Origin of the sequence: Allorhizocola rhizosphaerae, from assembly GCF_003426775.1 — a bacterium.
GTDB classification, from domain to species: domain Bacteria; phylum Actinomycetota; class Actinomycetes; order Mycobacteriales; family Micromonosporaceae; genus Allorhizocola; species Allorhizocola rhizosphaerae.
On sequence record NZ_QJUG01000004.1, the window covers coordinates 1 to 57,516 of the forward strand.

A 57,516-nucleotide genomic window follows, 5' to 3' on the forward strand; every position below is an offset into this window, starting at 1 on the left:
CGGCGCACGGCATGCAGCGCGGTGGCGCCGGCGTCGGTCAGCGGCCCCGCGGTGCGCGGGTCCAGCGAGCCCAGGGGCAGGAGAGCGCGCCGGTCGGCCACGACGTATCGCGCGAGCCCGCCGTCGCGCCCGTATCCGCGCCCCGTCATCGCGGCCGGGCACAGATTGTCTTTGCCGCGCAGGCACATCCGGCACGCGCCGCAGGAGGCCGTCGCGGTGAGCGCGACGGGCCGCCCGTCCACCCATCCGGCGATCTCGTGCCCGAGGGTGAACGGCATGGCCCAGCCCAACTGCTCGCCGATCGCGCGGGGCATCTTGCGCATCGTGAAGTCGGAGTGGCACAGCCCGCACCCGGCGATCTCCACGAGCACCTGACCCGGCCCGGGGTCCGGGTCGTCGACGTCCTGCAGACAGGGGGCACCGCCCCACTCGGTCATGCGATATGCGCGCATTGCGTTCCCGCCCTTGTGCAAAAATTAGAACAGGTTCTAATGTAGCGTACATGCTCACCCAGCCGTTTGCGGAGGCGCTCGCAGAGGCCGAGAAACTCATCGCCTCGGCGCCGCATGTGCGCACCGAGCAGGACCTCCGCGAGGGCTACGACTACCTGGCCGGCTCGATCCGCGCGTCACTGCAGCTGGCCTGGGCCTATGAACGGGACTTTCCGTTCTTCGTGCAGTCGACGGGGCCGTACACGAAAATGGGTCTGGATAACCCGGACACGCTCTACTACCACGCATACGTGAGCGACAACGCGCGATATGTTGTCAGCGGGCGGCGCGGGACCACGGCCGACCTCAGCTTCCAGGTGATGAACGGCGACTATTCGCCGGTCGACGTGCCGGACTCGCTGACCGCGTTCGATGATCGGTCACTCGATGTGGACTCCTCCGGAAACTTTGAGTTCGAGCTCGGGCCGCTGCCGCCCGGGTCGGCGATGCTCATCGTGCGCGAGGTGTACTCCGACTGGGAGCACGAGGAACGGGGCGTCATCCGCATCCATCGGCCCGACAGGGCGGGACTCGCGCCGAAGCCGGGCGATCCCGCGAAACGCTACGGCGTGGCGGGGAAGATCCTGTTGAGCCGGCTCAGAACCTTCCTGGCCTTCCCGGAATGGTTCTATCTCAAGCTGCCCGTCAACACGCTGACCGAGCCGCGGCTCACGCCGGGCGGACTGTCCACACAGTACTCCTCGGTCGGCCACTTCGAGCTCGGCGAGGACCAGGCGATGGTCGTGACCGTGCCCGCGTCGGACGCGCCCTATCAGGGGATTCAGCTGGGCAGCATGTGGTACATCTCCATGGATTACATCAATCACCAGACCAGCCTCACCAGGGACCAGGCCGTAATAGATTCCGATGGATTTATACGGTACGTCATCAGCGAGCGCGATCCCGGCGTCTCCAATTGGCTTTCGCTTCTTGGGCACCGGCGCGGATACGTTCAGCTGCGCTGGCAGCGCCTGTCGCGCGCGCTGACGGCAGCCGACGGGCCGACCGTGGAGGTCGTGCCGTTCGAGTCGGTGCACGCCGAACTGCCCTACGACCAACGGATTTCGCCGCAGGACTGGGCCGCGCGCATCGCGGCGCGGCAGGCGGCGGTGGCGCGAAGGATGCTCGCATGACGGATCTGTTGGGCGACAAGGTTGTGGCTATCTCGGGAGTGGGGCCGGGCCTCGGGCAGGCGCTGGCGCGGCAGTGCGCTTCAGCGGGCGCTCATGTTGTGCTCGCGGCGCGCACGGCGTCCTATGTGGAGGAGTTGGCGAAGGAGCTCGACGGCATGGCCGTGCCGCTGGACGTGACCGCGCCGGACGCGGGGGCGTCGTTGCTCGCGGCCTATGGTCGAGTGGATACGTTGGTACACAACGCGTTCGCGATGCCATCGATGCGCGAGCTGTCCAAGGTGGACACCGCCTCACTGGTCGAGGGCTTTGAGGTCAACGTGTTCGCGGCGTTGCGGCTCACGCAGCAACTGGCGCCCGCGCTGGTCGAGTCGCGCGGGTCCGTGGTGTTCGTCAACTCCGCTGTGCTGCGGCACTCCCGGCGCACCTTCGGTGCATACAAGATGACTAAGGCGGCGCTGCTGGCGGTGGCGCAGAGCCTGTCGACCGAGCTGGGGCCGAAGGGCGTGCGGGTCAACTCGATCGCGCCGAGCTACATCTGGTCGGAGAAGCTTGAGCAATACTTCGCCTTCCTGGCTCAGAAACGAGGCGTCACACCCGAGACGGTCTACGACGAGGCCGCTGCCAACGTCGACCTGCGAAGGCTGCTTACTCCCGCCGAAATCGCCGATGTGGTCGTGTTCCTGGCTTCCGACCTGGCGCGGGGCATCACCGGCCAGTGCATCGACGTCAACGGCGGCGAGTTCCATCGATGAATGTCGACAGGCTGCACGAGTCGGCCATGCGCCTCACCGGGCTGTCCGACTTCGGCGATACGGACTATCTGGCGGGTCTGCACGTGCTGGCGAAGTCCTATGTGGACGAGGCGGCACTCACGCCGCTGGGGGAGAAGGTACAGCGGGCGTTCCTGCGCTCGGCCCTCGTAGCGCGACTGTTCACTGAAGCCGCCGCTGTTGAGGACGCTCCCATCACGCGGCCGGTGTTCGTCACGGGCCTGCCCCGCACCGGGACCACCGCGCTGCACCGGCTGCTGTGCGCGGACCCGGCGCACCAGGGCCTCGAAGTCTGGCTCACCGATGTGCCGCAGCCGCGCCCGCCGGTGTCGACGTGGGCGTCGAATCCGGTCTACGTCGCGCTGGAGCAGGCCTACGCGCAGCGGTCCGACCTGGCCGGTGCCCACCGGATCGCGGCCGATCAGGTGGAGGAGTGCTGGTACCTCCTGCGCCAGTCCATGATGTCCATCTCGTTCGAGTGCCTGGCCCACATCCCGTCCTATTCGGACTGGCTTGCCGCACAAGACTGGACCCCCGCCTACCGCCGGCATCGCCGCAACCTTCAGCTGATCGGCAGCAACGACCCGGGCCGGCGCTGGATCCTGAAGAACCCCAGCCACATGTTCGCCCTCGACGCCCTCCTCGCGGTGTATCCCGACGCGCTCATCGTCCAGACCCACCGCGACCCGGTCACCGCGATCGCGAGCGTGTGCAGCCTCAACGCGCAGGCGTCGCGCGGCTGGTCCACCGTCTTCGAGGGCGCGCTGCTCGGCCGTTCCCAGCTCGACCTGTGGGCACGCGGCTATCACCGGTTCGCCGCCGACCGGGCCAAGCACGACCCCGCCCATTTCCTCGACGTCCACTACGACGACTTCATCCGCGATCCCGTGCACGTCTTGGAACAGGTCTACGACCGCCTCGGCTCCACCCCACCCGCGTCTGTGCTAGAGCTCGCCCAGCGCGGCACCCCCGGCAGCCACCGCTACGATCTGGCGGACTTCGGCCTCACCGCGTCGGAAGTCGCCGCGCGCTTCGACGGTTGAGGAACTTCCCGACAAACACCCTGCCACCGTCATCGGAGATTAGCGTTGAACTCGGCGACGAATCGTGGGTCGAGCGAATCCATCGCCGCGTCGACGATATGCTGCGCTTCCAACGTATGGCCCTGGCGGCGAAGCGCAGTGTCCAACACGGAAAGGTCGTACACCTTTTTGAAATCTGGCTTTCCCAGCCATACCACCCGGCGTATTTCCGCATCGAATTCGCCGGTCCTCTGCAACGCCTCGAAAATGCGGGGAAACTTGTCACTTCTCACAGCGGCTCGGAAGAGGCGGCTCGCCGCGGATGGCGACAGCTCTTTCATAGCCCGCGGCACGCTGCGTGGATCACAGCGCCGCACAGCCGCGTCGAGCAGCGAGTCGCTGACGTCTGCCTGAGACAGCAACACCAGGAACGACTGTTCCGTGGTGGCCGCGGTCAATACCGAACGCAGCTGCGCCCTTTCGTCATAAGCAGCGCCGAGCGTGCGCAGAAGGGTCTCTACATCGGCGGGTTCGATGGCATCGACCATCACCGCGAGGTCACCGATGGGCGCGTGCAGGGCGAGGTACTCCACAACTCGGCGTGCGTCGAGGGGGCGCCCGTCCTCGCGCAGTGCCTCCACAAGCACAGGACCGCGCGAGCGCGGTTCAGCCACGGCAGCGCGCTGACACAGCCGCAACGAGATTTCTTCGAGGCGCTCGGCGTGAAGCTGCTCGCTCAGCCGGATGATCTCGGCGAGGTCGAGCGCGCGGGCCGCGTGCTCGATGGCAAGCTCCACGGTGTCGTACAGATCGTTGGCGTTCAGCGCCGAGATCCCCGCGAGTGTGCTGAAGGCGCCAAGGAGCCCCGACGCGAGCGTCTCTGCCCACCTGTCGTGGCCGGCGTTGCGCATCACGGCGATGAGGCGCGCCAGCTCGTTCGGCGGGCGGCTCGACATGACCCAGGGCACTGTCGCGTAGAGCAGGTATGCGATCCGTTCGTGGCCCGCCGCTCGCATGTCGTCGGCCAGCAGGGCGACCTCTTGCGGCGGTAGCCGATGGGTCATCCGCTCCAGCGTCTGGTCGACGACGTCGACCAGCCCTACGAGCCAGAGCGAGCTCACCAACGTCACCATTTCGGCCCGGGTGTCCGCCCGCTCTGCCGCCGCGTCAAGTAGATATGACCGGTCGTGCTGGAGCGCGCGGGCAAGCTCCGCGACATTGGACGCGCGGTCCTCGGCCGCGACATCGAGCAGTCGCCTGGCCCCGTCCGGCAGGCCGATCAGCTTGAGTGTTTGGTGGATCGCGGCCACTTCGTTGGGCGCGAGCCGGGCCACCGCGCGCATCAAGTCGGTGGCTTCCGGGAGCATACCGATGATGGTGGCGAGCTGCTGGTGCGATCGGCGCGCGACGAGTGCCTCGAAGAACGCGGGCCGCTGGCTCTCGTCGAGCCCGCGAACCGTGTCGCACACCTCCTTTGGTTTGCCCATGACGAGCGGTTCGAGCTTTGCGGAAAGCTGGGGCCGCGGCGGAGGCGGCGGCGTTACGACTACGGGACTCGTGTGGCGGTTGCGGGCGAGCGCGATGGCTTTGCCGTCGTTGCGGCTGCGTTGCTGCGGCGCCGGCAGGTTGCGGGCGGCGAGGTCGGCGCGCACGTGATAGAAGAGCGTCTCCATGTCCAGCAGATCAGGCCCACCCGCGATGCCGTGCGTCAGCTTGTCGATCAGCGCGCCGGTGAAGGCCGTGTGCTGTGCGCCGGGTGGTGCGAGCGCGAGCCGGTTTTCGGCCGTGGCCGTCATGAGGTACGTGCCGTCGATGCGCGCCTGATCCGCGATGCGCGTGGCGTCGGCCGACATCACTCCCGTCAGCGCCCGCCCGCTGTAGCAGCAGTCCAGGATGACGACCTTGCCGTAGCAGCGCTTCGCCGTGTTGACGATCACTGAGCGGATCGCGTCGTACCGCACGGCCTCGTGGATGTGCTCGTTGTCGGCCGCGGGCAGCGCCAGATGCAGGTCGGCCTCGCCTTCAGGCAGGCCGTGCCCGGCGAAGTACACCAGCAGCACGTCGGTGGCGACCGACGCCGCCTGATGCACCGCCCGAACGACGTGGGTGGGCGAGCCCGGGTTGTGCAGCACCTCGCAATGCGACGCGGGCAGGCCCCAAATCGAGGCGTCCATCAGCAGTTCGCGCAGCGCCTCGAGGTTTTTCTCGACCGCGGGCAGCGAGTCCAGTCGCTCGTAGGTGGACGCTCCGATCAGGACCGCGCGGGACTCCTGCGGATTCGGCTGCCGGGACTGCGGACCCGCGCCTTCAGTTGTCACCGAGCGCCTCGATGATTGTCTCGATGGTCTCGGGAGAGGCGTCCGTGGCGGTCACCGTGATGCCCTTGTCGTTCTTGAACGTGATCGTCGGCGCCTTCGGGCGGGCCGTGCGCCAGGACGCGTAGGCTACGAGCACGCTCGACAGCGCGATGGCGTGCGTGAGCACAATGTCCACGACCTCCAGCGCGCCCATCGTGCCACCCGTGTGGCGGGCCCGCGCCGTCACGTCGCCAGCTCGCATGACGTCGGCGTCGGCGCGTAGCCAGCGGTACAGGTCCTGCAGGGCGAGTTCATCGGGGCAGCTAACGGCAATACGCACGTCGCGCACGGTAACCGGAGAACCGGGTTGATCGCCAACCCGTGTTTATCCGCATGCCGTTCCTGATCTCACCGGATGGTGCAGAGGACTACCAGCAGGGCGAACTCCAACCGGCGTATGCGGCGCCGGACGAGTTGATCACCTCTACCGAAGCCCACGACTCACTGCCGAACATGCACCAGCTGGATATCTGGGTCTGGTTGTCGTATGCGGGCTCGTAACCGTACTGCGTCGACCACCGGATCTGGACGGGGGTCGACGAGCTGTAGCTCAGGTAGCAGTTGAAGAAACCCGAGTACTGATAACACTGCAAGTAGACGTTCGGCACGCTCGAAATGGCCGCGGCTTGCCGAGAGGGGCCAGGCCCGGCCGACGCTGGCGAAGCGCTCAACGCACCGGCAATGGTAAGGACAAGAGCGACGCCCAGGTGTACTAACGGCCGCCGGGCCTTCGACCGAGTCATGACGCCTCCGAGAATCGACAATTGAAACGTTGCAATTTTCGATCAATCACATATAGCGCAACCTCCCATAGCGGTACTGCCTCACGAACGTTATTCGGCCGGGCGCAGTGTCGCCATGGCCCGCTCGGTCTCCCAGAACGCGCGCATGGATTGGATCAGCCCGTCGTCGCCCACCCGGTACACGAAAACGCCCTCGGTGTCGACGCGCATGCCGCCGGGCAGGTATGCGGTGATGGTGCCGACGTTGGCGACCTCCGATCCGGCCGCGAACGAGTCGCGGATGTCGAACTCGAAACGTTGCGCTTGCGCGATCGCCTTGTCCCAGAAGGCGGAGATGCCCTCGTGCCCGTGATGCCCCTTGCCCTCACTGTCGAAAAAGGACGGACCGACCGGGTCCTCCAGGACCGCGTCGGGCGCGAAGAGTGCCAGCCAGCCGTCCTTGTCGCCGCGGATGACCGCGTCCATCGAGCGCCGCGCGGCGGCCCTTGCCAGGTGTTCGTCAGTCATCGCTCAAGCCTCCATGCGTGTTATCACGTCGTCGGCGAACCGCCGAATGCCGTCCACTTTGGACTCCAGATCGCTGTCGAAGCCCGCGCCGTAGAAGAACCACGGCACGACGATCGCGTCGGTCACGCCGACGCCGGCCAGCTCGCGATAGCCGTCGAGGCCGAACCGGTCGATGCACACCGCCTGGATTTCGAACGGCCCGGTGCGCCCGTATTCCGCGCGCAGCGCGGAAAGCCGGTCAATGGTGGCGCGCAGCCGCTCGAACTTCATCATGGCCGACGTCCAGCCGTCGCCGACGCGGGCGGCCCGCCGCAGCGCCGCCTCCGTGTGCCCGCCGACGTAGATGGGCACCGGTTCGGTTGGGGCCGGGCTCATCTGGAGTTTGCCGAAGCTGAAGTGCGCACCCTCGTAGGAGACCATGCCACCGCCCAGAATCAGGCGCAGGATCTCGATGGCCTCGTCCGCCCGCGCGCCCTTGTCCTTGAACGGCGCGCCGCACCATTCGAACTCCTCGGGCGTCCAGCCGAGCCCGACCCCGAGCCCGAACCGGTTGCCCGTCAGGTTGGCCACCGAGCCGACCTGGCGCGCGAGCAGCACGGGATTGCGCGGCCCGAGCTTGAGCACCTGCGTGTAAAACCGGATGCGCGTGGTGGCCGCACCCATGGCGGCCGCCGCGATGAGCGGATCGGCCCATGGGGTGCTCGCGTCCCAAAACCTACTGCCGTCTTTCGTGTACGGGTAGTCGGCTTGCACCTGTTCGGAATAGAAAATGGAATCGGGCAGCGCGATGGAGGCGAACCCGCAGTCCTCGGCGGCGCGGGCAAGCGGGATCCATTGGTCCACCGGGTTCAACGCGATGCCGAGCGTGAACTTCATGGACCAAACTGTAACGTGTTCTAGTTTAGCTGAGAAGTCACATCGTGCAGATGATGGATCGGATCGTGCACGAAATACCGCCCGATCGACTCCACGGTGAACCGCGCCCCGTCGCTGCGGTTGCCCGTGCGCGCCCACTGATCGCCCTCGACCCGGGCGAACGCGGCCGCGACCGACTCCGCCGCGAGGCCCAGCTCGACGATGACCTTCGCCGGGTCCTGCTCGCCGTAGCGCTCCTGCACCGCGGTCGCGTCCTGGTCCCAGTTGGGGAAGTGGGGATCGTCCTGGCTGAGCATGAGCCCGAGGCGATACTCATAGATGCGGAACACGTCTCGCACGTGGCACGCATATTCCAGCGGCGACCAGACGTCCGGGCGCCTGCGCACATGAAGCTCGCCGCCCGCGCGGAACACGTCCTGCCAGGCCTCCGCGTTCTCGCGAATCACGGTCGGGATGTCGGACCTGCCGATGCCACTGGCGTTGAAGCCGCACTCCGGGCACGGCCGCTGCAGGACCCACGTCCAGTCCTTGGTGTCCGGAACAATCTCTGCCATGCGGTTGAGGCTAGCTGTTGAACGCGATCGTCAGCTCTGCCACCTGGCCATCTCTCCATGTGACCTGCATCGTGCCCGAGCCGCCCGCGTCCCAGTCGAACCTCGCCAGCGCCGTCTCCGCGGCGACCTCCTCGATCGACCAGATGGACATGGTGTCGCTGGGCGGCTGGCTCGCATAAGCCTTGGCGATGGCGTCGCGCCCCTTGAACGGGCCGACCGGGACATCGTCGAAGCGCATGACCGCGTCGTCGGCGAACGTCGCCACGAAGTCGTCGAAATCGCCCGACCGGACCGAATCGTTGAACAGCCGCTCGTGCTCGCGTACCGCTTCCGTCAGATCCATGGCGAGGATGCTAGTTGTACCATCAAGATCATGCTGGCCCTCACTTTGGATGCCGGAGCGCACCTGCGCGACCTCGAACCGTGGCACGCCGACGAGTTCGCCGCGCACGTCGACCGGATACGCGACCACCTGAAGCCGTGGATCCCGTTCGCGTCAAGGATTTACGACGCCGACGGAGCGCGCGACCTGCTGCAGCGGTTCGCCGACAAGCGGGCCGCCGACACCGGCCGGTTCTATGGGCTCTGGCTCGACGGCGAACTCAGTGGCGGCACCCTGTTCAAGGAGTTCGACACGGCCTCGGGCGTCTGCGAGGTCGGCGTGTGGCTCGCGCCCTGGGCCACCGGCCGCGGCCTGATTACGCGTGCCGTCACGTCGATGATCGACTGGGCGGTGGGCGAGCGCGGGATGCACCGCATCGAGTGGCGCACCGATCCGCGCAACGAGCGCAGCCGCGCCGCCGCCGCCCGGCTGGGCATGACCCGCGAGGGCGTGCTGCGCTCGTCGTTCGTCATCGGCGACACCCGCTTCGACACGGAGGTGTGGGCGATCCTCGCCGACGAGTGGAGGGGTCAGCGCACTCGCGCCACAATGGCCTCGGCCACAGCCTCGGGAGCCTGATCCGGTACCCAATGAGAAATGCCTTTTAATTCGACGAACCGATAATCGCCGCTGACGAACCGGGCGCAGGCCCTGGCAGCATCGCCGCCGAGGGCCATGTCCTGGTCGCTCCAGATATATGTGGTGGGCACGGTGACGACCGCGTGATTCTTGGGCGGCTGCGTCACTATCGCCGTGTACCAGCTGAGCCCGGCCCGCAGCGCGGCCGGATCGCGCATCGGGCCGACATAGCGCTCCAGCTGCTCGTCGGACAGCCCACTGCCCTGGAAAATCATCTTGAACATCTCGCCGTCGTTGGCCAGCATCGCCGGGACCGACTCGTCCAGCTGCGCGAAGAAGGCCACGTAGGTCGAGCGCTTCGCCTGGTCGGAGTTCTTGTCGGCCAGCGCCATCATCAGCGCGGCCGGGTGCGGCACGCTGATCGCCGTCAGGCTGAGCACCCGATCCGGATGGTCGCCGGCCAGCCCCCAGGCCACCGCGGCGCCCCAGTCGTGCCCGACCACATGGAACCGCCCGACCCCCAGCTCGTCCATAATGGACAGTGTGTCGGCGATCATCTCGTCGATCGCATACTGAGCCGGATCCTCCGGCCGCGCCCCCGGCGAATAGCCGCGCTGATCGATGGCGATGGTGCGCAACCCTTCGGCGTGCAACAGCGGCGTCACCAGATGCCACTGCCCGGAATGCTGCGGAAACCCGTGCAGCAGCACCACGGCCGGCCCATCCTCCGGACCGTCCACATGCACCGCGAACTCGAACCCTCGTGCGCTCACAAGCATGAACGCCACCCTACCCGTCCCGGTCAGTTGAGTTGCTTGCGAAGTGGCGCCGGTATTGGGGCGTTGAAGACCTCGATCCTCGATCGCGTCTGCTTGGCGTCCGGCCCGGTGCAGGGCGAGCATGAGGGCGTGTATCAGGCGCTCCGCAGCGGGTTCGCGGCAACCAGGTCGCTCAGCTCGTGATCAGGTCGTGCGGAACCCTTGGCAAGGGCTCGGTGATCGCGGCAGCAACGAGGGTGTCATGATCAGCAAGCCCTGATCGGCGGCTGTCAGTGCTCGTTGCAGCCGGCATTTTGCGTGGGGCCTTCGGTCCCGTGAGTCGGACCTTCGGTCAGGGCAAGAACTTCGACGAAGGTGCCCGTGACCGGATCGTCGGTCTCGGGCGGTGTGGCCGCGGTCATCGCTGCCGCGGCCAGCAGAGCAGCCGCTACCTTGGGGATCCGCTGACCTGGCATGACATGTCCCCTGTCGGTTATGGTTCTTTCCTGGGCAGGCATTCCTATTATGGTGAACAGTCGAGATCTGTCAAACGAGAGCACGGGGAACCAATGACGGAAATCCCTCGAGAACGGATCATCGAGGACGTTAGTACCTTGAAGGCGCTCGCTGATCCCGTGCGCATGACACTGCTGGACCTCACGATGGCGCAACCGGAGCGCACATGGACAGCAAGGGAGCTGGCCGGCATCGTCGGAGTCCTGCCGACCAACATCTACTACCATCTCAACCTGCTCGAGCGAAATGAACTGCTCCAGGTTCGCGACACCCGTGTCGTGAACGGCATCATCGAGAAGCACTACGGCGCCGGTCAGCGGCAGATTGTCTATCAGCGCCGGGTCGGCGAGGGTGCCGACGGTCCATTCGACATCGCGGCGTCGATCATCGATCGTCTCCGCGACGACCTGTACTTCGGGCTCAAGAAGGGCACGATGCAGATGAGCCGCGACGCCCCGGACGCCGAGCGTGCCGTGGTCAGTTGCGGCTTCGTCCAGATCCCGGAAAACGAGATCGCCGCGTTTCGGGAGGAGCTACTCGCTCTCGTCGCGCGCTATGAAGCGACGGGGGTGCCTGGCGTGAAGTTCACGGTCGTGGCCGCCATGCACCCGAGCGACATCTGACAGCCACGACAGCACTCTGGGAGGGGTGCTCAAAACGCAAAACGCGGGTCCACCAAGACAGAGTGGACCCGCGTTCCGGTGGTAAGCCTGTTGTTAACCGCAGTGTTCGAAGCCGGACGTGTAGCTTGAGCCGCCCGTGCTTCCGCCCCACCGCACGCATCCGGGAGCGGTCCGGATCACCGGACCGGCGTAGTAGGAGTAGCTGCCCGAGTCGGTCGTGCGCGAACTGCCCTGCGGCTCAAGGAACGCGCTCGTCGCGGTCGGCGTGCCCACGCTGGCCATCTTCAGTGTGGTGACACAGTTCTGGCTCGTCGAACCCTTCCAGAGCAGGTTGGCCGTGCCGGCCGAGCCCAGCCGCTGCGAGTCGATGATTTCGAACCCGGCGCCGCATACGCCCGCCGGATCGTAGGAGGTCGCGCAGTTGCGGCTGGTCACATTTGCCACGCCATAGGCGAACGTGGTCCCGTTGAACACCGCCCGGATGATGTCCGATTGGGACCGGGTCGGGTACCGCACCTCGTAATGCAGGTGCGGTGAGATCCCGTTGCCGGGCCGGCTTGTGTTGCCCAGGCTGCCGATTGCCTGCCCGCGCAGCACGGACTGCCCGGCGACGACCGCCCGCTTGTTCAGGTGGGCGTAATACGTGTAGTACCCGCCGCCATGGTCGATCACGATGAGGTTGCCGTAACCGTTGGCGGAGCCCTGGTGCGCGGAAACGGCGACCGTTCCGCCGGCGGCCGCGACGACCGTGTCGCCCAGGTCCGCGGTGGCCGTGGAGCCACGGTTGAAGTCGATCTCCCATGAGACGTGTGCACTGCTGGCCGTGCTGTTGCCGTTCCACGTCTGTCCACACGGGAAGGGCAGCTGGAACGCGGGCGCCGCCTGCGCCGGGTTGGCGACGAGGACGGTACCGGCAAATAATGTGGCGAGGACTGCGACCACGCGCGTAAGCGATATTCGCATGTTTCACAGCTTCAACCGTTCAGCTTCACGCCCTCTACAAATGGTCTACAAGCCCATAGTCTTAACGGCATGGCGACCGGGCTCGAGCTGCGCATTCTGGGTCCGTTGGAGGTGTTCCGGGACGGCCTGCCGGTCAGCGTCGGCGGGGTGAAGCCCCGCATGCTGCTGGCCACGCTCGCGCTGCACCACGGGCGCGCCGTCTCGGTCGACCAGCTTATCGAGGTGCTGTGGCCGGCCGACCCGCCCAAGTCGGCGATGGCCAACGTGCAGACCTACATCAGCTCGCTGCGCGCCAAGCTCGGTCGCGTGCTGGAGACCCGGCCGCCGGGTTATCGGCTCGTGCTAAGCACCGAAGCGCTTGACACGCTTGACTTCTGCCGCCTCGCCGAGCGTGGGCGGCATGACGAGGCGCTGGCGCTGTGGCGGGGTGACCCGTTGGAGGACCTGCCGGCGGCTCCCGCCTGGCGCGTGCCTGTGGCCGGGCTCGTGCAGCAGCGCCGGACCGTGCGCCAGGCCCGCGCCCGCAGCCTCATCGACTGCGGTCGTGCACTTGAGGCCCTGCTCGACCTGCGCTCGCTGGTCGCCGAGGATCCGTTGCGCGAGGAGAGCTGGCTGCTGTTTGTGCAGGCGCTCGCGGCCGCCGGGCAGCGGGCGGAGGCCCTGTCCGCCTACGCCGACGCGCGTCGCACGTTCGCCGCCGAGCTGGGCATCGAGCCGGGAGAACCGTTGCGGCGCTTGCATCGCGAGCTGCTCGGCGCTGCGCCTGCCCGGGTCGACAAGCTTGACGCGGACGCGGCGGCTGTCGTTCGTGGACTGGCCCGGCTCGGGTTGCCCAGCGCGCCGGCCTGGGTGGCCAGTGCCCTGCTGGGCGGCGACAACCGTGACGATGTGCTCGAACGGTTGGTCCAGGCGCGTCTGCTCCGCCGCACCGATGATGGGCGATATTCCGTACCGGCGCTGGTAAATCTGCTTGCCCCGGACCTGCCAGGCCCCGACGGCGATATTTTCAAACCTCTTTGTGGGTACCTCTTCGTAGCCGATGCCGCGGCGAGAGCGCTGCCCGCGCAGCTGTTCGGCCCCGGCGTCACCGTCGCTCCACGTTGGACGGTGCCGTCGCACGACACCCTCGTCGACGGGTTCTTCGAACGCGAGCGGGCCCAACTCGTGCGCTGTGTCGAGTTCGCGGCCGACATGGGCCGGTCCGACCTGGCATGGGAGCTCGCGCACGCGATGGTTTCGTGGTGCGACATGGGCGGGCACACGGTCGAGTGGGAGCGCACGCACTCGCTCGCGCTCGCCTCGTGCCGCTCGGCCGCGGACCTGCTCGGTGAGGCGGTGACGCTGCGCGGGCTCGGTCAGCTGCACGTGTATCAGGACCATTACGACGCCGCGCTCGAAGCGTTCAGCCGGTCGCGGCTGCTGTTCGCCCGCCTGTCCAACGACAGCGGCGAGGCGGGGGCATTGGCGGGAGTCGGCACCGTGCACCGCATCCGCGGTGAGCTCGACCAGGCGTACAACTGCTTCCGGCAGGTGCTCGCGTCCTATGTGGAGGCGGGAGACCTGCACGGGCAGGCCTTCGCGCACGGCGCGCTCGGGCAGGCCCTCCTGGCCCGCGGTGAGCTCGACGAGGCGGCGCGCGCCGTCGGCAACGGGCTCGTGCTCGCCGCACAGGTCAACGACCAGCACCGGCTGGCCCATCTCACGCACAACCTGGGCCGGGTCCTGCTGCGCAAGGGTTCCGACACACTCGGGCACGCCCAGTTGTTGCGGGCGCTCGAATTGTTCGCCTCGCTCGGCGACGCGCATGGCGAGGCCTATTGCCTGATGGACATCGCCGATCTGGAGGAGACCGATTCGGCCGTGTCCCGGCTGACCCGTGCCCTCGAAGTGCTTGAGCGCATCGGCGACCGGCGCGCCCAGGCCAAGTGCGCCCGTCGCCTCGGCGAACTGCACCGCGACGCCGGGCGCGACTCGCTCGGCGGGGCATACCTGGACGAGGCGCGCCGTCTACAAGCGACAGTCACCCCCGCGTGACGCCGATGCGCCTGGATGCCGCACGCGCGCCGCCTCGATGACGAACGCCAGGGCGAACGCCGAGCACAGCACCATGACGGGCCCGAGCTCGCCGCCGAAGGAATAGCCGCTCTGATAACCGGCATCGCGGGCTCGCGATGGGGTCGCGACGTGCGGTTTAGGTGCCGGGGGCGGGGTGAGTTGGGGGGGCCGCCCCCGGCGGGGGAGTGGAGCTCGTGCGGTCAGACGCGGGTCACGCGCACCGCGTCGGCGATGACATAGGCCGTGCCGCTGGTCCAGCGGCTGACGGCGACGAGGTCGCGGGCGCCCGCCGCGAACGGGAACGTGCCGATGCTGCGCCATGCGCCGCCGTTGGTGGTCTGATTGACGGTGACGGTCTGATTGCCGGTGGAGGCGAAGACGATGTGTGGAGCGGAGGCGTGGTAGCCGGAGTTGGCCGGATACCACACGTCGAGACGATAGTTGCCGGTCTGGGGCAGCGTGGCCGAGAAGTAGGCCGCGTCGGAGGCCGCAACCGGTGTGGCATAACGATAATCGGCGCCGTAGCGCTGCGTCGAATAGGTGGAAACGCCCCAGTTCTCCGACGCCCGGAAGCCCGCCGACGTGTTGTCGATGACGGTGGACCACGCGGGCGGCGCGTTGAGTTTGGCCGCGACGGCCGCCTTCAAGTCGGGCAGCTTGGCATAGAACGCGTTGCCGGGGCAGGCGGTCGCGACGAAGTCGCGGTGCCCGTAGATGGCCGACGGGCTGATGCCCCACTGCTGGCAGATGTACGCGCACAGGTCGACGAGCTTGTCCCACAGTGCGGTGGTCGGCAACACGGACGTGTAGGTGCCCTCGTTTTCGATGCCGACGCCGGTCGTGTTCTGCCCGGGGCAGTGGGCGCTGGTGACGAACCCGTTGCCGGACGACAGGTGCGACAGGCTGGTGTGCCGGCCCTCCGTGATGTGTCCGCCCCGGCTCACCGTGAAGTTCTGCCCGGTGTCCGACCATCCATTATTGTCCATGTGCCAATTCTGGATGGAGCGCGAGAGCGCGTAGGCGTGCGCGAGCGAGTAGTCGGTCGAGTTGGGCGTCGCCGTGTGATGGATGATGATTTTGTTGGGGTCGTTGCTGAGCTGCTGCAGAGGGGAGGAAGGATTGCGCGCTCCCCAGGTGGCGCAGCTGGCGATGGTGGGTGCGGGGACCGCGAGCGCCGGTGAGGCCTGGGCGAGGGGCGGTAGGACCGTGCCCGCGCCGAGGACCACCGCGCCCCGGAAGACGTTGCGGCGGGAGAGATGCATGACAGCTCCAATGTGGTGGGTGCTGTATTGGGGGTTTGTCGCCGCGCAAGGATCAGCGTGGTTATTTTCTTACCACTCAACTCCAATAATTGAAACCCTTTGACATGGTACCCGGAAACATCCGACGAATTTCCTCGGATGCGCGGTGCGTTCGGGTTGGATAGGCTGTGCTGCTGACATACATGGGAGGAATAGATGAAGCTGCTCAGGCTTGGCGAGCGCGGGGCCGAACGCCCGGTGCTGCTGGACCCCGACGGGCGCCACCTGGACGCGACGCCGGTGACCGCCGATTTCGACCCCGGGTTCTTCGCCGGCGACGGCATCGAGCGCCTGCGCGGGGCGCACGAGGCAGGAGCCCTGCCGGAGATCGACCCGACTGGGCTGCGCATCGGTGCGCCCATCGCCCGGCCCGGGTCGCTGCTGTGCATCGGCCTCAACTACACGGCGCACGCGGCCGAGTCGGGCGTCGCGCCGCCCGCCGAGCCCGTGCTGTTTTACAAGGGCACCAACACGTTGACCGGTCCCAACGACGATATCCCGATCCCGCGCGGCAGCGCGAAGACCGACTGGGAGGTCGAGCTGGCTGTCGTGATTGGACGGCGTGCCCGCTATCTCGCGTCGGTCGACGAGGCGGTGCGCTGCATAGCCGGGTACACGATAAGCAATGATCTTTCAGAACGGGAGTTCCAGCTTGAGCGTTCCGGCGGGCAGTGGTCGAAGGGGAAGAGCTGCGAGGGGTTCAACCCGCTGGGGCCGTGGCTGGTGACCGCCGACGAGGTGTCGCCGCAGGGGCTCGGCCTGCGTTCGTGGGTCAACGGCGAGCCGCGGCAGGACTCGACGACCGCCGACATGATTTTCGACGTGGCGTTTATCGTGTATCACCTGTCGCAGTTCACCGTGCTCGACCCGGGTGACATCATCAACACCGGGACGCCGCAGGGGGTCGGGCTTTCGGGCCGCTTCCCATATCTGAAGGCGGGCGACGTCGTCGAGATGGAGATCGATGGGTTCGGGCGGCAGCGGGGAGTGTGTGTTCAATCGTGACCGGGCAGCTTGAGGGTTTGGTTGCCGTCGTGACGGGCGGCGGGTCCGGCATCGGGCTCGCCGCATGCCGCACGTTCCTGCGGGAGGGCGCACGCGTTGGCGTGCTTGACCTTTCGCCTGCCACATTGGACAGTGCAGAGGCGTTGCCCGTGACGGCCGACGTGTCGGACCAGGCGTCCATGGACGCGGCCATGGCGGCGGTGGCGCAGCGCTTCGGCGGCATCGACATTCTCGTCAACAACGCGGGCATCAGCGCGGTCGGCACCGTCGAGGACAATTCCGACGATGAGTGGGCGCGGGTGCTCGACGTCAACGTGACGGGTGTCGTGCGCGGGACGCGGGCCGCACTGCCGTACCTTCGGCGCAGCGAGCACGCCGCGATCGTCAACACGACGTCCATCGCGGCGACGGCAGGGCTGGTGAACCGCGCGCTGTACTCGGCCTCCAAGGGAGCCGTGCACGCGCTCACCCTCGCGATGGCCGCCGATCTGGTGACCGACGGCATCCGGGTCAACTGTGTCTCGCCCGGCACGGCCGACACGCCCTGGGTGGCTCGGTTGCTCGCCCGCACCGACGACCCGGCCGAGGAGCGACGCAAGCTTGCGGCCCGCCAACCCCTGGGGCGCATGGTTTCCGCCGACGAGGTGGCCGCGGCCATGCTCTATCTGGCGAGCCCGGCGGCGAGCGCGACGACCGGGATGTCGCTTTCGGTCGACGGCGGGGTGGGCGGCCTGCGGCTGGTGCGCTAGTTCGGTTTGAGTTCCCAGACCATGCCCTTGTCGAGGACCCGAAGCGCGGTGGCCGGATCGGTGGTCATAAGTGGAACATCAAGCGCGTAGACGAGAAGACATGAGTGGGCGAGGCTGAGCCGGTCGACCTTCTTGGCGACCGCGCCCACCATGTCGCCATCCTGGACACGGCATTCGACGACCTCGATGGTGGGAAGCCCGAGCAGCACGTCGAGAAGGTCGGCGGCGTCCGGATCGGAGTCCCGGTAGGCCTCTGCCACGCACAGCACCGAGGTCTGCATGGTCAGGTCTTGGTCCGCGCAATAGGCGAGTTGATAGGCGACATGCGAGTCGGTCTGTTGCGCGTAACCCAGGAGAGCGCCGGTGTCCAGCACCCTGATCGGCGTGCTCACCTGCCAGGGCGACGCCGGGTGAGCTCACGCAGCCTGCCGTCCAAGTATTCCCGGCGAGCGGGGTCGGCCCAGCGCTTGCGCAAATCGGCGTGGGAAGCGGCGATGCGCGCATATTCCTCGGCGGGCACTTCGTGAACGTTGACCGCCGCGAGCGCGGCCGCCGTGGCGTCGATCCGCTGCCGGATGCGGACCGCGTCGGCGACGTATCGCGAGGCGTTTCCCTGCGCCTTCACGAAATCGCCAAGCTCGTCCGGCAGGCTGACGGTCAACTTCACGGTCATACCGGAAAGGCTACTACGGTATGACCATGCGTGCAACGACGCTGTGGGATTCCTGAGATCGGTTTATCGCTCCGTGTGATGTGCCGGTGATCCGGGGCGATGCGGCGCACGCGAAGTTCGTTTGGCAGCGGCCCGTGCGACCGGTATCGTGGTCGGCATGAATTCAGCTGTGGCCATCTTTACGACGACGCCGGTGCACCCCGGCGATCGCGTGTTGGCCTGCTGAGCCTCATCCAGACAGCCATCAAGCCCCGGGGCAACGCCCGGGGCTTTTCCTGTGGCGTGCCCTGCCGTCACAGGAGGACCGACCCATGCAAGACCACCGCAGGCTCGGGCGCGAACTCGAGCTGTATCACCTGGACCCGATGATCGGTGCGGGCCTGCCGATCTGGCTGCCCGCCGGTGCGGCCGTGCGGCACGCCATCGAGTCATACATCCGTGAGGTTGAACGCCTTGCCGGGTACCAACATGTATATTCACCGCCCCTGGCAAAGCGTGTGATGTACGAGCGCTCGGGGCATCTGGCCAAGTTCGCCGACGACATGTTCGCGCCCATCGACGATGGCGGGGACGAGTTGATGCTTCGGCCGAGTCTGTGCCCGCATCACGCGATGGTGTTCGGCTCGCGCGGGCGTTCATATCGGGAGTTGCCCTTGCGCATCGCCGAACTCGGTGGCATGTATAGGGCCGAGCGCTCGGGCGTTGTCGGCGGGCTGTCGCGGGTGCGCGCGATCTGGCTCAACGACGCGCACATCTTCTGCTCGCTCGACCAGGTGGGCGACGAGGTCGCGGCGATACTGGACATGATCCTGCGCGCGCACAAGGCGCTGGGCGTGGCCGTGGACTCGTTTCGCCTGTCGCGCCGGGGCGAGGGCGCTGGCTACATCGGCGCGCCATCGTCGTGGGCACTCGCGGAAGACATGCTGCGCCAGGCGCTCGTTGCCGCCGGCATATCGTTTGCGGAGGCTCCGGGCGAGGCGGCGTTCTACGGCCCGAAAATCGACATCCAGATCCGGGACGTGCACGACCGCGTGTACAGCCTGTCGACCATCCAGATCGACTTCGCCCAGCCGGAGCGGTTCGGGCTGGAATACGTTGCGCCAGACGGGGATCGCCACAGCCCGGTCATGATTCACCGCAGTGTCGTGGGTGGACTGGAGCGGCTGGTCGGACATCTCATCGAGGTGCACCAGGGCGCTTTCCCGGCGTGGTATGCGCCCGTGCAGCTGGCCGTGCTCCCGGTCGGCGCGCAGCAATCCGAAGCGGCGCACCGGTTCGCCTCCGACGCCATGCGGCTGGGCCTGCGTGCGGAAGTCCGAGAGCACGAATCGCTGGGCCACCGCGTCCGCGAGGCGTCGAAGGTCCCGTTCATCGCGGTCATCGGCGAACGCGAGGCCGAGGTGGGCGCGGTGTCGTTGCGTTCTCACGCGGGCGTCCTCCCGGAGGGTGCCGCCCTGGACCTCATCGCCGCCGAATGTCGCCCACCGCTATGACCCTGGGCGACGCAGCAGCGGATCGGGGAAGGTCAGCCAGCCCCCGCTGAGATCGGTGAACCATTGGGCAAAGGTCCGGCTTCCGGTGTCGGGCTCAGAATCGGCCGTGCTCGCAGGGTCACCGATGACCGGGGAGACGCCCTTGAGCACCGGGAAAGCCTTTCCCAGCACGTCGCTGGACAGGTTGCGGGGCAGGGAGACTCGCGGTCTGCCCCGGCGGCCGGGCGAACTCGGCATCTGAATCACCTCGCCGGTGGCGCCCACCCTTGGCCCAGGCAAGCGGTAGGCGCCACCGCGCAACGCTGCGCGGTGGCCGGGAAGGATGGGGAGGAACGACAGTGAGCCGTCGGCGGGGAGGGCCGGGACACCCATCGCTGTCCGGGCAGCGGGGTAACCCTGAAGGGCCGGCGGCACGGTTGCCTGGGCCAGCGTGATCGCCGGGCGGTACGCGTGTTCCGGACTGATCGATCCCGCCAGCCTCGGCAGGGTGATCAGGCTTCGGTCGTCCTGGATCGCTTCGTCGGCCTCGGCCATGATGGCCCGTGCCTCCTTGTTCAACACCCAGGCCCGCCTGTCCCACGTGTCTTGCGCACAGGTGGTGACGAGTTCCCATTCCCGGGCCAGCTTGGCGATTTGATCCCTGGCGCCGACCAGCGTCGCCATCAGGCGGTCCAGTGCGCGAGCGGTTGACGCGAAGGCGTTGGCGGATCGTTCGAGCTCCCTGTCGAGCCGGTCGAATTCGGCCAGCATCATGGTTAGGCCGACCGAGGCGGTGACGTCCACATGGGACACGAGTCGCTGCCTGAGTTGCCTGCACCGTTCGTGTCGAGCCGCCAACAGGTCAGCCGTCCAGGCGAAGCGCCTGGCGTGCTCCTCGTCGCTCGGATGGACCTCAAGGCGCACCATGGACCAGATGCGTGGGACGTCGTAGGCATCCCAAACCGTCGACCAGGGCGCGGCGGCTGCCATGGTCAGCCCGCATCCATGCCGGGATCGTCCGCCGCCCGATCGAGGGTCTCACTGGCGTTGGTGTCGGCCGTGCGATAGTTATGGATCATTGTTTGGATCTTTTCGACGAAGCGCGCGTTGTCGTGGGCGTGTTGCTGCGCCACTCCGGCCGCCTGCGCATATCCGTCAGCCAGGCTCGACCGGGCAGCGTGGACCTCGCCACTGGCCGAGCCGGATCCAAAGTGGATGGTGACGTCGTCGACCTCGCGCAGGAACGCGGACAGCCCCAACAGCAGGCTTTTCTCGTTGTGCAGGGCCAGCTCGTCGGCGAAAAGCTGAAGCTCTGCCAGCTGAGCCGACTGGGTCTCAGGGTCAACCACGGCGATGCTCCGAACTTAGTTATTGAGGGATTGTTGGGACAGTAACAGGGACCGTCATTCAGAGCTGCGGTAAGGGTCGCCATATGCCTGGCCACCAGCGGTTGCGACGGAGTGTCAGGTTGGCCCTACCGTCCGGAATGGATGATGGCACCCGCGACTTCAAGAGATTCGATGACGAGCGGATCGAGGCCGCAGTCTCGCGAAATCCGTGCACCCTTGACATCGGGGTTGAGCGAAGTCCGGCTGGCGAAGGATCCATCGGCCAACGACCGTCGCGCCACCTCGCCGGATCTTTCTACGGAAACAAGGGTTTCGCCGTCTGGGTGCATGGCAAGGTGTGCGACCCGGGTGGCTGTGGGCACTGTCCACAGTCGCTCACCGTCCACGGAGTGGGCGGTGATCTCTTGGGAGAGCCCGACTGCCGTCAGTTGGCGTTCTGCACTGTGGGCCGCAGCCACATGTTTGCGTAAGCGGTCCGTCACCACGATGGGCACTCCGCCGACGTAAAGGTATGTTTCCTCTACATCGTCCGAGGATGCGATGACCACCCCGCCAATGTGCCAGAAAAGAGTTGATCGACGCTCGTCGATCGGCAGTGGGCCGTGTTTCATCCAGTCGCTGGCCGTCTCGTCGCGTGTGTAAAGGACGGCGGCGGACGCGTCGAGGCAATAGACGCCCGAGGAAGTTCTGCCAACGTCGAGACGATCTTCGGTCGGTCGCGGCAGCGTAGTGATCAAACTGAGCGTCCGCAGGTCGAAAATGGACATTGGCTCACTGTGGCTTCCCATACAGAGGATTGCCGGCTTGCCCGCCCATTGGATGAGCATGGCCCGTGATCCCGAGCTGATCTCGGCTGTGCTGGCGTTTTCGATGTTCAGTATCGAAGTCCCGCCGGAACCGGTCACAAGTATCCGTTCTCGATCGAGGATATGCATAGAGCGGAACCTTTGGAGCGGCGGGATAGGTATGTCCACGGGGGCATCGGTCCTGAAGTGCCCCTCCGGCCAGACCTTCATGCTGTGTGAAGTGAGCACGGCGATGTCGCCGGTCGGGAGGCAGGCGAGATCTTCGATAGGCATGTCGAAGCCACCCAATGGCCCAATTCCGGAGAGCATCGCTCCCGTCATGTCCGTGTCTCGGCAGCTGCGACCCACAAAGGACACTCCCCGCAGGTCAGCTCGCGCCAACTTCGCGCCATCCAATATGGATGAGACGATTGGGTGAGGTTTGTTCAGGCCGGAGAGATCACAGTCGCTGAGGTCGACGCCGCGCAGGGTGAGATTGCTCAAGCCGATCAGCGTGACCGCGTTGCCGCCCAGCCGCCCGGACGTGCCCGGCTCGGTGTGACGGCTCATCCGTGCTATCTCGGCCAGCCGGTCGCCACGATCGGCGCACGAGGCCATCATGTCTCGGACGAATTCCAGAATGACCGGAGAGGTCGTTTCGGAGCCGAACGTCGGGATCAGGACTTCTGCCTTCTCGGGGGCAAAACGACCCAACGCCGGGAGGCGGCCCGACTCGTCGCGCTCCTGCAGGAAGTACTCCGACCAGCGATAGTCGCCGACCGGCTCGTCATCGTGCTCCGAGCGCATGAGTTGCAGGAACTCCCCGTCCAGCACGCCGAGCTGGGCCGCGATTTTGTACGCGGCGAAGAACTCGATCAATGACTTGTGCGCGGGGGTGTAATCCCCGAAGTTGTTGCGCACCAGGATCGTCTGTGCCCGCATGTCGTGCTGCCAGTGGTCAAGGTCCCGCTCGGTTTGGACCGCAGGTCCGAAGCAGGCGCGCACCCGATCCGGGAAGTCCCGGTAGTTCATGCTCAGGGTGTCGGTGGCGAGCATCTCCCACGAGACCTCGCACAGGAAGTAAACCTTGTCCGCCATCGAGGTGAAGGTCCGTCCCGTGCCGATGTCGCGGCCCATCTTCGTGCGCACCGCGTAGAGGTACACATGCGTCATATCGACGTCGGCGTCGTTGCCTATGTCCGGCAGCGCCTCCAGCACGAGCTCGGACATCACGGGCCTGCGCATCAGATCGCGGATCGCGGGGTTCGTCATGACCCGCTCCACCGTGGCGGCATCGGTCAGCCGATGCTGCAGCACCGACCGGATCTGTTCGTCGTCGAAGGGCTCCACCTCAACGATTTCGAACTGCGGCGTCCGGTCCGCGAGCCGCTCCATCGACGCCTGCACCCGCGCGCCGAGGAGGTCACGCCCGGCATCCGCGTTGGGAAAATGCTCGGTGCGGCAACTGAGCAGCACCTTTGAGCCGGGCTCGATGACCGATGCCAGCTCCCAGAAGTTGTCGGCCATCGCCTGCCGATCGATCCTCGCCGCCATCTCGTCGAACCCGTCGAAGATAATCATCAGTTTGCCGCTGCGATTCAGCTGTTGGAACGCCTCGTACCGGGAAAAGATGTTATGACGGCGGAACAGAAACTGGGACAGCAGCGCGTCCAGCGTGGTGGCCTTGGCGTAGTCGCGCAGCGGGATGACCAGGGGTAGCCGGGGACGCGGCCGGCCCTCCTCCCTCGCCTTGCGCCAGAGCCGGGCCTGCTCCCACGCGAAGCGGAGCGAGAACCACGTCTTGCCGGTGCCGAACTCGCCCAGCAGCGAGAGATGCTCCTTCGACGGGTCGTCCAGCCACGAGCGCACGTATTGCGTCAACCCGCCATCGCGCGCGGGATACCAACTGATGGCCATGACACTGCCGCTGATCGGATCGACCTCGTCCTTGTGGCATGACAGCTCCACATAGTGTTTGTCGATTTCCTGCCGTGCGACCTCGGCGTCGAGCCAGTCGAGGTATCCGTCGAAGTCGACCGCGAGATCGATCAGGGTGTCGAAGGTGAAGGCGTAGAGGCGGTTCCCGCTTTCTTCGGCGGCCGTCCGCGCCGCCGGGCTGATCCGCGACGGCGAGACTGCCCAACCCTCGTCTGCTTCGTGGGTGTCCGTCAATTCCCCAAGGCGGGATAGGTCCACCGCGTTGAGATCGCCGTCCACCCCATACACCACGACGGTGATCCGGTGGTGCAGCGACGGGACCGTCACCAGCCAGCCGAACGCATCCGGATCGGTGACCTCAAGAGTGCGGACGATGCTGTAGTCGACCGCCTTGAACCACTCCCGCATGTCCTGCGCGAGCCTGTCCAGTGGGCTGCCGAGGTGCTCGGGCTGAGGATCGACCCGCTGATGGCCTTTCTCGATGGCGTATTGGATCGCCTCCAACCGGTGCCCTATATTGACTTCCACTGCGGTACGGCTGCGGGCGACCATCTCCTCGAAGACTTCGATGAACCGGTCCATCTCGCGCGGCAGGTTGTAGTCGGGTCGGCCGAACTCTCCGGTCTCCTCGCCGCGCGCCCAAACTTCGGCGGCCGCGGTGCGCAGGTGTTGCCAGTCGCCCGCGCCATACGACTTGATGAAGGCATCCTTGATGATCGAGTCGCCGAAGTAGGCGATCGCCTCCCTGGGCATTCCATAGCAGAAGTCAACCAGGGCGTAGGCGTAGAGGTGCACGACGTCCTGCGGCAGCACGAGCGGATCGAAGCCGAGCTTCTTGCGCAGCCTGATCACCGCCTCGCTGTGCTGTGCCCGGTCGACAATCGGCTGCGCCGCCAGTTTCATCAGCAGGCCAAGCGCCGTACCAAGCAATTCCACAGCCGACATTCCTCCACCGAGACCGCGATTAGCTATATCTACCTACCACGGCCGATATCCCCGGACCATGGCGCTGCGCGTGAGTGAATTCGCCGCGGGATAGCCAAACGCATCACTAGATTTGAGAACGTCGGTGCGTCACCGTCCAAAGGTGGAGGTGACGCCAGGGAAGCACGGCACCTCACTCGGTGCGGATGATGGTGAACAGCTCGGCGAGCCGGCCGTCGGGAGTGGACAGTCGCTCGCGCAGGCGGGCCTCCAGGTCGGTCATGTGCGAAGTCTGGGTGACGTGGGCGCGCAGGGCGGCGAGCTTGCGGTCGAAGGTGTCGGTGACGTCCACGGCGTGGTCGGGGTCGGGGCCGCCGCTGAACCACATCTCGCGCACGGTCCACGGTGGCAGGCCGAGGTCCATGTGGGCGAACTCGTTGCGCGCGTCCGGATAGACCGCGCATGTCGTGGCCTCGCCGACCGCGAGGTGGTCGGGGTGGCTCGGGCCGGAGATGCGTTCCCAGCGGCGTAGCGGCGAGTTGGTGAGGATGCGGTCGGGGCGGAAGCGGCGGATCGCGGCCATGATGTCCTTGCGCAGGGCCAGGCTCGGGGTGACGCTGCCGTCGCTGTAGCCCTCAAGGAATTCGACCTGCTTCACGCCGAGGATCGCCGCCGCGGCGCGCTGCTCGGCCTCGCGGATGACGGGCATCCGGTCACGCGGGGTGTCGTCGAATCCGCCCGAGTCGCCGCGGGTCACCAGCAGGTAGGAGACCTCCAGGCCGTCGTCGACCCAGCGGGCGACCGTGCCGCCGGCGCCAAAATCGACATCGTCGGGGTGGGCGAACACGCAAAGCACGCGCTCGACATCTGGTACCGGCTCGGCCGAAGCAGGAAAGCTCATGACCCCCAACCCTACCTTTCCCGTTGATCATGAACTTATGTCCATCTTCGGCGGTGTGTCGCTTCCGAACATGGACATAAGCTCATGATCAACGGGAAAAGGGTGTGGGGTTAGGCGAAGCGGGGTGGGCTGGGTGGGGATTCGTTCCAGAGGCGGTCGAGGGCGGTGACGAGGTAGTAGTATCGCTCGCCCGCCACGGCTGTCGTGTCGGTGAACGTGGTTTCCGAGCCCGTCCGGCGCACCGTGCCGACGAGGGCTCGCGCGTCGTCGAAGTACGGCAGCTCGTTGGTGGCGAACCGATAAACGGCGTATGAGGTGACTTCACCGAACGGGTAGCCCTGCGCGGTCGGCCGCAGCCTGAGTGTCACGCCGGCTTCCGACCGCGACACCCGCGTGACAACCGGGAACAGCAAGGGTTTCGCGGGCAGGTGCGACATCCGCGGCACGAGGGCCGGCCGGCTGTAGTGGTCGGCGACAAAGCGCGTCGTCGAGCCGATCGGGTCGGCGATGACGATTTTCGCGCGGAAGTGCACGTCGCCGTGCACGTTGTGGTCGTGGTTGAAGGTCAGCTGCTTGCTGATTTCGATCGGGTCGAACCAAGCGGCCGGCTGACCCGCCGCCGCGACCTTGTAGTTGGCATGCCCGATGTAGAGGTGGACATTGGTACCGGAAACGACATCAGACCACCACGGGGTGAGCTTGGCGTAGTCGGCGACAGCGAGCCCGATGTTCCAGTAGATCTGCGGCACGATGTAGTCGATCCACTGCTCCTTGACCCACTTGCGGCTGTCGGCGTAGATCGCGTCGAATGATTGCAGCCCATTGGTTTCCGAGCCCAGCGGGTCGGTGGGCTTGTTGCGCCAGATGCCGAACGGGCTGACGCCGAACTTGACCCACGGCTTGGCCGCCTTGATGCGCTGGCCCATCTCCTGGATCAGCAGGTTGATGTTGTTGCGCCGCCAGTCGTTCTTGTCCGTCCAGCCGGCGCCATACTGCGCGAACGTCGTCGCGTCGTCGAAGTCCTGGCCCGCGGCCGGGTAGGGGTAGAAGTAGTCGTCAAAGTGCACGCCGTCGACGTCGTATTTCTCGACCGCGTCCATCACGGCGTCCTGCACGAACGCGCGCACGGCCGGGATGCCCGGGTTGTAGTAGAGCCGCCCGGCCGCGTGGTTCACCGGGTAGGGCACCGTCCACTCCGGATGGTTGCGCACCGGGTGGTTGGCGGGCAGCTTCGTGATGTCGTTGCCCGCCTCGGTGGCGGACGCGGGCATGCTGATCCGGTACGGGTTGAACCACGCGTGGAATTCGAGGTTGCGCGCGTGTGCCTCGCCGACCAGGAACGCCATCGGGTCCCAGCCGGGGTCCTGCCCGGCCGTGCCGGTCAGATAGCGCGACCACGGCTCCAGCGCGTCGAGCCAGAACGAGTCGGCGGTCGGGCGCACCTGTACGATCACCGCGTTGTGCCTGTTGGCGACCGCGTAGTCGAGCATGGCCACGTATTCGGCCTTCTGCTGGTCGACCGTGCCCACGCTGGGCCAGTCGAGCCGCTGCACCGACGCGATCCACATCGCTCGGAACTGGCGCTTGGGGGTGAAGGGGTTGGGTTCGGGCGGCGTCCCCCATTCCGCGGCGGCCGGAGCGGACCCGACCAGGGGAGTCAATAACGCGGCGGAGCCTGCCGCGAGCAACATAGTTCGACGGGTTGCCTTCATGGTGGAAAGCTTCAACGCCCGTACACTCGCTGTCAATAGTTCACGGGGGTTCACACGCCAGCGTTAATCGCTAACATATCAGGCATGTTGGTGATTGGGGTCGATGTCGGCGGAACCGGTGCGCGCGGCGCCCTCGCCAAAAGCGACTACGCCACGGGCGGCGACGCTGAAGGCGAGGCCAAAGGCGACGACATCGTGGCAACGGCCGAGCTGGCCGGGATCACCGACCGGGCGGACGCCGTCATCGCGCTCGTGCGTGACCTGCTCGCCCAGGCGCACCTGTCCGAAGTGGACGCCGTGGCGATGGGCTCGACCGGGTTCCAGATGCTCGGCGCGACCCTGATGGAGCGGATCCCGCCCAACGTGGCCGCGCAGCGGGTCGTGCTCTGCTCGGACATGCTGACAAGTTACGCGGGTGCGCTCGGGCTTGCGCCGGGCGTCGTGATCGCGGCCGGCACGGGCGCGGTCGCGCTAGGCTCCGACATGCGCGGCACCTGGCGGCGCGTCGACGGCTGGGGCTATCTGCTGGGCGATCACGGCGGCGGGAGCTGGATCGGGCGGCACGGCATGCAGGCCGCGCTGCGTGCGGCCGATGGGCGGCCGGGGGGATCGCGAGCGCTCTACGAAAAGGTGGTGGAGCGGTTTGGAGACCCGGCCAAACTGGTCGCCGAGATCACCGAGCGTGTGGACCGTACCGGATTAATGGCATCTTTTGTCCCAGCAGTCGTCGAGGCGGGCGATCCCGTGGCGCAAGGGATTCTTGCGGAAGCGGGTGGGCATCTGGCCGATACGGCGCTCGCCGCGCTGCCCGAGGGTGCACCGCGTGTCATCGTGACGACGGGCAACCTGTTCCAGATCGGCGGGGTGCTGTGGGAGGCGTTCGTCGAAAGGCTGGGCGACGTGGAGCTACGCAGCGCCAAAGGGTCCGGGGTGGACGGTGCGCTGGCCCTGGCAAAAGCCGCAGTCAACGGACAACTGCCACAAAACGCCCCCAGCCTGGCTTTGTTTTCCGCGTGACGCGTATAGCTGGTGTCGGTGGGTCGTCGGGGCGATGGTCCCCGGATTCGGGTGAAGAATTAACCGTTCAAACCGTTATCTCGTGAACTATTGACGTGGCGGAAAAACCGAGGAAGCATCACGAGCACGATTCTCTGCCACTAAGGACGGAAACCCCTGATGAGTGCACACGAGGTAAGCCGCCGGACCGTGTTGGGCGCGGCGGCCGCGATCGCACCGGCGGTCATGGCCGGCTGTGCGGTCGGCGGCGGTGGCAACACCGAAAAGGTCGAGGGGCAGGCCGACGCCAAGAACCCACTCGGTGTCAAAGATGACGCGCCGCTTGAGGTCGTCATCTTCAACGGCGGCTTCGGCGAGGACTACGCCAAGGCGCACCAGGCCATGTTCAAGGAGAACTTCCCGAAGGTCACGATCACCCACACGGCGGTGACCGAGATCGGCAAGACGCTCCAGCCGCGGTTCATCGACGGCACCCCGCCTGACGTCATCAACAACTCCGGCGCGGGCCAGATCGACCCCGGTTCGCTTGTGGCGCAAGCACAGCTGGCCGACCTCAAGGACCTGCTCGACGCGCCCAGCCTTGACCAGCCGGGCAAGACCGTGCGGCAGACGCTGCTGCCCGGTGCGGTCGAGACCGGCACGTTCGGCGACAAGGTGCATATCCTGAACTACGCCTACACGGTGTACGGGATCTGGTACTCGAAGAAACTCTTCAACGACAAGGGCTGGACCTACCCGAAGACCTGGGACGAGCACATCGCGCTCTGCAAGCAGATCAAGGCCGCAGGCATCGCGCCGTGGACCTACCAGGGCCTGCACCCGCGCTACATGAGCTGGCCGGTGATCTCGACCGCGATCAAGTTCGGTGGCCCGCAGGTCGCGTTGAACATCGACAACCTGGAGCCGGGCGCGTGGACGTCCGAGCCCATGAAGATGGCCGCCGACGCGTGGCACCAGATCGTCAAGGACGGCTACATCCTTGAGGGATCGTCCGGCTTGGACCACAAGCAGTCGCAGACCGAGTGGTCCAAGGGCAAGGCCGTGTTCGTGTCGTCCGGCTCCTGGCTGGAAAACGAGCAGAAGGCCGTGACCCCGGCCGACTTCGACATGGCCGTCGGCCCGACGCCGAGCCTCGGGGCGGGCGACAAGCTGCCGTTCGCGGCCATCCGCGGCACGGCCGGCGAGCCGTTCATCGTGCCGGCCAAGGCCAAAAACGAGCGCGGTGGCAAGGAATACCTGCGCACCATGCTGTCCATGAAGGGCGCCAAGGACTTCACGCAGAAGGTGTCCAGCCTGACCATCGTCGCCGGCTCGGCCGAAGGCGTGCAGCTGCCGCCCGGCCTCAAGTCGTGCGTCGAGGCGCTCAAGGCATCCGGCGACAAGGGCTTCAACTGGGTGTACCCGGTGTACTACCGCAAGCTGGAGCGCAACCTGGTGGACGCGGCCTGCGGTGAGTTCTTCTCGGGGCGCATCGGTCCGCAGGAGTTCCTGGCCAAGTGCCAGAAGGGCGCCGACGAGATCGCCGCCGACACCACGTTCAAGAAGTACAAGCGCAGCGCATGAAACACGGAAAGTACCCGTTGCTGGCAGCATTCCTGCTGCCAGCACTCGGGCTGTACATCTACTTTGTCATCTCGCCGTACGCGCAGGCGTTCTACATCTCCGGCACGGACTGGCTGGGGCTGTCGGACACCTACAACTGGGTGGGCTTCGACAACTTCGTCAGGCTCGCCAAGGATGAATACCTGCGCAACGCCCTGTGGCACAACGCTGTGCTGATGGTCCTGCTGCCGGTCATTACGATCGTGCTCGGGCTGTTCCTGGCGTCGATGCTCAACGTGGGCGGCGGACAGGGCCGGGTCCGCGGGCTGCCCGGATCCGGCCTGTACAAGGTGATTTTCTTCGCGCCGCAGGTGCTTTCGGTCGCGGTGATCGGCGTGCTGTGGAAGGAGCTCTACAACCCGCGCAGTGGGCTGATCAACGGTGGGCTGCGCGCGCTCGGGCTCGACTCGCTGACCAAGACCTGGCTGGGCGACCCGGATGTCGCGTTCTGGGCGGTGCTCGCCGTCATGGTGTGGGCCAACGTCGGCTTCTATGTGGTGCTGTTCGGCGCGGCGATGCAGTCGATCCCGCGCGACATCTACGAGGCGGTCGCCCTCGACGGTGCCAACCGATGGACAGCCCTCTGGCGGATAACCCTTCCGCTCGTGTGGGATACCGTTCAAGTCGCCTGGGTGTACCTTGCCATCCTCGCGCTGGACGGGTTCGCCCTCGTGCAGGTGATGACGCGCGGTGGGCCCAACTTCTCCACCGACGTGGTCGGCCAGCGCATGTATGACGTGGCGTTCGGCGAGTTCAAGTTCGGCGAGGCGTCGGCCATCGGTGTGATCATGTTCTTCCTGACGCTGAGCGTGACCGTGATCGCGCTGCGCCTGTCCCGCCGCGAGAAGGTGGAGTTCTCGTGAGGCTGCTCAAAAACCCGTTCCCGCAGGCGTTTCTGGTCGTCTGGGGGCTGATGACGGCACTGCCGCTGCTGTGGGTGTTCATCAGCTCGTTCAAGGACGACAACGAGATCCTGAGCGATCCGTGGGGCCTGCCGGGCGCGCTGCGGTGGGAAAACTTCGGGCGCGCGTGGACCCATGGACACATTGGACAGTACTTCCTCAACAGCCTGATCGTCCTGTCGGTGTCGCTGACGCTCACCATGCTGCTCGGGTCGACGACCGCGTATGCCTTGGCGCGCTACAAGTTCCCGGGCAACCGGCTCATCTACTTCATGTTCGTCGGCGGGATGATGTTCCCGGTGTTCCTCGCGCTGGTGCCGCTGTTCGCCGTGGTGCGCAACGTCGGGCTGCTCAATACGCTGCCGGGCCTGATGATGGTCTACACCGCCTACTCGCTGCCGTTCACGGTGTTCTTCCTGTCCGCGTTCTTCCGGACCCTGCCGACCGCCGTCGCCGAGGCCGCGATGATCGACGGGTGTGGTCCGTTCTCCCTGTTCTTCCGGGTGATGCTCCCGATGGCCAAGCCCGGCCTGATCAGTGTCGGGATCTTTAACCTGCTCGGCCAGTGGAACCAGTACCTGCTGCCGGTGGTGCTGGTCAGCGACAAGGAAGAAAACTACGTGTTGGCGCAGGGTCTGGCGGCACTGGCGGTCAACGAGGGTTACCGGGGGGACTACTCGCGTCTGTTCGCCGGGCTGACCCTGGCCATCATTCCTGTGCTCATCGTCTACGCCGTATTCCAGCGTCAGGTCCAGTCGGGGCTGACCGCCGGGCAGTTGAAATGAGGGATGTGATGTCGGTGACCACCGAGAGCGACGCCGAGACGCTGATCGTCAGGCTGCGTGGCTTATTACCGACCCTGGCCGAATCCGAGCGGGCCGTGGGGCGGCTCGTGCTCGACCAGCCCGCTGAGATCGCACGGGTGGGCATCTCCGAGCTTGCCCGGCGCGCAGGGACCTCTGCCACCACCGTGACCCGTTTTTGCCGAAGCATTGGTTTGAATGGGTACCAGGAGCTGCGCCTGCTGCTCGCGGTGGCCGGATACAAGCAGGAGGCGGCCGGGCGTCAGCTGCCGATCGGCGCCGAGGCGGAGATCGCGGCAGACGACCCGCTGCCCGCCATCAGCCGCAAGATCGCGCTCGCGTCGCAGCAGGCGATCCAGGACACGTTCGAAACGTTCGACCTGTCGGCCCTGGCACGGGCGGTCGAGAGCATATCGGGGGCGCGCAAGGTCGACATCTACGGCGTGGGCGCCTCGGATGTGGTCGTGCACGATCTGCACCACAAGCTCTCGCACCTGGGCCTGGTAACGGTCGCGTATTCGGATGTGCACCTGTCGCTGGGCTCGGCGGCACACCTGAAGCCGGGTGATGTCGCGATCGGTGTGTCGCACTCGGGCCAGACGCACGAGGTGCTCGACCCGATGCGGGTCGCGGGAGAGCGTGGCGCCACGACCATCGCGGTGACCAACTATCCGCACTCGTCGCTGGCCGAGCAGGTCGACGTGGTGCTCGCCAGCGCCGGGCAGGAGGACGTGCTGTTCCGCACGGGTGCGACCGTGAGCCGGATCGCCCAGCTGTACGTGACCGACTGCCTGTTCGTCGCGCTCGCGCAGTATCGGGGCGAGGAGGCATGGGCCGCGTTCGAGCAGGCCCAGCAGGCGATATCCACACGAACGGGAGTTGATCGTGCACGCAGCGGCCGCCGTACCCACTGAGGAGCGCAATCCGGCATCCATGCACTTGGATGCCATGCCTCTTCCCGACCTGCTGCGCCTCATCAACGAACAGGATGCGACCGTCCCCGGGGCGGTCGCAGCCGTGTTGCCGCAGATCGAGTTGGCCGTCCAGGCCGGGGTGCGCGCGCTGCGCTCCGGCGGGCGGATCCACTACTTCGGCGCCGGCACCTCGGGCCGGGCCGCGTTCGCCGACGCTGCCGAATTGCGGCCCACCTTCAGCCTCGACCCGGACAAGGTCGTGGCGCACGTCGCCGGCGGACTCGAGGCGCTGTGGAGCGCCGTCGAGTCCGCCGAGGACGACGACGCGGCGGGGGAGCGCGATGCCGCGTCGGTGACCTCGCAGGATCTGGTGATCGGCGTGGCGGCGAGCGGGGCGACGCCGTATGTGGCGGGGGCTTTGCGGCAGGCGCGCAAGGTCGGGGCGACCACGGCGCTCATCTCGTCGCACCCGCACGCGCCGCTGGCCGAATACGCGGACATCGACATCGCAGTCAACACCGGGCCGGAGGTCATCACCGGCTCGACCCGGATGAAGGCAGGGACGGCGGCAAAGTTGGTGCTGCACACGTTTTCGACCGCGGTGATGGTCCGGATTGGACGGACCTGGTCCAACCTCATGGTGTGCGCCGTGCCCACCAACGCCAAGCTGCGCCAGCGTGCGGTGCGCACCCTGGTCAGCGCGACCGGGGTCGACCCGGACGTGGCGCAGGCGGCCATCGACGCGGCGGGCCAGGAGTTGCCGGTGGCACTGGTCATGCTGCTGTCCACAGTGGACGCGGCCACCGCCCGCGAAGCGCTGGCGGCGGCGCACGGCGTGGTCGCCGACGCGGTGCGCGCGCTGACCTGATCAAAGGCGCCCAACTGTCCGGTTCATCCGACACGGCGCATCGCTTGCTGCCCAGCGCGTACAAATGGTGCGCTCAATAGGGCGCGCAGGACACCGCGAAAACAAAGGGTGCGCTCAATCCGGCGCGCAGGACACCGCGAAAACATCTGCGCATGGCATTGCTCCTTTGCCGGGGGGAGAGGTGCCGCCGCCCCCGCGGGCAGCGGCACCCGCGGTTCAACGACAGGGCGCGGTGATACCGGGCCTGATCCGTATGCCCCACACCGCTGGCGGCGGGTCCTCCGGTATCCCGATGAAGTATCCCCCGCCGCCGCACAGAACGCGCTGCCCCGGACGCATCGAATCGCGCCAAACGGGCATCAGCAGTGGATCCGCCTCGACGTGGGCTCCAGATCGGGGACTCGCCTGCAGAGCGCCGGGACAAGAACGTGCGCTTACAACAGCCCGGAAATCGTCGTTGGGCTAATCGCCGTCGACTGCGACCTCAGCAACCGCAGACTACGCTGGCATTGACTCAGGGTATGAGCACCAGTTTGCCCCTGACTCGGGCGGTTTCGCTGGTGCGGTGGGCCAGAGCGGCCTCGTGCAGCGGGAAGACCTCCTGCACGTGCACGCGCAACTGGTCGAGCTTGGCGAGAGCTTCGAGGTCGTCGGCCGACGGCGCGACCTGCACCGCCTCGAGACGCACGCCCCTTCGTGAGGCATCCTGATCGGTGACTCCGGGCCGGTCCCAGAGCGTGCTGACGAGAATCCCGCCCGGTGCGAGGGTCGGTAACGATCGGGCGCCGTAGGAGTCGCCGATATTGTCGAGTACCACGTCGACATCGCGCACGGCGTCGGCGAAGTCCACTGTGGAGTAGTCGATGGTCTCGTCGGCGCCCAGCTCGCGCAGGAAGTCGTGATTGGACGCGCGGGCGGTGCCGATGACATGCGCACCAAGCGCTTTGGCGATCTGCACGGCGACGTGACCGACGCCTCCGGCCGCAGCATGGACCAAAACGCGTTGGCCCGGCTTGACCCCGGCGATGTGAACGAGCCCCTGCCATGCCGTGAGCCCGACCGAGGCCAGCCCGGCGGCCTGGACGTGGTCGAGCGTGGCGGGCTTGGCCGCGAGATCCGCCTCGGGCACGCGCGCGTATTCGGCGTAGGCCCGCGCGAAAAACCTCGGCATGCCGAACACCTCATCGCCGGGCTGGAACCGGCTGACGCGCTCGCCCACCGACTCGACGACACCGGACAGGTCGAACCCGGGGATGTGTGGGAGTTCGACCGGAAAAGGCACGGCCCCCGCGCGGATCTTCCAGTCGGCGGGGTTCACGCTCGCGGCACGCACGCGGACGACGACATCGTCGGGCCCTGCCACGGGCGGCACGACTTCGGTGTATTGGAGGACCTCTGGGCCGCCAAGCGCGGTCTGCACAATAGCTTTCACGTGGCCAACCGTAAGGCGGTCCGCATGAGATGTCCAAGCACAATGCGTCCGCGATCCATACCCGATCGTCTCAGCGACGATACGATTGGAGCCGTGGACGTGCTCGGTGACGCGCTTGCCGCCATGCGGTCGGGGCAGCAGCCTGGGTCGACGCGCACCGAGGTGCGTGCGCCTTGGGGCCTGAGCTTCGACAAGATCGCCGGGGCGGCGTTTCACGTGGTGCTGCAAGGCTCGTGCTGGCTCCTGCCGTCGAAAGGCGCGCCGGTCGCGCTCGGGCCGGGCGATGTCGTGTTCCTGCGCGGCGGTGGGCGACACGGGCTGGCCGACGACCCGCGCACACCGCTGAAGGTTTTCGGCGCGGGTGTCCACGACGGCACGGGTGCACAGACCGTATTGCTGTGCGGGGCCTACCATCTCGACCTCGCCCGCCCGCACCCGCTCCTGCAGGATCTGCCCGAAGTGATCCATCTGTCCACTGGGGTCGGGCGGAATGCCCCGCTGCGCGCGGCGGTCGAGTTGCTCGGGCACGAGCTCGACACGGCCGGTGGGGCCGGTGTGCCCGCGCTCGTAGACCTGCTGCTGCTCTACATCCTGCGGGCCTGGTTCGACGACCGGCCCGACTCGGGCGGTTGGGCGCTGGCGCTGCGCGACCCGCCGGTGCGGGCCGCGCTGGAGGCCGTCCATCGGGAGCCGGGCCGGGCGTGGACGGTCGCCGAGCTCGGGCGGTTGGGCGGGCTTTCGCGGGCCACGTTTGCCCGCCGGTTCACCGAGCAGGTCGGCCGGCCGCCGCTGGCCTATCTCACGTGGTGGCGGATGACCGTGGCCGCGCGGCGGCTTCAGGAAAACGACGCACCCGTGGCGGCGGTCGCGACCCGAGCCGGATACACCTCCGAGTTCGCCTTCGCGCGGGCATTCAAGCGCGAATTCGGGATCGCGCCGGGAACATATCGCAAACGCCTGCGGGCAGGGGCGAACCATTTGTAGCGTAAGCATGGTGGGAGAATTCTTCGAACGCATCCCGCAGGTGCTCAGGGCCGGGCTCTTGGCCGGGTTGGTGATGGGGATCGTGCTCGCCCCGCTGGGGATCGCCCTCGGGATGGCAGCCAAGGAGGGCAGCGAAAAGTGGCTGAGCGTGCCCAACAACCTGGCCGACGTGCCGGCCGGACAGACGAGCTACGTCTACGGGGCCGACAATCAGACACTGCTTGCGATGTTCTACGAGGAGCACCGCCGGTACCTCAAAATAAATGAGATACCGCAACATCTTCAGCATGCCGTCATCGCCGCGGAGGATTCGAGATTCTTCCAGCACAACGGCGTCGACGTGAAGGGCATGGCGCGGGCGTTCGTGGCCAACCAGAAGGCCGGTGAGGTGGAGCAGGGCGCATCCACACTGACAATGCAGTATGTGCGGATGGCGCTGCGCGACTCGGCCCGGACTCCAAACGAAGTCATCGAGGCCACCGAGCAGACGACCCGGCGCAAGGTGCGCGAGGTGCGCATCGCCCTGGAGATTGAGAAGAGACTGAGCAAACCCGAGATTCTTGAGCGGTACCTCAACACCGCCTACTTTGGACACCGAGCCTACGGTGTGTTCGCCGCGGCCGAGATCTACCTTTCGAAGGCGCCCGCGCAGGTGACGCTGGCCGAGTCGGCGATGCTCGCCGGTCTGGTCAAGGCGCCAACCGATTACGATCCGGCGGCGCAGGATTCCGCGGCGGCCAAGGACCGGCGCGACTGGGTGCTCACCCAGATGGCCGATCAGAAGCTGGTGACCCCCGAGGAGGCGGAGGCCGCCAAGCGGGAACCGTTGGCACTCAAGGTGTATGACCCGCCGCGCGACTGCGTTGCCGCCCATGACGGCTGGGGATTCTTCTGTGACTTCTTCAAATCGTGGTGGATGCGGCAGGAGGCGTTCGGCGCCAACCCCAATGAGCGTTTGGACAAGCTGTTGCGTAGTGGGTACCGGATAGTCACCACACTGGATCCCGCGATCCAGACGATAGCGCGCAACGAAATCGCCTCCAAGGAGAAGGAGGACAGCGTGTTCGCGCACGGGGTGGTGGCCATCGAGCCAGGCACGGGCAAGGTCAAGGCCATGGCCGTCAACCGGAAGTATTCGGTGGACCAGAGTGGCAACGGCCCGCACACCGACCCGGCCAAGGCCAGTGCCATCCCGGGCAACTACCCGAACACGGTCAACCCGTTGCTCGGCGGCGGCGACATGCCCGGCTATCAGGCCGGCTCGACGTTCAAACTCTTCACACTCGTTGCGGCGCTTGAGGCGGGCATGCCGCTGACGACCAGTTATCATGCGCCGCACCGGTATGTCAGCATCTACCTCAACGATCCCGGCTCGCCGTCGTCGTGTGGCGACCGGTGGTGCCCGGTGAACGCGAATGCGTCGATGACCGGCACGCACACCATGTGGTCCGGCTTCGGCAAGTCCGTCAACACCTACTTCGTGCAGCTGGAACAGGCGGTCGGGGCAGAAAAGGCGGTGCGCATGGCCGAACGGCTGGGCCTGAAGTGGCGCTCGGAGACCGACAAGATGATGGCCTCGCCCGAGCGGGCCGACGGCTGGGGCTCGTTTACCCTGGGCGTGGCCGACACGACCCCGCTGGAGATGGCCAACGCGATCGCGACCGTCGCGGCGGACGGCAAGTATTGCGAGCCGCTCCCGGTCGAGTCCATCACGGCGCAGGACGGCGGGGCGGTGTCGTTCGGAAACAAGTGCCACCAGGCGATCCCCGAGTCTGTCGCGCGTGCGGCCACCGACGCGGCGCGGTGCGTGACCGGATACAAGGCCGCGGGCGGCGACTGCGGCGACTGGTCCACGGCTTCGGGTGTCTATCCTGCGGTCGGCCGGCCGGTCGCGGGCAAGACGGGTACCACCGACGACACCAGGGCGGCCTGGTTCATCGGATTCACCCCGCAGCTCGCGGCCGCCAGCTTCATCGCCGACCCGGACAACCCGTTCAACGTCGTGGGCGACGGGCAGTCCCACAAGCCCATCCAGACCGTCTCCACCGTGTTGCGCGACGGCCTCGCCGGCCAGCCCGCGAAAGACTTCACGTATCCATAGCGCGTCTAAGCTGAGCGACGATGCTTTCGGGATCGGTGCGCAGGAGAAAGGCCGGGAACCGCAGCACCCGGTCGCCCTTGAGCCAGATTTCGTTCTGCCGCAACATATCGGCACCCCAGTGTTCGGCGTCCATGTGGTGCGCTCCGTCGATCTCCAGGTGCAGTTGATGGTCGTGCCAATAGGCATCCAGATAACGCATCCGTCCGCTGGCGTCGCGCCGCCACACCTGCCGATCCGGCTCGGGCAGCCCGTGCCTGCGGCACAGCACGGCAAACTCTATCTCTGGTATGGAAGTCGCGCCGCCCTCGGCGTAGTTGGCCGTCTCGCGCACCAGGTGGCGGCGCTTGGCTCTGGGCTGCTCCGCGATGGCGCGCAGGATCTCGCCGGGTGTCGCCCGCCGCTGCTGGCACGCCGCCGCCACGATGAGTTGCGCCTCCTTGTCGCTGCGCGCCCACTGTGCCGCATCGACAACGCTTCGCGCCATCGTGGTCCTCGCTGGAGCGCCAATCCGTTTGGGAGATTTGGCCGTGCGATGCACCCTAATCTGAGGCATGTCTCTGAGCAGGAGCTTCGGCTTGCGACGGACGCCGCCGGGAACGAGGAGGTCGACGACCTCCTGGGTTTCGAGCCGCAGGCCGCCTTCTCGCGCGGCCGCCAGCCCCGCGAGGACGGCCCCTTCCCCGATGCCCAGCACAGCCACCCAATGCTTCTGCCGGGTGGTGAGCTGCCCGCCAGTGGTGACGAAGACTCCCTGCGAGGCACGGCGCCATCGCTCCTTCGCCACTTGGTGCGCGACATGGCTGCGGCTCGTGTGCGTCACTGCCTGTTGGTAGGTAACGACTCCCGACTGGAGCACGAGGAGGTGTTCCCACTGCTTTGTCACGCCCGCAGTCTCGCGCCCGGGTACGACAGTCAATCTTGGAAGGTTTTACACGCTATAGCGTGTAAAACCTTCCAAGATCTCAGCCCTTCAATCCGGTCGTGTTGATGCCTTGCACGAGCATGCGCTGGAAGGCCACGAAGAACGCGAAGACCGGGAGCAGAGACAGGACAGACATGGCGAACATCGGGCCCAACGACGTTTGGCCGGTGCTATCAAGGAAGTTGCGCAAGGCAACCGGCACGGTGATGTTTTCCAGGTCGTTCAGATAGATGAGTTGCGTGAAGAAGTCGTTCCACGTCCAGATGAACGAGAAGATGGCGCTTGTCACCAGGGCTGGGCGGGACAGCGGGAGGATTATCTTCAGGAAGACCTGATAGGGACCGGCTCCGTCGATGCGCGCCGCGTCGTCGAGCTCACGCGGGATGCCGCGCATGAACTGGACCATCAGGAAGATGAAGAACGCCTCCGTGGCAAGCAGTTTGGGCACGATCAGCGGCGCCGTGGTGTCGATCCAGTCGAACGCCTTGAACAGGATGTACTGCGGGACGATCAGCACGTGCCCCGGCAGGAGCAGCGTGCCGATCATCGCGGCGAAATACAGCCCGCGCCCGCGAAAACGTAGCCTCGCGAATGCGTAGGCCGCGAGCAGACACGACGCGCAGTTGGCCAAAACCGTGAGTCCCGCGATGACCGTGGAGTTCCAGAAGAAGGTGCCGAACCCGACGTCCATGCTCGACCATCCGGCCGGATAGTGCGCCGTTGTCGCGTTTCCCGGCCACAGGCTCACGCTGCCGACGATTTCGTCGTCGGGCTTGAACGACGTGCTGACCATCCACAGCAGTGGATACAACACCAGCGCCATCAACCCAAGCAGGATAAGCAGTCTCACGAAGTGTCTCATGGCATTTCCTCCCCTGCTCGGCCGGACGCGTGGCTGCTGCAGCGCATCACGGCCCGCCGGCGAGCTGGGCTGGCGTGTTTGGAGCAAACTTCCGCTCATTGGCCGTCTCCGTAATGGACCCAGAACTTGCCGGTCGAGAAAAGCGTGGCCGTGATGAGGGCGATCGCGATCAGGAAGACCCACGCCATGGCGGAGGCGTAGCCCATTTCGTAGTCGGTGAAGCCGGACTGATACAGGTAAAGCGTGTACATCAGCGTCGAGTCGACGGGCCCACCGGTACCTCCGGACACCACGTATGCCGAGGTGAACCCCTGGAAGCCGTTGATGGTCTCCAGCACGAGGTTGAAGAAGATAACGGGAGACAGACCCGGCAGGGTGATGTGCCAGAAGGAGCGCCACTTGGTGGCGCCGTCTACCGCCGCCGCCTCGTAGAGCTCGTTGGGCACCTGCTTGAGGCCCGCCAGGAAGATGACCATCGGCGCGCCGAACTGCCAGATGGCAAGCACGACAAGGGTTTCCAGTGCCCAGTCGGGCTCGTTGATCCAGTTAAGCCCTTCTATGCCGAACAGCGCAAGGAATGCGTTGACCGCGCCGTCCTTCGACCACATCGCCCGCCACACCAGCGCGAGCGCGACACTGCCGCCCAGCAGCGACGGCAGGTAGAACAGTCCACGGAAGATGCCGGTGCCGCGGCGCTCCTTGTTGAGCAGCAGGGCGACGCCGAGCGCCGCGGCGAGTTTGAGGGGCACGGCCACCAGGGCGAATATCACGGTCACGCCCACCGCGTCCAAGTAGTGCGGATCGTCGGCGAACATGCGCGTGTAGTTGTCGAAGCCCACCCATTCCAGCTCCGACCAATCCGACAGCAGGTCGTAGTTGGTGAAGCTGAGCACGAGCGAGCCGAGCATGGGGATCGCAGTGATCCCCATGAGCCCGAGCAGCCAGGGCGACAGGAAGACGTATCCTGCTATGCCCTCTTTGCGGTTGGCCGGATTACTTGAGCGCGGCATCGGCTTCCTTGAGGAACGCTTCCGCCGCCTCGGCGGACGTGGCTTTGCCGTACTGGACGCTCTCGGCGTGGGTGGTGAGCAGCTGCCGCACCTTGACGTGGCCCTTGGGCGGCACGGGCGGCGCTTGCCCGAACTTCGACGCCAGGTCGGTTTCGAAGGCGAACGCCTCCTTCGTGACCTTGTCGGTGAGCCCGTCGGCCACGCCCTTGCGCACGTCCATGTTGGACGACAGGCCGCGGTCGGCGCCCCACAGCTTGCCCACCTCGGGCGAGTTGACCAGGAAGTTGATCACGTCGACCGCCCGGTCCTTGCGCTCGCTAGACCGCGCGACCGAGAAGTACATCGCGGCCCGCGCCCACTGGCCCTTCGGGTCACCGGGGTAGGCGACCACACCGAGCGTGCGCTTGGTCAGCTTCTGCGTGTCGGACAGCTGGTTGGCCCACAGGAACGACGTCGCGGCCTTCCCGGTCACCACGAGTTGCTTCGTGACGTCACCGGCGTTGGCCTCGTGGATGATGTCGGCGGTCGGCGCCGCCTTGCGGTCGCGGGCGCCCTTCCACAGGTCGAACCACTTGATCAGATCCTCTTTGGACACTGCCATGGCCTTCTTGCCGTACAGCTCCTTGCCCTGCTGGCGCAGCCACACCCACAGCGCCTTGTAGTCGGCGCTGGGGTCCATGGTGCCAAGGACCTTGCCACCCGACTTGGTGTAGACCTGCTCGCCCCAGGCGATCAGCTCTTCCCAGCTCATGCCGGTCTTGGGCTCGGGCACGCCGAGCTCCTGGCACAGCTGCTTGTCGTAGATCATGCCCGGGGTGTTCTCACCCGTGGGCACGCCCGCGAGCTTGCCGTCGACCTCCGCGTACTTCCAGAGGCTCTCGGGGAACTTGCTGACGTCGAGCTTGTTCTTTTCCTTGTACGAGGTGAGGTCCAGCGTCACGTTGCGCTCGGCGTATTCGCTCAGCGCGCCATCGTCGATCTGGAAGATGTCAGGCGCGTTGCCACCCGCGGCGAGCGTCGCGAGCTTGTCGTAGTACCCCTGGTTGCCCTGCCAGGTGGTCTTGAACGTCACGAACGGATACTTCGCCGTGTAGAGCTTGAGCGCCTCCTCGGTCGCCTTGGCCCGTGATTCGGAGCCCCACCAGAACACGGAGAGCTCCACCGGCGCGGTGGACTCCGGCTCGGGCTGGTTGCCGCTGTCGGTCCCGCAGGCCGCGAGGACCGGCAGGGACAGCGCGCCCAGTAACAGGGTCCGCCGGCTAGTAACGTGTGACGATGCGGCACGGTGCATGGGTCGCTCCTTGAGTCGTGTTATCGGCCGCTGCCCCGGGGCCGGCACCGCAGATGCCGGCCCCGGGATCCTTAGATATTCGTTGGGGCCGGTCCGGAAGAGTTCCGGATGACCAGCTCGGTTTGCAGCGTGACGAGCGCGGTGGTGCGGCGGTCGTCACCGTGGGCGAGCAGCATGTCGACGGCTGCCCGTCCGGCGGCCGCCGTGGGGGTGGCCACCGTGGTCAATGTGGGCCGGGTGCGCCGGCTCAGCGCGGTGTCGTCGATCCCGACGACGCTGATCTGCGTGGGCACGGCCACCCCGGCCGAGTCGAGCCCGTCGATGAGCCCGACGGCCATCAGGTCGTTGTAGGCCAGCACGGCGGTCGCTCCGGTGCGGATGACGGCCTCGGCCTGGCCCGAGCCGCCCTCCTCGTTCGGCGGGTTGGGCCCCAAAACCGTGAGCTCCACCGACGCGGTCCGGGCCGTGAGCGTCGCCGAGCGGCGGATCTCGCGGTTGGTCCACGAGCCGCGGGGCCCGCCCAGCAGTGCTATATGGGTGTGGCCGAGCCCGACGAGGTGCTCGATGGCCAGCCGTGCCCCCTGCGCGTGGTCCATCACGACGGCGGGCAGCCCGGGGACCGGGCGGTTGACGACGACCAGCGGAACGTCGCGGGAGAGCCGCTCGATCTGCGTGTTGCTCATGCGGGGGCTGCACAGCAGCACCCCGTCGACCTGTTTGGCCAGCGCCAGCACCAACTCCTCCTCGACGTTGGCGTCTTCGTTGGTGTCGGCGATGAACAGGTGGTAATCCCTTCCCCTGGCGTGTGTCTCGGCCGCTTTGATCAGGGGTGGGAAGAACGGGTTGGCGATGTCGGCGACGATCAGGCCGATGTTGTGCGTGCGCCCCGTGATGAGCGCCCGTGCCGCTCGGTTCGGCCGGTATCCCAACTGCTCGGCGCAGTCCAGAACCCTTGCGCGCGTGGATGGGTTGACCAGGTGCGGCGCGCTGAAGGTGCGCGACACCGTGGAGACATGCACGCCGCTGACCTTGGCGACGTCGCGGATGGTGGCCGGCACGGTGGCCCTCCTTCGCGAATCCGTCGTGCTCCCCGTCGTGTGATGCATGCCATTAATGCAAACGGTTGCGATGATGTCAACGCTCTCAGGTTTCGATCCGATGACGACCGGGCCTCTTGCGGGCACTTTTTCTACGGCAAAATGGGACATTTGCGGGTAGGGGATTGACGCGCGACCCCCGGCGATGGTTAGTTCTGGTGCAAACGTTTGTAGAAGGCGGGTAGAAGTGCGGTACGCGATCGTTGGTACCGGGGCGCGAGCCCAGATGTGGGCGCGCGAGCTGAGCCGCCACGGTGAACTGGTGGCGCTGGCCGACACCAACCCGGCCCGGGTCGCGGTGCTCCAAAAGTCTTATCCCGCGCCGGGTTACGACGCCGCGGACGTGCCGGCGATGCTGGCCAAGGAGCGGATCGACCTGCTCGTCGTGTGCACGGTCGACGCCACGCACGACGAATACATCGTGGCGGGGCTCGAAGCGGGCTGCGACGTGGTGACTGAGAAACCCATGACCACCGACGCCGACAAGTGCCGGCGGATCCTTGACGCGCAACGGCGCACGGGCAAGCGGGTGACGGTCGGGTTCAACTACCGCTTCCATCCGGTGCACCAACAGGTGCGTGAGCTGTTGCCACGCATCGGCGAGATCGGGTCGGTGCATTTCGAGTGGGTGCTCGACGTGCGCCACGGCGCCGACTACTTCCGGCGCTGGCACCGTGACAAGGCCAACTCCGGCGGGCTGCTTGTGCACAAGTCGACCCACCACTTCGACCTCGTCAACTGGTGGCTCGGCGCCTCGCCCGAGACCGTGACGGCCTACGGCCGTCTGTTCTTCTACGGCGACGAGGCCGGGAAGCGGCACGGCTACGCGCGCGACTACGAGCGGGCGCACGGCTCACCCGCGGCCGCGGACGATCCGTTCGCCCTGCAGCTGAGCGAAAACGACGGGCTGCGCGAGCTTTATCTGGAGGCGGAGGCGCACGACGGCTATCACCGCGATCAGAACGTGTTCGGCGCCGGAGTGTCCATTGAGGACGATATGGCGGTGCTGGTGCGCTACAACACCGGCGCCACGATGTCCTACCACCTGACGGCCTATTCGCCGTGGGAGGGCTATCGGATCGCGTTCAACGGCAGCCGCGGGCGCATCGAGCTGGACATGGTCGAGTCGGATCACGTGGCGCCGAGGGTGGCGGGCCAGGTGAAGGGGCACAGTGCGGCGCTGCACGGTGTCGAGGCCGCCCGCGAGCAGGGCGGCGTGAGCCTGCGCCTGCGCGAGTTCTGGCAGCCGCCGCAGGACGTGCCGGTCGCACCCTTCGAAAGAGAAGGGCACGGCGGCGCCGACGCACGCATGATCGATGCGCTGTTGACCGACGGGCCGTCGGCATTGGATGGTGCACGGTCGCTGTTGACCGGGTTGGCAGCCAACGAATCGATGGCTACGGAGAGGTCGGTGCGTGCCCGCGACCTTCTCGACCTGAGCGAGTGGGAGAGATGACAGGCATGCAGGACATCCTTTTTCCGGCCGATCCGGCCACCCGGGCGATCGCCCGCGAGCTCTACGGGCACGCCCGCGACCTGCCGCTGATCAGCCCGCACGGGCATGTGGACCCGGCGATCCTGGCGCAGGACAGCCCGTTTCCCGACCCGGCGCGGCTGATCATCTCGCCGGACCACTACCTGACTCGAATGCTTCTGAGCCAAGGGATCCCGCCGGGGGAGCTGGGCGTCAAACGGCTCGACGGTGGGCCGGTGGAGACCGACCCGAGGAAGATCTGGCGGACTTTCACCGACAACTGGCACCTCTTCCGCGGTACACCATCGAGATTGTGGTTGGAAAAGACGCTCACCGAGGTCTTCGGAATCACCACACCGATGGGATTCGACGTCTACGACGAGCTCGCCGAAAAACTGGAGCAGCCCGCCTACCGGCCGCGGGCGCTGTTCCAGAAGTTCAACCTGGAGGTGCTCGCCACCACCGAGTCCCCATTGGACAGCCTGGCCAGTCACGCCAAGCTGGCCGAGGAGGGCTGGGGCAAGCGGGTCATCACCACGTTCCGGCCGGACGATGTGGTCGACATGGACTGGATCGGCTGGGCCGACCGGGTCGCGCGGCTGGGTGAGGTGTCCGATTGCGACACTTCGACCTTCACCGGGTACCTGGAAGCCTTGCGCAAGCGCCGCAGGTTCTTCATCGAGCACGGTGCGACGTGCTCGGACCACGGCCACCCGACCGCGCAGATCGCCCCTGCGGAGGATGCGGCGGCGATTTTTCAGCGCGCGCTGCGCGGTCAGGTGAGCGAGCGGGAGGGGGAGACCTTCCGTGCACACATGCTGCACGAGTTCGCTCGCATGTCGCTTGAGGACGGTCTGGTGATGCAACTGCACCCGGGTTCGGTGCGCAATCACAACCGCTTCCTGCACCGCACCTACGGGCGCGACACCGGCGGCGACATTCCACAAAGGACGGAATACACGGCCGCGCTCAAGCCGCTGCTGGACGCCTACGGGCACGATCCGCGGCTGCGCATCGTCGTGTACACATTGGACGAGTACACCTACACGCGGGAGCTGGCCCCGCTCGCCGGCGGCTATCCGTCGCTGTTCCTCGGTGCGCCGTGGTGGTTCCTGGACGCGCCCGAGGCACTGCGCCGCTGGCGCGAGGCCGTCACCGAGACCGCGGGCTTCTACAACACGGCCGGGTTCGTCGACGACACCCGCGCCTACTGCTCCATCCCGGTCCGCCACGATGTGGCGCGCCGCATCGACGCCGGGTTCCTCGCCCGCCTGGTCGCCGAGCACCGGCTCGGGCTCGACGAGGCCGCGGAGACCATGGCCGATCTCGCCTACCACCTGCCAAAGAGGATCTTCAAAGTATGAGAATCGTTTCGTACGAGGTGCATGATGTCCGCTTCCCGACGGCTGCGGCGGGGGACGGGTCGGACGCCATCAACCGGGGCGACTACTCGGCCGCCTACGTGTCGCTACACACCGACGGCGGGCCCAGCGGCGACGGGTTCACGTTCACCAATGGGCGCGGCAACGAAATCGCCTGTGCCGCAATCCATGCGCTGGCACATCACGTGGTGGGCCGGACGATCGAGGAGATCGCCGCGGAGCCGGTGAAGTTCTGGCGCTCGCTCACGGCGGACGTGCAGCTGCGCTGGCTCGGGCCGGAAAAGGGCGTCATCCACATGGCGACCGGTGCGCTCGTCAACGCAGTATGGGACCTTCGGGCCAAGCTTGAGGGCAAGCCGATGTGGCGGCTGCTGGCGGAGATGCCCAGCGAAGAGCTCGTGCGCAACATCGACTTCCATCACATCGTGGACGCGCTCACTCCCGACGAGGCACTGTCGCTTTTGGAGTCGCGCCAGGTTGGCTATGCGCAACGGCTTTCGGTGTTGGAGCGCGACGGCTTCCCGTCCTACACGACGTCTGTCGGCTGGCTCGGTTACCCGGACGAGCAGGTGAAGTCGCTTACGCAGGCCGCTTACGACGCGGGCTTCCGCGCGATGAAGATGAAGGTCGGCGGGCCGATCGAAGACGACGTGCGCCGGGCCGGGCTGATCCGCAGCGTGATCGGCGACAACGCGCTGCTGATGATGGACGCCAACCAGGTGTGGGACGTGCCAGAGGCCATCGCCAACATGTCTGCGCTGAAGGAGTTTGACCCTTACTGGATCGAGGAGCCGACGCATGCCGACGATGTCCTCGGGCACGCGGCTATCGCCAAGGCGGTGGCGCCGATCCGGGTCGCGACCGGTGAGGTGGCCGCCAACCGGGTGATCTTCAAGCAGCTGCTGCAGGCCGGCGCGATCGGCGTGTGCCAGGTGGACGCGTGCCGGGTCGGCGGGGTCAACGAGGTGCTCGCGACGCTGCTCATGGCGGCCAAGTTCGACGTGCCGGTGTGCCCGCACGCGGGCGGTGTCGGCCTGTGTGAATACGTGCAGCACCTGGCCATGTTCGACTACCTGCGGGTGGGCGGCTCGATGGCCGACCGGATGATCGAGTATGTGGATCATCTGCACGAGCACTTCGAGGACCCGATCACCGTGGTCGGCGGGCGCTACCGGCCGCCGGTCAAGCCCGGCTACTCGGCGACGCTGAAGCCCGCATCCATAGCCGAGTTTTCCTTTCCGGACGGCCCGGTATGGCGACACGGCTGAGCAGGCAATCCGCCCTGCCCGAGGCGTGCCGGCCGCTGGTCGAGCCGGGCTCGTTCGCGGCCGGGATCGTACATCTTGGCCTCGGCGCGTTTCACCGGGCGCATCAAGCGGTATATACGGAAGCAGCGATGGCGCGATCCGGCGGCGACTGGGGCATAGTCGGGGTCGCGCCTCGCTCCTATTCCGTGCTCGCCGCCCTGTCCGAACAGGACTATCTGTTCAGCGTGGTGACGCTGTCGCAGTCGCTGGCGGGCACGCGAGCGGTCGCGGCGATGAGCGGGGGCGTGCACGCGGGCAGCAACCCGGCCGGTGTGATCAAGCTGCTGGCCGATCCGGCGATCAAGGTGGTCACGCTCACCGTGACCGAGAAGGCGTACCGGCCGGAGTCGGAAATGATGCGCCTGCTCGTCGCCGGGCTGAGGGTCCGGTGCGGGGCGCCCGTCACGATTTTGAGTTGCGACAACCTGCCGTCCAACGGGCGCGTGCTGGAGGGCGTCGTGCGCGGGCTGGCCCCCGAGCTGTCCCACGTGACGTTCCCATCGTGCATGGTGGACCGGATCGTCCCCGCCACCACGCAATCCACTTTGGACCGTGCCGTGGCCGACATGGGCTACGCCGATCTGGCGGCGGTCGCCGCGGAGCCGTTCCTGCAGTGGGTCATCGAGGACGACTTCGCCGCGGGGCGGCCCGACTGGCCCGCGCAGTTCACCGGCGACGTGACCCCGTGGGAGCACATGAAGCTGCGCGCGCTCAACGGCGTGCACAGCGCGCTGGCCTACCTCGGCGCGCTGGCCGGATGCACCTACATCTGGGAGGCGTTGCGCCTGCCCGGCATGGCCGAGTTGCTGCGCCAGTATGTCGCGACCGAGGTGGCCGTCTCGTTTGACCCGCCGGACGGCGAAGACGTTGTGGCGTATGGCGAGAGTGTGCTGAATCGCTTCGCCAACGCCGAGCTTGGTCATAAGACCCTTCAAGTCGCCATGGATGGTACCCAGAAACTGCCGCAGCGGTTGCTCTGTGTGCTCAACACCGTGCCCAACCCGCGCCTTGCGACGCTGATCGCCGCCGCCTGGGCCGAGTTCGCCGCGAGCGACACCCAGCCGCTCGACGATCCGCTGGCCGACGTCATCAAGGCCGACGCCTCGACCGAGGCGCTGTTCGGTGAGGCCGGCCTGCTGCCCGTGCACGACGCGCAGCGCCGCGCGATGATCGACGGCTGGCGGCGGGAGATCGCCAAACACGGTCCGGCTGAGGTGGTGCGGGTCGCATGACGCGGGTGGCATTGATCGGCGCGAACGGGCATGGGGTTCACCATCGCGAGGTCGTCACGGACGAGCCCCTGGCGGAGCTCGTCGGGCTGTCTGATGTGAGCGAGGTGCACGACCCGCCGGTGGGCGTGCCGGTGTTCACCGACGCGGACGTGATGCTCAAGTCTGTCGAGCCCGACGTCGTCATCGTCTCCACGCCGCCCGCCACCCATCTGCCGCTCGCTGTCGCGGCATTGCGCGCCGGTGCGGATGTGTTGCTGGAGAAGCCGCCCGTGCTGGATCTGGCGCAGCACGAGGCGTTGTCAGCCGTGGAGTCCGAGACCGGGCGCGTGGTGCAGGTGGGCTTCCAGGCGCTGGCGTCGCCGGACCTGCCGCGCCTGCGCGAGTACCACGCGGACGTTTCCGTTGTAGGGGCGTGGTTCCGCGACAGCGAGTACTGGACACGCTCCCCGTGGGCCGGGCGGCCCCCGCTCGACGGCGCGCTGCGCAATCCCTTCGCCCACGCGATAATGCAGGCCCTCGCGGTCGTCGACGCGCCACCAGTGCGGGTCGAGGTGGCGTGGGCCCGGTCGCGCGGTGACATCGAGGTCGACGACATTTCCACGCTGCGGCTGGGATTCGCCGACGGGCGGCGCGTCCTGGTTGGCGTGTCGCTGGCCTCCGACGAGGAGTTCATCGACGGCGAGCTGCGCACCGGTCCGGAGGTGGTGAACTTCCGCGAGTTCGAAGGGGTGTCATTGCTGCACAACCTGATCCAGCACCGGCTGTCCGATGTGGAGCTGCTCGCGCCGCTGGCGCTCACGCGCGGATTCACCGCTGTGGTCGAGGCTCTGGGCGCGCTGCCGGCACCCGGTTTGCTGAAGGGAGCGCCGGCCGGGATCGCCGGGATTCTGCGCCGCTGTGCGGCGGATTTCGCCCTGCTGAACGAGATCGAAGCCCCCTGGACTGCAAACGCGACGGGCGGTGCTGCAAATATCGCCGACTGACCCGGGCATGACTTTTTGAATAGGCGCAGGTAAGCCGGTTGTAGGGTCCGGAGACAATCCTTATCGCGCACTATCGGCTGCAACATTCCTGCATATCGAATCCATTGACTTCGCTGGTCACGGCTTTCTAGTTTCGCATTATGCGAAACCTGGCTGTAATAGTCGTGGCTGTGCTGACGCCATTCGCGTTAGCCTCCCCCGCTCCCGCTGCCCACGGCGGCGGTCAAGGGAACCTCACTGAACATTTCGCCCGGCAGACATTGCCGCCCAATGACGGATGGGCGGCATCGGGCGCGGGGACCACGGGCGGCTCGGCCGCCGCCACCATCACGACCGTCCAAACGCGAGACCAGCTCGCGGCCGCGGTGGCCGGCGACTCGCCAAAAATCGTGCTGGTAAAGGGAGTGATCGAGGGCCCGGCATGTGACGGGCTCGCCGATCCCGCCTACTCGCTGGAGGCTTTCCTGGCCGCGTATGACCCCGCGGTCTGGGGCCGGGTCAACCCCAGCGGGCCGCTGGAGGAGGCACGGCTGCGGTCCGTGGCCAACCAGAAGGCGCTCACCGAAATCAAGGTCGGTCCAAACACGACGATCGTCGGCGCCCGCGGGGCCACGCTCAAGCGGCTCACGCTGATGATCGACCGTGCGCCGAATGTCATCGTGCGCAACCTGAACCTGCAGGACGCGGCCGACTGCTTCCCGCGGTGGAGCCCGACCGACGGGTCCACGGGCAACTGGAACTCCGAGTACGACCTGATCTCGGTGCGCCGGTCCACCAACGTGTGGATCGACCACTGCACGTTCAGCGACGGTGACAACCCGGACTCCAACCAGCCGGTCCACTTCGGACGGCCGTATCAGGTGCACGACGGCGCGCTGGACATCACGCACACGGCCAACCTGGTGACGGTGTCGTGGAACGTGTTCACCAACCACGACAAGACCATGCTGATCGGGTCCAGTGACACGGTCGGCCCGGACGTGGGCCTGCTCAACGTCACGTTGCACCACAACGTGTTCGACGGAGTCGGCCAGCGCATCCCCCGCGTGCGGTTCGGCAAGGTGGACCTCTACAACAACTACTACAAGCTCCGTGAGCCGTTCGACTACGCCGTCGGCGTGGGCATCCAATCGGCGGTCTACATGGAGAACAACTACTTCCGGCTCGCGGAGGACGTGCCAACGGACACGATCCTGCGTGACTGGAAGGGCACGACGTTGACGGAGATCGGCTCGCGGGTCAACGGCCAACCGGTCAGCCTGCTCGACGCGTACAACGCCACGCACGACCCCGACTTCGGGTCCGACGCCGGGTGGACCCCGGTGTTGCGGGCACACGCCCCGCACCCGACGGTGGTCGTGCCGATCCTGACCAGATTCCTGGCGGGAGCGCATTGATACGGAGGTAACCGCATGAATGCGAGGCTGTCCATCGCTGCGGTAGCAGCGACCGCCCTGGTCAGCATCGGGTTCCTACTCAGCGGCGCGCACGCGGTCACGCCGTTCTCAGACGACTTCGAGGACGGCAACACCAGCGGATGGTCCCAGTCCGGTGGTCAGTGGTCCGTGGTCGCCGAGTCATGGCTGACACCGACTGTCCGGCTGTTCGCCGGGAGCTCCGGTTGGATCAGCTACACGGTCGAGGCCCGCGTCAAGCCGACCGCCCTCACCGGCGTCGGCTCTTTCGCGGGCATCGCCGCACGTGCCGCTCTCGGCAGCAACAGCGCGATCGCCTCGGGCCGCAGGGGCGTCCTCACCGACCAGGCCACTGCCCAGTTCGACGATGCGAAGGTCACGGACACGGCCGACCCCGGACCCACGACTCTGACAGCCCCGCCCGACACGGCGCCCGCGGGGCCAACCTCGACGGCCGGCTCGACCCCGCACGGCGGTGCCGGCCGCGACTGACGTTCAGCAATCCCTTCCTACGTCCCAAGAGAAGGTACGCATGAAACTCAAACTCACCCTAGCCACGGCGACCTCGGCGGCGGTTGTCGCCGCGATGGTCGTTGTGATGAGCTCGGGCGCGAACGCGGCAACGCTGTTCTCGGACAACTTCGACGACGGGAATGCCAACGGCTGGACCAGGTCCGGCGGTTCGTGGTCGGTGATGTCCGGAGCCTACGCGCAGACCGGCACGAGCTCGGACGCCAAGGCCCAGGCGGGCTCCACGACCTGGACCACGCAATCAGTGACGGCCCGGGTGCGGCCGACATCGTTCGGCACGAATTCCTCTCGTGCCGTGGGTGTCGTGGCGCGGGCGCAGAGCTCGTCGAACTACTACTCGCTCGTGCTGACCCCGGGCGGCGCCCAGCTGCGCCGCGGCGCGACGGTGCTCGCGTCCGCATCGTTGGCCGTGTCGACGGGTACCTGGTACACGTTGACGCTCAATGCCGGCTCATCGACATTGACGGGCCTGGTCAACGGAGTGCAGGTGGTCAACGCGACCGACAGCAGCTACGCGTCGGGCAGGGTCGGGTTCGTCAGCACGTACGCCGCAGCGACGTTCGATGATCTGGTGGTCACCGACGCGCCCGGCACGACCCCGACCGGTTCGCCGTCGCCGTCCACGTCCAGCAGCCCACCGGCACCCGGCACGTGCAACACATCCGGCACGGCCGACGGCCACGCGACCGGCACGACCGGTGGCGCGGGCGGCCCGAAGGTCGAGGTCGACACGGCCGGCGAGCTGATCAGCGCGATCGGCCAGTCCGGCCCGCTGCAGATCTGCGTGCGCGGCATGATCACACTCCCGGCCGGGATGTATGACGTGACGTCGCACAAGACGATCGTCGGCATCGGCGACAACTCCGGTATCACGGGCGGCGGGTTCAACATCGGCCTGCCGATCAGCGACGTGACCACGCCGCCGGCCAACGCGGTACACAACGTCATCATCCGCAACCTGATATTCCGCAACGCTTCCGACGACTCGATCAACGTGCAGATGTTCTCCCACCACATCTGGATCGACCACAACGACCTTGCCTCGGGCTACGACGGCCTGATCGACATCAAGCGGGGATCGACCAACGTCACGGTCTCCTGGAACCACCTGCACAACCACACCAAGACGATGCTGCTTGGCCACGACGACAACAACGGTGCGCAGGACACCGGCCGGCTCAAGGTGACCTACCACCACAATTGGCACAACCGGACCCCGCAGCGCAACCCGCGGGTGCGCTACGGCGAACCCGTGCACATCTACAACAGTTACTTCGTCTACAACACCGACACCGGGCCCGCCTGCCAGGTTTACTCCGGCTGCGTGGTTGAGGGCAACTACTTCGAGGACGTCGAGGAGCCCGTGACCAACACCTACTCCGGACCGGCGGGGCGTTGCGTGGCACGCAACAACGTCTTCGTCGGCGAGTCCGGCACGCCGGAGTGCTCCGGCACGGTGCAGGAGCCCTCGACGTACTACTCGTACAGATTGGACGATCCCAACCAGGTGAAGGCGATCGTCATGGCCGGAGCAGGGGTGGGCAGGATATGAGAGCCAAAGTCATCGTCGCCGTCACCACGGCCGTCGTCACCGCGACGGCCCTGTGGATGGGCACGGCCAACGCGGCAACGCTGTTCAGCGACGACTTCAACGACGGCAACGCCGACGGCTGGACCAGGTCCGGCGGCACGTGGGTCGTTTCGTCGGGTGCCTACACGCAGACCGGCACGGGTTCGGACGCCAAGGCCCAGGCGGGCTCCACGTCATGGACCGCGCAATCGGTCACGGCCCGGGTGCGGCCCACCGCGTGGGGCTCCAACTCCAACCGCGCGGTCGGCGTCGCGGCGCGAGCCACGGGCCTGTCCACCTTCTACTCGCTCGTGCTCACCCAGAGCGCGGTGCAGATCCGGCGGGGGACAACGGTTTTGACCTCGGCGTCGTTCTCCGTGTCGACCGGCACGTGGTACACCTTGAAACTCAACGCGAGCGGCCAAGGGCTGACCGGTTTCGTGAACGGCGGCCAGGTGCTGTCCACTGTGGACGGCGCGCTGGCGTCCGGCCGGGCCGGGTTCGTGGCCGGCTACGCGGCGGCCCAGTTCGACGACATCCTGGTGACGGATGAGGCCGGGCCCAGCCCGTCGCCCAGCGCGTCCTCGCCGAACCCGTCGCCGTCGGTGTCCCCGTCCGGCTCACCGTCGCCTACCCCGTCGGTGTCCATCCCGCCGATGCCCAATGTGGCCGACGGCTACGCCGGCGTCAACGCGTGGGGCCAGAACGGGACATCGGGCGGCGCCGGAGGGTCCACTGTGGACGTCAACAGCGCGTCGGCGTTCCTGTCGGCGATCGCCAACCCCAACCCGCTCGTCATCCGGGTCAACGGGATGATCTCGCTGCCCGGACCCATGCACGACGTGACGTCGCACAAGACCATCATCGGGGTCGGGGCCAACTCCGGTCTCACGGGTGGCGGGCTCAACATCGGCCTGCCGCTGAGCGACAGCATCACCTCGCCGCCGGCCAACGCGGTGCGCAACGTCATCGTCCGGAACCTGAATATCACCAACTGCCCGGACGACTGCATCAATGTGCAGATGTTCTCGCACCACATTTGGATCGATCACAACCAGCTGGGCAACCAGAACGACGGCGCGCTCGACGTCAAGCGCGGATCGAGCTATGTGACCATTTCGTGGAACCGGTTCGCCAACAGCGACAAGAACATGCTGCTGGGTCACGACGATTCCAACGACGCGCAGGACGTCGGCCGGCTGAAGGTCACCTATCACCACAACTTCCTCGACGGCTCCAATCAGCGCAACCCACGGGTGCGCTTCGGCGAGCCGGTGCACATCTACAACAACTACTACCTCCACATCACCGGCTATGGCGCGGCCTCGCAGATGAACGCCTGCCTCGTCGTGGAGAACAACTACTTCGACGACGTGGAGAAGCCCACGCGCAACGATGTCGGCGGCACCGCCGGGCGGATCGAGGCGCGCGGAAACATCAATGTGAATACCGAGGATCCGATCGTCACCGCCGGCTCGTGCACCTCCCAGCCGAGGGACTACTACTCCTACACGCTGGACCCGGCCGCGAACATTCCGGCCCTCGTGAGCGCCGGGGCGGGGGTGGGCAAGATATGAACCGAAAAGCCCTTATCGCTGCCGCGGCCGCCGTGGTCACCGCTGTCGGGTTATTTGTCGGTACCGCTAACGCCGCAACGCTGATCGAAGACAACTTCAACGACGGCAACGCGTCCGGATGGACCACGTCGGGCGGCTCGTGGTCGGTGGCGGCCGGGGCCTACGAGCAGACGGGCACCGGCTCGGATGCCAAGGCCCTGGCCGGATCGACGTCGTGGACCAACTATTCGGTGCAGGCACGGGTGCGGCCCAACGCTTTCGGGTCCAACTCGGCGCGTGCGGTCGGGGTCTCGGCGCGGGCACAGAGCCTGTCGAACTTCTACTCGTTCGTGCTCACTCCATCGGGGGCACAACTGCGCCGGGGCACCACGGTGCTCGCATCGGCGTCGCTGAGCGTGTCGGCCGGCACGTGGTACACGTTGAGCCTCAACGTGTCCGGGCCCTCGCTCAGCGGGTCGGTCAACGGGACGCAGGTCGTGTCCACTTCGGACTCTACCTACGCCAACGGGCGCGCCGGGTTCCACTCCAGCTACGGCAGCGCGAGTTTCGACGATATCGTGGTGTTCACCGGCACGGCGCCCTCGCCAACGGCAACGTCGTCGCCGACACCGACCGGCTCACCGATCCCGGAGCCGCCGGCCGGACAGCCGGACGGGTTCGCGATCGGCACCACGGGCGGCGCCGGCGGGCCGACCGTCACCGTCACGAACGCCGCGCAGCTGGCCGACTACGCGGGGCGCGCCGGGCCGTACAACATCATGGTTTCAGGCACCATCTCCACGTCCGACATGATTACCGTGGTGGCCAACAAGAGCATCATCGGTGTCGGGTCGACCGCGCACATCACCGGCGGCGGGCTGCAGATGGGTTCGACCACGCGGCCGGGCCACAACGTGATCATCCGGAACATCAAGTTCAGCAACGCGTCGGACGACTCGATCAGCGTGACCAACGGCGCGCGCGGGGTGTGGATCGACCACAACGAGTTCCTGCCTGGATCGGACGGGTCGCTGGACATCAAGCGCCAATCGACCAACGTCACCGTCTCATGGAACGTCTTCCACGGCACCGACAAGTCGATGCTGCTCGGGCACTCCGACACGGCCACGGTCGACGTCGGGTACCTGAAGGTGACCTACCACCACAACTACTTCAACGGCTCCAACCAGCGGCACCCGCGGGCACGCTTCGGCGACCCCGTGCACGTGTACAACAACTACTACCGCAACATCGGCCTGTACGGCATCGCGTCCACACAGAACGCGGGCGTGCTCGTGGAGGGCAACTACTTCGAGAACGCGCAGACGCAATCGTGCTGGTCGGCCACGCCGTATGGCGACTCCGACATCCCGGGGCGGCTGGTGCAGCGCAACAACATTTTCGTCAATTCCGGCCCGTGTGAGGTCAACGGCAGCGTGGCACCCATACCGTACGGCTACACGCTCACCCCGACCTCGTCCGTGCCGTCCGTCGTGACCTCGGGAGCGGGAGTGGGGAAGATATGAGCGAGGGCTTGCCCCGAGTGAATCGGCAGGCGCGCACCGCGCAGCGCAGCGCAGGGATGCCATTGAGGGTCCTTGCCGCCATCGCATCGGCGGCGGCGGTGCTGGTGGTGGCCACACTTGCGAGTGTGGCCACCGCGGCCCCGCTTTTCGCCGACAACTTCGACGACGGCAATGCCAACGGCTGGACGACGTCGGGTGGGTCGTGGTCGGTGTCGTCCGGCGCCTATCAACAGACCGGGACGAGCTCGGATGCGCGGGCTCGGGCCGGGTCGGCCTCGTGGGCGAACTACACGGTTTCGGTGCGGGTGCGGGCCAACGCGTTCAACGGGTCGAACCGGTTTGTCGCGGTGCTCGCGCGGGCGCAGTCCAACACGAGTTACTACTACGTGGCGTTGCGCAGCAACAACACGGTCGAGTTGAAGAAGCTCGTGAACGGGTCGGCCACGACGCTCGTGGCGACGTCGGTCAATGTGTCGATCGGCACGTGGTACACGTTGACGCTACGTGTTGACGGGTCAACATTGACAAGTCAGGTCAACGGTGGGTCGACATTGACCGCCTCGGACAGTCAATACGCGAGCGGGCAGATCGGTGTGGCCACGTTCAACGCGAGCGCCACGTTCGACGACGTCAACGTGGAGTCGGGCACGACCCCGCCCTCGCCGTCGGCCTCGCCCTCCGCTTCGCCCACGTCGTCGCCCAGCCCGTCGCCCTCGGTGTCGCCCACCGGGTCGCCGCAGCCGCCCGCCGGACAGCCCGACGGGTTCGCGGCCGGCACCACCGGTGGCGCGGGCGGCCCGACGGTCGTGGTGCGCACGACCAACGAACTGCTCACGGCGATCGACACGATCGGCCCGCTGAACATTCACGTGCAGGGGACCATCAACATCACGAGCAAGCAGGGCGTCCGTCCAAACAAGACGATCCTCGGGCTCGGATCCACCGCCACGATCAACGGCGGCGGGTTCGACTTCTATCGTTCGTACAACGTCATCATCCGCAACCTCACCTTCACGAACGCGGAAGACGACGCGGTCAACGTCGGCCAGAACTCGCACCACATCTGGATCGACCACAACCGTTTCGTGTCACCGGTCGACGGCGCCATCGACATCGTGCGCGGGTCCGAGTACGTGACCGTGTCGTGGAACCACTTCGACCACACCGACAAGTCGATGCTCATCGGCCACTCCGACAGCAACTCGGGTGAGGACACCGGCCACCTGAAGGTGAGCATCCACCACAACTGGTTCGACAACAGCCGGCAACGGCACCCGCGGGTGCGCTTCGGCGAGCCCGTGCACGTGTACAACAACTACTTCCTGAACAACGAGCTCTACGCGGTCGCGTCGACGATGAACGGTGGCGTGCTCGTGGAGGGCAACTACTTCCAGAACGTGCCCTTCCCGTGCTACTCGGCCAGCGGCTACGCCGAGAGCGGGCCGGGCCGGCTGGTGCAGCGCAACAACATCTTCACAGGGTCCGGCGCGTGCGAGGTGAACGGCTCGGTGGCCGCACCACCGTACTCGTACACGCTGACACCGACCGCGAACGTGCCTTCCGTTGTCATGGCGGGGGTTGGGGTCGGTAAGCTGTG

The 57,516-nt window shown here is 66.7% G+C and carries 52 protein-coding genes (1 of these 52 only partly in view); 28 read left to right on the forward strand and 24 right to left on the reverse strand.

Annotated elements, in window-relative coordinates; translation table 11 throughout:
- On the reverse strand, positions 1 to 452 hold a 452-nt coding region (locus DM816_RS01305), incomplete at its 3' end, for an alcohol dehydrogenase catalytic domain-containing protein (RefSeq protein WP_162906992.1).
- A 50-nt stretch (positions 453 to 502) separates the two neighbouring features.
- On the opposite strand from DM816_RS01305, the gene DM816_RS01310 reads away from it, so the two are divergent.
- From DM816_RS01310 to DM816_RS01320, 3 genes are read left to right on the forward strand one after another with little or no spacing between them, the layout of a single operon-like run.
- Complete coding sequence (locus tag DM816_RS01310; protein ID WP_117208178.1) at positions 503 to 1,624, forward strand: hypothetical protein; 1,122 nt, start codon at positions 503 to 505, stop codon at positions 1,622 to 1,624.
- Positions 1,621 to 2,376, forward strand: a complete 756-nt coding sequence (locus DM816_RS01315; protein WP_117208179.1) for an SDR family oxidoreductase — start codon at positions 1,621 to 1,623, stop codon at positions 2,374 to 2,376. Before DM816_RS01310 ends, DM816_RS01315 begins: the two co-directional genes overlap by 4 nt.
- Positions 2,373 to 3,437 carry a sulfotransferase family protein gene (locus tag DM816_RS01320; RefSeq protein WP_117208180.1) on the forward strand — a complete coding sequence of 355 codons (1,065 nt, stop codon included), beginning with the start codon at positions 2,373 to 2,375 and terminating at the stop codon, positions 3,435 to 3,437. The genes DM816_RS01315 and DM816_RS01320 overlap by 4 nt, the downstream gene beginning before the upstream one ends.
- A gap of 29 nt (positions 3,438 to 3,466) precedes the next feature.
- Here the strand turns inward: DM816_RS01320 and DM816_RS01325 are convergent, their stop codons facing one another.
- The 7 genes from DM816_RS01325 to DM816_RS01355 form a co-directional block, all read right to left on the reverse strand.
- Positions 3,467 to 5,734: a caspase, EACC1-associated type gene (locus tag DM816_RS01325; RefSeq protein ID WP_117208181.1), complete on the reverse strand. Its 2,268-nt coding sequence runs from the start codon at positions 5,732 to 5,734 to the stop codon at positions 3,467 to 3,469.
- Positions 5,724 to 6,053 (reverse strand): effector-associated constant component EACC1, encoded by a 330-nt coding sequence (locus tag DM816_RS01330; protein WP_162906993.1) that lies wholly within the window; start codon positions 6,051 to 6,053, stop codon positions 5,724 to 5,726. The genes DM816_RS01325 and DM816_RS01330 overlap by 11 nt, the downstream gene beginning before the upstream one ends.
- A gap of 88 nt (positions 6,054 to 6,141) precedes the next feature.
- A complete protein-coding gene (locus tag DM816_RS42070) occupies positions 6,142 to 6,381 on the reverse strand; it encodes a hypothetical protein (protein WP_162906994.1) in 240 nt (79 codons plus the stop codon).
- A gap of 225 nt (positions 6,382 to 6,606) precedes the next feature.
- A complete protein-coding gene (locus DM816_RS01340) occupies positions 6,607 to 7,023 on the reverse strand; it encodes a nuclear transport factor 2 family protein (RefSeq protein WP_117208184.1) in 417 nt (138 codons plus the stop codon).
- Positions 7,024 to 7,026: 3 nt separating this feature from the next.
- Positions 7,027 to 7,899 (reverse strand): TIGR03619 family F420-dependent LLM class oxidoreductase, encoded by an 873-nt coding sequence (locus DM816_RS01345; RefSeq protein ID WP_117208185.1) that lies wholly within the window; start codon positions 7,897 to 7,899, stop codon positions 7,027 to 7,029.
- 20 nt (positions 7,900 to 7,919) lie between these two features.
- The gene (locus DM816_RS01350; protein ID WP_117208186.1) at positions 7,920 to 8,453 is read right to left on the reverse strand and encodes a DinB family protein; all 534 of its coding nucleotides are present in this window, start codon (positions 8,451 to 8,453) and stop codon (positions 7,920 to 7,922) included.
- 10 nt (positions 8,454 to 8,463) lie between these two features.
- Positions 8,464 to 8,796: a YybH family protein gene (locus tag DM816_RS01355; RefSeq protein WP_117208187.1), complete on the reverse strand. Its 333-nt coding sequence runs from the start codon at positions 8,794 to 8,796 to the stop codon at positions 8,464 to 8,466.
- A 30-nt stretch (positions 8,797 to 8,826) separates the two neighbouring features.
- Here DM816_RS01355 and DM816_RS01360 point away from each other — a divergent pair, with 30 nt between their 5' ends.
- Positions 8,827 to 9,414 (forward strand): GNAT family N-acetyltransferase, encoded by a 588-nt coding sequence (locus DM816_RS01360; RefSeq protein WP_117208188.1) that lies wholly within the window; start codon positions 8,827 to 8,829, stop codon positions 9,412 to 9,414.
- Here DM816_RS01360 and DM816_RS01365 read toward each other — a convergent pair.
- Positions 9,366 to 10,193, reverse strand: a complete 828-nt coding sequence (locus DM816_RS01365) for an alpha/beta fold hydrolase (protein WP_117208245.1) — start codon at positions 10,191 to 10,193, stop codon at positions 9,366 to 9,368. The two genes, DM816_RS01360 and DM816_RS01365, sit on opposite strands and share 49 nt — an antisense overlap.
- Before the next feature lie 314 nt (positions 10,194 to 10,507).
- Between DM816_RS01365 and DM816_RS01370 the strand changes: the two genes are divergently transcribed.
- Entirely contained in the window at positions 10,508 to 11,311 is an 804-nt protein-coding gene (locus DM816_RS01370) for a helix-turn-helix domain-containing protein (RefSeq protein WP_162906995.1), read from the forward strand.
- 93 nt (positions 11,312 to 11,404) lie between these two features.
- Here the strand turns inward: DM816_RS01370 and DM816_RS01375 are convergent, their stop codons facing one another.
- Positions 11,405 to 12,274 carry a M23 family metallopeptidase gene (locus DM816_RS01375; protein WP_117208190.1) on the reverse strand — a complete coding sequence of 290 codons (870 nt, stop codon included), beginning with the start codon at positions 12,272 to 12,274 and terminating at the stop codon, positions 11,405 to 11,407.
- Between the two features lie 69 nt (positions 12,275 to 12,343).
- On the opposite strand from DM816_RS01375, the gene DM816_RS01380 reads away from it, so the two are divergent.
- Positions 12,344 to 14,308 carry an AfsR/SARP family transcriptional regulator gene (locus tag DM816_RS01380; protein ID WP_117208191.1) on the forward strand — a complete coding sequence of 655 codons (1,965 nt, stop codon included), beginning with the start codon at positions 12,344 to 12,346 and terminating at the stop codon, positions 14,306 to 14,308.
- Positions 14,309 to 14,529: 221 nt separating this feature from the next.
- On the opposite strand, the gene DM816_RS01385 is transcribed toward DM816_RS01380, so the two are convergent.
- The gene (locus DM816_RS01385) at positions 14,530 to 15,591 is read right to left on the reverse strand and encodes a golvesin C-terminal-like domain-containing protein (protein ID WP_117208192.1); all 1,062 of its coding nucleotides are present in this window, start codon (positions 15,589 to 15,591) and stop codon (positions 14,530 to 14,532) included.
- 195 nt (positions 15,592 to 15,786) lie between these two features.
- On the opposite strand from DM816_RS01385, the gene DM816_RS01390 reads away from it, so the two are divergent.
- Both DM816_RS01390 and DM816_RS01395 read left to right on the forward strand, forming a co-directional pair.
- The gene (locus tag DM816_RS01390) at positions 15,787 to 16,635 is read left to right on the forward strand and encodes a fumarylacetoacetate hydrolase family protein (RefSeq protein ID WP_117208193.1); all 849 of its coding nucleotides are present in this window, start codon (positions 15,787 to 15,789) and stop codon (positions 16,633 to 16,635) included.
- Complete coding sequence (locus DM816_RS01395; RefSeq protein WP_117208194.1) at positions 16,632 to 17,384, forward strand: SDR family NAD(P)-dependent oxidoreductase; 753 nt, start codon at positions 16,632 to 16,634, stop codon at positions 17,382 to 17,384. Before DM816_RS01390 ends, DM816_RS01395 begins: the two co-directional genes overlap by 4 nt.
- Here the strand turns inward: DM816_RS01395 and DM816_RS01400 are convergent.
- Together DM816_RS01400 and DM816_RS01405 are read right to left on the reverse strand one after the other, a co-directional pair.
- Positions 17,381 to 17,776, reverse strand: a complete 396-nt coding sequence (locus DM816_RS01400; protein ID WP_117208195.1) for a hypothetical protein — start codon at positions 17,774 to 17,776, stop codon at positions 17,381 to 17,383. The genes DM816_RS01395 and DM816_RS01400 overlap by 4 nt on opposite strands.
- Complete coding sequence (locus tag DM816_RS01405) at positions 17,773 to 18,057, reverse strand: hypothetical protein (RefSeq protein ID WP_117208196.1); 285 nt, start codon at positions 18,055 to 18,057, stop codon at positions 17,773 to 17,775. The genes DM816_RS01400 and DM816_RS01405 overlap by 4 nt, the downstream gene beginning before the upstream one ends.
- Before the next feature lie 287 nt (positions 18,058 to 18,344).
- On the opposite strand from DM816_RS01405, the gene thrS reads away from it, so the two are divergent.
- Positions 18,345 to 19,550 carry a threonine--tRNA ligase gene (gene thrS, locus DM816_RS01410; protein WP_281274282.1) on the forward strand — a complete coding sequence of 402 codons (1,206 nt, stop codon included), beginning with the start codon at positions 18,345 to 18,347 and terminating at the stop codon, positions 19,548 to 19,550.
- On the opposite strand, the gene DM816_RS01415 is transcribed toward thrS, so the two are convergent.
- From DM816_RS01415 to DM816_RS01435, 5 genes are all read right to left on the reverse strand, one after another.
- Entirely contained in the window at positions 19,545 to 20,519 is a 975-nt protein-coding gene (locus DM816_RS01415) for a hypothetical protein (protein ID WP_117208198.1), read from the reverse strand. The genes thrS and DM816_RS01415 overlap by 6 nt on opposite strands.
- A 2-nt stretch (positions 20,520 to 20,521) precedes the next feature.
- Positions 20,522 to 20,878, reverse strand: a complete 357-nt coding sequence (locus tag DM816_RS01420; protein WP_117208199.1) for a hypothetical protein — start codon at positions 20,876 to 20,878, stop codon at positions 20,522 to 20,524.
- A gap of 125 nt (positions 20,879 to 21,003) precedes the next feature.
- A complete protein-coding gene (locus DM816_RS01425; RefSeq protein ID WP_162906996.1) occupies positions 21,004 to 24,537 on the reverse strand; it encodes an NACHT domain-containing protein in 3,534 nt (1,177 codons plus the stop codon).
- 181 nt (positions 24,538 to 24,718) lie between these two features.
- Positions 24,719 to 25,426: a PIG-L deacetylase family protein gene (locus DM816_RS01430; protein ID WP_117208201.1), complete on the reverse strand. Its 708-nt coding sequence runs from the start codon at positions 25,424 to 25,426 to the stop codon at positions 24,719 to 24,721.
- Between the two features lie 110 nt (positions 25,427 to 25,536).
- Positions 25,537 to 27,138 carry a glycoside hydrolase family 10-like protein gene (locus DM816_RS01435; protein ID WP_117208202.1) on the reverse strand — a complete coding sequence of 534 codons (1,602 nt, stop codon included), beginning with the start codon at positions 27,136 to 27,138 and terminating at the stop codon, positions 25,537 to 25,539.
- Positions 27,139 to 27,222: 84 nt separating this feature from the next.
- On the opposite strand from DM816_RS01435, the gene DM816_RS01440 reads away from it, so the two are divergent.
- The 6 genes from DM816_RS01440 to DM816_RS01465 all read left to right on the forward strand — a co-directional run bounded on the left by DM816_RS01440 (position 27,223) and on the right by DM816_RS01465 (position 33,244).
- A complete protein-coding gene (locus tag DM816_RS01440) occupies positions 27,223 to 28,155 on the forward strand; it encodes an N-acetylglucosamine kinase (protein WP_117208203.1) in 933 nt (310 codons plus the stop codon).
- Positions 28,156 to 28,314: 159 nt separating this feature from the next.
- Complete coding sequence (ngcE, locus tag DM816_RS01445; protein ID WP_117208204.1) at positions 28,315 to 29,718, forward strand: N-acetylglucosamine/diacetylchitobiose ABC transporter substrate-binding protein; 1,404 nt, start codon at positions 28,315 to 28,317, stop codon at positions 29,716 to 29,718.
- Positions 29,715 to 30,620: a carbohydrate ABC transporter permease gene (locus DM816_RS01450; RefSeq protein ID WP_117208205.1), complete on the forward strand. Its 906-nt coding sequence runs from the start codon at positions 29,715 to 29,717 to the stop codon at positions 30,618 to 30,620. The genes ngcE and DM816_RS01450 overlap by 4 nt, the downstream gene beginning before the upstream one ends.
- Positions 30,621 to 30,670: 50 nt before the next feature.
- On the forward strand, positions 30,671 to 31,444 hold the full coding sequence (locus tag DM816_RS01455) for a carbohydrate ABC transporter permease (RefSeq protein WP_117208246.1): 774 nt from the start codon (positions 30,671 to 30,673) through the stop codon (positions 31,442 to 31,444).
- A gap of 14 nt (positions 31,445 to 31,458) precedes the next feature.
- A complete protein-coding gene (locus DM816_RS01460; protein WP_162906997.1) occupies positions 31,459 to 32,376 on the forward strand; it encodes a MurR/RpiR family transcriptional regulator in 918 nt (305 codons plus the stop codon).
- 34 nt (positions 32,377 to 32,410) lie between these two features.
- On the forward strand, positions 32,411 to 33,244 hold the full coding sequence (locus DM816_RS01465) for an N-acetylmuramic acid 6-phosphate etherase (RefSeq protein WP_246001423.1): 834 nt from the start codon (positions 32,411 to 32,413) through the stop codon (positions 33,242 to 33,244).
- A gap of 514 nt (positions 33,245 to 33,758) precedes the next feature.
- Here the strand turns inward: DM816_RS01465 and DM816_RS01470 are convergent.
- Positions 33,759 to 34,676, reverse strand: coding sequence for an NADP-dependent oxidoreductase (locus tag DM816_RS01470; protein WP_117208207.1), 918 nt, complete (start codon positions 34,674 to 34,676; stop codon positions 33,759 to 33,761).
- 93 nt (positions 34,677 to 34,769) lie between these two features.
- On the opposite strand from DM816_RS01470, the gene DM816_RS01475 reads away from it, so the two are divergent.
- Entirely contained in the window at positions 34,770 to 35,660 is an 891-nt protein-coding gene (locus tag DM816_RS01475) for an AraC family transcriptional regulator (RefSeq protein WP_117208208.1), read from the forward strand.
- 7 nt (positions 35,661 to 35,667) lie between these two features.
- The gene (locus DM816_RS01480; protein ID WP_117208209.1) at positions 35,668 to 37,761 is read left to right on the forward strand and encodes a transglycosylase domain-containing protein; all 2,094 of its coding nucleotides are present in this window, start codon (positions 35,668 to 35,670) and stop codon (positions 37,759 to 37,761) included.
- Here DM816_RS01480 and DM816_RS01485 read toward each other — a convergent pair.
- From DM816_RS01485 to DM816_RS01505, 5 genes are all read right to left on the reverse strand, one after another.
- Entirely contained in the window at positions 37,748 to 38,644 is an 897-nt protein-coding gene (locus tag DM816_RS01485; protein WP_117208210.1) for a PDDEXK family nuclease, read from the reverse strand. The genes DM816_RS01480 and DM816_RS01485 overlap by 14 nt on opposite strands.
- 79 nt (positions 38,645 to 38,723) lie before the next feature.
- The gene (locus DM816_RS01490) at positions 38,724 to 39,545 is read right to left on the reverse strand and encodes a carbohydrate ABC transporter permease (RefSeq protein WP_117208211.1); all 822 of its coding nucleotides are present in this window, start codon (positions 39,543 to 39,545) and stop codon (positions 38,724 to 38,726) included.
- 95 nt (positions 39,546 to 39,640) lie between these two features.
- Positions 39,641 to 40,555, reverse strand: coding sequence for a carbohydrate ABC transporter permease (locus DM816_RS01495; RefSeq protein WP_117208212.1), 915 nt, complete (start codon positions 40,553 to 40,555; stop codon positions 39,641 to 39,643).
- A complete protein-coding gene (locus DM816_RS01500; RefSeq protein WP_117208213.1) occupies positions 40,539 to 41,846 on the reverse strand; it encodes an ABC transporter substrate-binding protein in 1,308 nt (435 codons plus the stop codon). Before DM816_RS01500 ends, DM816_RS01495 begins: the two co-directional genes overlap by 17 nt.
- 71 nt (positions 41,847 to 41,917) lie before the next feature.
- Positions 41,918 to 42,904 carry a LacI family DNA-binding transcriptional regulator gene (locus DM816_RS01505; RefSeq protein WP_117208214.1) on the reverse strand — a complete coding sequence of 329 codons (987 nt, stop codon included), beginning with the start codon at positions 42,902 to 42,904 and terminating at the stop codon, positions 41,918 to 41,920.
- A 184-nt stretch (positions 42,905 to 43,088) separates the two neighbouring features.
- On the opposite strand from DM816_RS01505, the gene DM816_RS01510 reads away from it, so the two are divergent.
- The 11 genes from DM816_RS01510 to DM816_RS01560 form a co-directional block, all read left to right on the forward strand.
- Complete coding sequence (locus DM816_RS01510) at positions 43,089 to 44,399, forward strand: Gfo/Idh/MocA family protein (protein ID WP_117208215.1); 1,311 nt, start codon at positions 43,089 to 43,091, stop codon at positions 44,397 to 44,399.
- Positions 44,400 to 44,404: 5 nt separating this feature from the next.
- The gene (gene uxaC, locus DM816_RS01515) at positions 44,405 to 45,781 is read left to right on the forward strand and encodes a glucuronate isomerase (protein WP_117208216.1); all 1,377 of its coding nucleotides are present in this window, start codon (positions 44,405 to 44,407) and stop codon (positions 45,779 to 45,781) included.
- Positions 45,778 to 47,067 carry an enolase C-terminal domain-like protein gene (locus DM816_RS01520; RefSeq protein WP_117208217.1) on the forward strand — a complete coding sequence of 430 codons (1,290 nt, stop codon included), beginning with the start codon at positions 45,778 to 45,780 and terminating at the stop codon, positions 47,065 to 47,067. The genes uxaC and DM816_RS01520 overlap by 4 nt, the downstream gene beginning before the upstream one ends.
- Complete coding sequence (locus DM816_RS01525; protein WP_117208218.1) at positions 47,052 to 48,338, forward strand: mannitol dehydrogenase family protein; 1,287 nt, start codon at positions 47,052 to 47,054, stop codon at positions 48,336 to 48,338. Before DM816_RS01520 ends, DM816_RS01525 begins: the two co-directional genes overlap by 16 nt.
- Entirely contained in the window at positions 48,335 to 49,321 is a 987-nt protein-coding gene (locus DM816_RS01530) for a Gfo/Idh/MocA family protein (protein ID WP_117208219.1), read from the forward strand. Before DM816_RS01525 ends, DM816_RS01530 begins: the two co-directional genes overlap by 4 nt.
- Before the next feature lie 140 nt (positions 49,322 to 49,461).
- Positions 49,462 to 50,718, forward strand: coding sequence for a pectate lyase family protein (locus DM816_RS01535; protein ID WP_117208220.1), 1,257 nt, complete (start codon positions 49,462 to 49,464; stop codon positions 50,716 to 50,718).
- A gap of 15 nt (positions 50,719 to 50,733) precedes the next feature.
- A complete protein-coding gene (locus tag DM816_RS01540; RefSeq protein WP_117208221.1) occupies positions 50,734 to 51,228 on the forward strand; it encodes a hypothetical protein in 495 nt (164 codons plus the stop codon).
- Positions 51,229 to 51,268: 40 nt separating this feature from the next.
- Positions 51,269 to 52,819 (forward strand): pectate lyase family protein, encoded by a 1,551-nt coding sequence (locus DM816_RS01545; RefSeq protein ID WP_117208222.1) that lies wholly within the window; start codon positions 51,269 to 51,271, stop codon positions 52,817 to 52,819.
- Positions 52,816 to 54,414, forward strand: coding sequence for a pectate lyase family protein (locus DM816_RS01550; RefSeq protein WP_117208223.1), 1,599 nt, complete (start codon positions 52,816 to 52,818; stop codon positions 54,412 to 54,414). Before DM816_RS01545 ends, DM816_RS01550 begins: the two co-directional genes overlap by 4 nt.
- Complete coding sequence (locus tag DM816_RS01555; RefSeq protein ID WP_117208224.1) at positions 54,411 to 55,919, forward strand: pectate lyase family protein; 1,509 nt, start codon at positions 54,411 to 54,413, stop codon at positions 55,917 to 55,919. Before DM816_RS01550 ends, DM816_RS01555 begins: the two co-directional genes overlap by 4 nt.
- A 62-nt stretch (positions 55,920 to 55,981) precedes the next feature.
- On the forward strand, positions 55,982 to 57,516 hold the 5' portion of the coding sequence (locus tag DM816_RS01560) for a pectate lyase family protein (RefSeq protein ID WP_425455201.1). 1 nt of this gene lie beyond the right edge of the window; 1,535 of the gene's 1,536 nt are visible here — the first part of the coding sequence; its start codon is at positions 55,982 to 55,984; its stop codon straddles the right edge of the window (only 2 of its three bases are visible, at positions 57,515 to 57,516).

Excerpts from the sequence above, each read along its gene's own strand:
- DM816_RS01310 (WP_117208178.1), top strand. The coding sequence starts at position 503 with ATGCTCACCCAGCCGTTTGCGGAGGCGCTCGCAGAGGCCGAGAAACTC.
- DM816_RS01315 (WP_117208179.1), top strand. The coding sequence starts at position 1,621 with ATGACGGATCTGTTGGGCGACAAGGTTGTGGCTATCTCGGGAGTGGGG.
- DM816_RS01320 (WP_117208180.1), top strand. The coding sequence starts at position 2,373 with ATGAATGTCGACAGGCTGCACGAGTCGGCCATGCGCCTCACCGGGCTG.
- DM816_RS01340 (WP_117208184.1), bottom strand. The coding sequence starts at position 7,023 with ATGACTGACGAACACCTGGCAAGGGCCGCCGCGCGGCGCTCGATGGAC.
- DM816_RS01345 (WP_117208185.1), bottom strand. The coding sequence starts at position 7,899 with ATGAAGTTCACGCTCGGCATCGCGTTGAACCCGGTGGACCAATGGATC.
- DM816_RS01350 (WP_117208186.1), bottom strand. The coding sequence starts at position 8,453 with ATGGCAGAGATTGTTCCGGACACCAAGGACTGGACGTGGGTCCTGCAG.
- DM816_RS01355 (WP_117208187.1), bottom strand. The coding sequence starts at position 8,796 with ATGGATCTGACGGAAGCGGTACGCGAGCACGAGCGGCTGTTCAACGAT.
- DM816_RS01360 (WP_117208188.1), top strand. The coding sequence starts at position 8,827 with ATGCTGGCCCTCACTTTGGATGCCGGAGCGCACCTGCGCGACCTCGAA.
- DM816_RS01365 (WP_117208245.1), bottom strand. The coding sequence starts at position 10,193 with ATGCTTGTGAGCGCACGAGGGTTCGAGTTCGCGGTGCATGTGGACGGT.
- DM816_RS01375 (WP_117208190.1), bottom strand. The coding sequence starts at position 12,274 with ATGCGAATATCGCTTACGCGCGTGGTCGCAGTCCTCGCCACATTATTT.
- DM816_RS01380 (WP_117208191.1), top strand. The coding sequence starts at position 12,344 with ATGGCGACCGGGCTCGAGCTGCGCATTCTGGGTCCGTTGGAGGTGTTC.
- DM816_RS01385 (WP_117208192.1), bottom strand. The coding sequence starts at position 15,591 with ATGCATCTCTCCCGCCGCAACGTCTTCCGGGGCGCGGTGGTCCTCGGC.
- DM816_RS01390 (WP_117208193.1), top strand. The coding sequence starts at position 15,787 with ATGAAGCTGCTCAGGCTTGGCGAGCGCGGGGCCGAACGCCCGGTGCTG.
- DM816_RS01405 (WP_117208196.1), bottom strand. The coding sequence starts at position 18,057 with ATGACCGTGAAGTTGACCGTCAGCCTGCCGGACGAGCTTGGCGATTTC.
- DM816_RS01415 (WP_117208198.1), bottom strand. The coding sequence starts at position 20,519 with ATGGCAGCCGCCGCGCCCTGGTCGACGGTTTGGGATGCCTACGACGTC.
- DM816_RS01430 (WP_117208201.1), bottom strand. The coding sequence starts at position 25,426 with ATGAGCTTTCCTGCTTCGGCCGAGCCGGTACCAGATGTCGAGCGCGTG.
- DM816_RS01435 (WP_117208202.1), bottom strand. The coding sequence starts at position 27,138 with ATGAAGGCAACCCGTCGAACTATGTTGCTCGCGGCAGGCTCCGCCGCG.
- DM816_RS01440 (WP_117208203.1), top strand. The coding sequence starts at position 27,223 with ATGTTGGTGATTGGGGTCGATGTCGGCGGAACCGGTGCGCGCGGCGCC.
- ngcE (WP_117208204.1), top strand. The coding sequence starts at position 28,315 with ATGAGTGCACACGAGGTAAGCCGCCGGACCGTGTTGGGCGCGGCGGCC.
- DM816_RS01450 (WP_117208205.1), top strand. The coding sequence starts at position 29,715 with ATGAAACACGGAAAGTACCCGTTGCTGGCAGCATTCCTGCTGCCAGCA.
- DM816_RS01455 (WP_117208246.1), top strand. The coding sequence starts at position 30,671 with ATGACGGCACTGCCGCTGCTGTGGGTGTTCATCAGCTCGTTCAAGGAC.
- DM816_RS01465 (WP_246001423.1), top strand. The coding sequence starts at position 32,411 with ATGCCTCTTCCCGACCTGCTGCGCCTCATCAACGAACAGGATGCGACC.
- DM816_RS01480 (WP_117208209.1), top strand. The coding sequence starts at position 35,668 with ATGGTGGGAGAATTCTTCGAACGCATCCCGCAGGTGCTCAGGGCCGGG.
- DM816_RS01490 (WP_117208211.1), bottom strand. The coding sequence starts at position 39,545 with ATGAGACACTTCGTGAGACTGCTTATCCTGCTTGGGTTGATGGCGCTG.
- DM816_RS01495 (WP_117208212.1), bottom strand. The coding sequence starts at position 40,555 with ATGCCGCGCTCAAGTAATCCGGCCAACCGCAAAGAGGGCATAGCAGGA.
- DM816_RS01500 (WP_117208213.1), bottom strand. The coding sequence starts at position 41,846 with ATGCACCGTGCCGCATCGTCACACGTTACTAGCCGGCGGACCCTGTTA.
- DM816_RS01510 (WP_117208215.1), top strand. The coding sequence starts at position 43,089 with ATGGTTAGTTCTGGTGCAAACGTTTGTAGAAGGCGGGTAGAAGTGCGG.
- uxaC (WP_117208216.1), top strand. The coding sequence starts at position 44,405 with ATGCAGGACATCCTTTTTCCGGCCGATCCGGCCACCCGGGCGATCGCC.
- DM816_RS01520 (WP_117208217.1), top strand. The coding sequence starts at position 45,778 with ATGAGAATCGTTTCGTACGAGGTGCATGATGTCCGCTTCCCGACGGCT.
- DM816_RS01525 (WP_117208218.1), top strand. The coding sequence starts at position 47,052 with ATGGCGACACGGCTGAGCAGGCAATCCGCCCTGCCCGAGGCGTGCCGG.
- DM816_RS01530 (WP_117208219.1), top strand. The coding sequence starts at position 48,335 with ATGACGCGGGTGGCATTGATCGGCGCGAACGGGCATGGGGTTCACCAT.
- DM816_RS01535 (WP_117208220.1), top strand. The coding sequence starts at position 49,462 with ATGCGAAACCTGGCTGTAATAGTCGTGGCTGTGCTGACGCCATTCGCG.
- DM816_RS01540 (WP_117208221.1), top strand. The coding sequence starts at position 50,734 with ATGAATGCGAGGCTGTCCATCGCTGCGGTAGCAGCGACCGCCCTGGTC.
- DM816_RS01545 (WP_117208222.1), top strand. The coding sequence starts at position 51,269 with ATGAAACTCAAACTCACCCTAGCCACGGCGACCTCGGCGGCGGTTGTC.
- DM816_RS01550 (WP_117208223.1), top strand. The coding sequence starts at position 52,816 with ATGAGAGCCAAAGTCATCGTCGCCGTCACCACGGCCGTCGTCACCGCG.
- DM816_RS01555 (WP_117208224.1), top strand. The coding sequence starts at position 54,411 with ATGAACCGAAAAGCCCTTATCGCTGCCGCGGCCGCCGTGGTCACCGCT.